A 57,671-nucleotide genomic window follows, 5' to 3' on the forward strand; every position below is an offset into this window, starting at 1 on the left:
CCAAGCACGCGCCCGGACCAGCCACTACCGCCGCCGCACCCAACCGATCCATCAACCGGCATCTACATAACGAACCCGGGCTGCCGTACTAGCCGCAATACCGGGTGGGACTCGCGGATGTTGAACAGCAGTTGCAGCACGAGCAATATGAACGGCAACGAGAACGCGACCCATAGCCACGGCGGGACCCGCAGCTCTCGACGCAGGGTCAACAACCCAATAAACGCCACGGCCGACAACACGATAATCCGTGCTACCCAGTGGTAAAAGACCTTGTGGTATGCGCCGAAAGTAAATGCAAGGTCCCAGACGTACAAGGACGCCGGAAGGGTCGTCGCGAAGAAACCATACAGATGCTCGCGGCCGGGTCCCGCGGCGTCCCTGCCCCGCAAGAGATCGTCTTCGCGCCGTCGACGTTGTGGATCGTGGGGCATGCGGCGGGCTTCCCTTCCCGCTCCGCTCGAAACACAGCCTGCAAAGATCGCCCGGTCGATAGAGCCAGCGGCAAGCGGCCGTGCTTCCCAAGCCCGAGACGCTTCCGGATCCTGCTGGTGCTCGGTCGAGACCCGTAGGAGGCGCAGCCCAGTGACGGGCATCGTTCGTTAGGCTGCCTCAGCCGGCCGCCGGGCAGACTTGCCAGTGTGGTCTCCCTGCTGCACCATGTGCGCCAGCCTTCGTGGGAGGTGAACAATGCAGCTCGCTGGACGAGACGACTTGCTCGACGAGCTCGTCGCTGCCCTCGACGCGGGCCAGAGCCGGCTGCTCTACGGGCCGGCGGGTATCGGGAAGTCCTCCGTGATGAAGGTGGCGGCCGAACGCCTCGCGCCCGGTACGCGGATTTTGGCTGCCTGCCTGGCCGAAGTGGATTCCGAGCTGCCGTACCTGGCGCTCATTGACCTGTTCGCTGATGTGATGCCGTACGCGCAGGCGATACCGGTCCATCTGCGGGAGGCGCTCGAGGTTGCGTTGCTGCGTGCCCAGCGGATTGACGGCGTCGGTGACAAGCTGGCGATCCGGCTTGCGGTGCTTGAGCTCCTGCGGGAGTTGGCCAACCATGGACCTGTCGTTCTTGTCCTGGACGACCTGCAATGGATCGACACGGCCAGCGCCGAGGTGCTCGCCTTCGTGGCTCGCCGGTTCAACACCGCGCACGTCGCCATCCTCGCAGCCGAGCGGACCGATGATGATGGTCCGGCGGCACTGCGGTTGCCGTCGGAGATCCTCACGCCGGTGATGGTGCCACCGTTGAGTCGCCTCGCGATAACCGAGCTGATCGCCGACCGCGGTTGTGACCGCTTGCCGGCCGCTCTGGTGGAGCGGGTGTGGCAGGCCAGCGGTGGTAATCCGCTGTACGCCGAGGAGCTTGGTCGGGCTCTTGTCCGGGATTGCGGGGTCGCTACTCCGTACGTGCCGTTGCCGGTGCCGGGCACGCTGCGGCCGTTGCTGTCGCAGCGACTGCAGGGGCTGGACGAGGCGACCCGGGCGTGTCTGCTGCACGCCGCGATGATGAGCCGACCGACGCTGGAGCAGCTGAGGCGATGCGGTGTCCTTCCGGCTGACGGTCTTGATGCCGCCGAGCGCACCAGGCTCATCGAGGTCTCCGCCGACGGCGCGGTCCGCTTCACCCACCCGCTGTTTCGGGAGCTGATCTACAGCGACGCCACGGCCGGTCAGCGTCGTGCTGGCCATGCCCGGGTCGCCACCGTCATCGAGGACATGGTCGAGAAGGTGCGGCATCTGGCGCTCGGTGCCGCGGGACCGGATGAAGCGACCGCCGCGCTGGCTGATTCGGCGGCCGAAGATGCGGCGCGTCGTGGAGCGCCGGCCACGGCCGCGGCGCTGGCTCGGCTTGCCGCCCAGCAGACCCCGCCCGATAACACGGACGCCGTCGCCGCGCGGCTGCTCGCCTGCGCTCAGCACGCCTTCGCCGCAGGCCAGATGGCGGCGGCGCGTGAGGTCGCGTCGGCGTGCCTGGACACCGGTGGCACGGGATCGACTCGCGTGGCGGCCCGGCTGCTGTTGACCGAACTTTCCGGATGGGACGCCACCGCGAAGGCCCACCTGGCCGCCGCTGAACACGACGCGACAGGCGACATCGGTGCGCAGGCGCAGGTCGCCCTCTACGCGTCCGTGATCGCCTACTACGACCGGCGGCACGTCGACTCCGACCGCCTGGCCAGGGAGGCAGAAACGCTGGCGCGGCAGATCGGCGACATCGACCTGGTCATCCGGACCCTCAACCGGCAGGCCCTTGTGACGCGGGCGTTGGGGCGCGACGGTGTACACGAGATTCATGTCACAGCACGCGATATGGCCCGGGGACGCCCCATCACCGAGGCGACCGTCCGGGCGCGACAGTGGTGGGCGATGAGTTGCCTGCCCCGCGGTGAATTCAAGGCCGCCACGGACGAGATCAGCCAGCTCGAGACCGAGGTACGCGCACAGGGCGCGGTGACGCACCTCATGTATCTGCTCCAGTCGGCGGCCGTCATCTACACCCGGACGGGAAACGGGGCTGACGCGCTACGGGCGGGACGCGAATGCCGACAGCTGTTCCTCGACACCGGGCTCACCCCCTGGATCGGCCAGGTCGTCGCCGCGCAGGCCGAATGCTACGCCGGCAGCGCGGAGACCGCGGTGCGACTGGCCAAGGACGCCGCGCTGATGTGCGCCGCGGGCGGAGACCGGGAGTGGCTGGAACCCTGCCACATTTACCACGGTGAGGCCCTGCTGCTGTCCGGGCAGTACCAGGCCGCGGTCACCGCGTACGGCCACGCCCGGGAGTTGGAGGCCGCGCGTACCCTCGGGCCGCCAGCCCCGTGGCACGCCGACTACGGCGAAGCCCTGGCCCGGACCGGTCGCCTCGACGACGCCGCCGAATTCCTGCAGCAGGCGTACGACAGCGCCGTGCAAGCCAACCGGACCCTCACCCTCCTCGGGCTCGCCCGCGCCGACGCCGTACGCGCATGCTTCGCGGGGGACAGCCTCACCGCCATAGAAGCGCTGACCGCTGCCATCGGCAAGTACGCCGCCCAGTCCTATCCACTGGATGCTGCCCGCGCGTCTCTGACCCTCGGGCAGCTCCTGCGCCGAGTTCGCCGGCGGTCCGCCGCACATGACGCCATCACCCGGGCCATCGACCAGTTCAGCCAGATCGGCGCGGCACCCTGGCACGCACTCGCGGAGGCGGAACTCGACCGCCTGCACCGTGGCGCCCGACGCGGCACGGACACGAAGTCCCTCAGCGATCTCGAAAGCCAGATCGTGGAACTCATCCGGTCCGGCGCGACGAACCGCCAGATAGCCAAAGAAGTCCACCTGTCAGTCAAGGCCGTCGAGGCGAACTTGTCCCGCCTGTACCGCCGGCTCGGCGTGGCCAACAGATCCGAAATGCTGGGTTGCTGGGCTCCTGACCCTGGTGTTTCGGCAGCCGTCAACCTGCCGAACCACGGCAACGTACGCGCCACATCTTGATCATTGCCGGTAGCCGCATGCGGTGGAACGTGCCGCCGTCGACCGGGTCGACGCTCATCTCGGCGTCAGCCAAGACCAGGCGTTCACCGCGGCCGGCGGCTACGCCTCCGAGCAGGGCTCGCTCAACCTGATGCGTCCGCTTGGCCGCTGGGTAGCTCTCTCGGCCAGCGGGCGTGTGGTGGACCTGATGGTGCTGCGGCCGCCCAGGATGCCTCGCGTGCGGAGGCGACCTCGGCGGCCGCGGCGCGGTGCGGCGGTGTGGAGCTGGTCAGGCAGTCCCGCCCGGCTTGGTGAGCAGGCAGCCGGTGATGGTCAGGTCGATCTGGTTGCTGGCGTTGAGGCAGGTGGTGAACCAGTAGACCTCCTGCCCGTAGCTCTGCCCCTGGTACGCGTGCGTGGTGCCGTCGGCGTCGACCTCACAGGGGTTGTTGAGGGTGCACATTCCGCCGTTGTCGTTGCCGGTGTTGTTGATGCCGACGACCTGGCCGCTGTTGACGTCCACGATGGGTGATCCGGAGGTGCCGTGGATGGTGTCGCAGCCGGTGTTGTAGCGGATGGAGTCGTGCCAGGTCCACTGGGCTTCCTTCAGCGTGGCCACGAACCCGTTGACGCTGCAGTTCCAGGTCCGCTTCCAGTAGCTGGACGGGATGAACATGGTGCTGCCGTCGACCGGGTGGGTGTTGGTGATGGTCAGCGCGGTGACGCCGTAGGTGCTCTTCAGGGCGGCGAAGCTCTTGGTGAGGCGGTAGAGCGCGACGTCGGTGCCGGTCATCGTGGCGTAGAGCAGCTGGTCGGCGCGGACCGTACCGAGCGAGCTGCCGCTGGAGCTGAGCAGGGTGCCGGACCGCCGGCTGTTGTTGTTCTGCAGCACCACGCCGGCGGCGGGCATGCCGCCTTCGTAGCAGTGGCCGTTGGTCAGCATCATGGCGCGGTCGGTGTCGAGCGAGGTGGGGTAGCGGACCAGCGCGGCGGAGCAGTTGCTGAGGGCGATCGTGGCGGTGAGGCTGGGGGTGACCGCCGCAGCCGCCGGGGTGGCGGGGCCACTGATGACGGCTGCGCCGAGGACGGTAGCGCCGAGGATGCTGGCGATACGCCTGAGCATGAGACCTCCTGGGTGTCGGTGAGTGCCTCGAGGTGGTGCAAGGCCGGTGCGGCTGGGCCCCTACGTGGTGGGGGGTGGTGCTGGATCCGAAGGTGGCGTCAGCTGGACGGGCGGCCGCTGCCACCGGACGCCCGACGCTGGTTCCCTGGGCGCCAATGATTGGCGAATTGATATCAAGCGATCAGTTGAGCGGTCAAGGCGGGTCATGACCATGGCCGCCCTTGCCGGACCCTTGCCTCAGTCCTTCAGAGGAGCGGGCCTTCCCTTGCTCACACCCTTTCCGTTCATGTCACCTCGTGACGAGCCGGTGAAGGTGTGATGAAGATTCCTCCGCCGCGACCGTCACGAACGGTCGCCGTTGGAGGAGAGGAGCAAGCATGGGTGTACGCCTGAGGCGGATCGTGGGGGTGACCGCGTTGGTCACGCTCACCGGGCTGGCGAGCGTCACCGCCGCCCACGCGGCTGCGGATCCGCAGCAGAAGGACAACACCGCTCGTATCACTAACGACTCGGCTGGCCGGGTCACGGGTATTGCCGCGGCGGCGGGGAGGAGTTTGCGAGCGGGCCACGGTGGTGACGCTGCCGCTCAGGCCACCGCCCATCTGGGGACGTACGCCGGGCGCTTCGGCGTCGACGCGAAGGCCTTCACGATCGACAAGGTCAGCACCGTGCCGGGCGCGAGCGTGGTGCGCTTCCAGCAGTCCGTGGCAGGCGTACCGGTGCTCGGCGCCGAGTTGGTCGCCGTGCTCGACGCCGCCAACGGCCTGACGTCGCTGCACGGCCACGTCAGTACCGCGGCGAACCGCTCCGCCACGCCGGCGGTCAAGGCCGACGCGGTGCGGGGCAAGGCCCGGGCGGCGTTCGCGGCGGAGGCCGACGTGGCAGCCGACGCGCTCGTCGAGGATGCGGCGAGGCTCGCCTGGTTCGACCCGGCGATCTGGGCCGGCACCCCGTCGCAGGGCCAGGTGAAGCTGGTCTGGTCGGTGAAGGTCGAGCCCAACTCTCTTGCCGGTTGGGGTGGCGAGATCCTGTTCGACGCCGCCTCCGGCACCGAGGTGCTGCGCATCAGCCACAAGCGTGAGATCAACCGCGCGATCTGCGACGCCAAGAACACGAACGTGAGCACCAGCGCGGTCTGCGTGGCCAGGAACGCCACCCGGCTCGAGGGCGGCCCGACGTCCGCCGTCACCGACGTCAACGACGCCTACGACCTCTTCGGCGCCACGTCGTCCTACTACCAGAACAACTTCGGCTACGACCTCACGGCCAACATCGGCTCGACGAGTAACGGTGACAGCGTGCGCCGGCTCCGCGCGATCGTCCGGGCATGCTCGACGATCTACGGCTGCCCGATGGAGAACGCGTTCTGGAACGGCAAGGGCATGACCTTCGGTACCGGGTTCGCCTCGGCCGACGACGTCATCGCCCACGAGTTGACCCACGGCGTCACTCAGCACACCTCGAACCTGACCTACTCCAGCCAGAGCGGCGCGATCAACGAGTCGATCTCCGACATCTTCGGCGAGTACTCCGACCTCACCAACGGCGTGGGCAACGACAGCGCGGGGGTGCGCTGGGACATGGGTGAGGACCTGCCGGCGTCGATCGGCGTCATCCGCAGCATGTCGGACCCGACCCGGTACGCCGACCCGGATAAGGTCAGCAGCTCCTACTGGTACGTCGGCGCCAGCACGTCCGCGTACGTGCACATCAACTCGGGTGTCGGCAACAAGGCGGCCTTCCTGATGGCGGACGGCGGCACCTTCAACGGACAGACGATCACCGGTCTGGGCCTGGCCAAGGCAAGCCAGATCTGGTGGCGGGCGGAGAACACCCTCACCTCCTCGGCCACCTACGCCGAGCTCTACACGGTCCTCCCCGCCAGCTGCCGGGCGCTCGCCACCGCGGGTGTCGGGGGCGTGACCTCGGCCGACTGCGCCGAGGTGGACAAGGTCGTGAAGGCGACCGAAATGAACCTCACGCCGCGGGGCTGACGCCGTCGCCGTACGAGAGGGCAAGAACGGGCCGGGGCCGCTGATCATGTCGGCGGCCCCGGCTCATCCTGGTACATGGGCGCGCTGGCACCGCGCAAAGCCGGGCGCGCCATGGGATTGGTATTGCCCGATGGCTTGGGCAGGATCTAGCGTGGCGATGAGACGGAAACATCCAACGTCTCACTCTTGTCGGCTTCGGTGGTGAGCGCGGGAACGACCCCTCGGTTGTGCTAGCCGGCTGCGGGTTCGACCAGATGACGCCCGCAGCGCGCCGGGCAGCTCGCGGTGGCCACCTCCGATGTATCGAAGGGGAGATGCATGCACAGCAGACGAACCGTGGGAAGACGTTTGCTCGGCCTCGCTAGTGCGGCCGTTCTCGCCGTCGCGAGCCCGATACCGTTCCCCGCGCCGGCGGCCGCCGAACCGTTGCCCCTGCCGGCGATCTGGCCGACGCCACAATCGGTGCAGGACCGGTACGACATCGTGCCGGTCACGCCCACTGTCGCGCTCGTGGTCGGGTCGAAGACGGATCGCTCGGCCGTCGAGGTTGTCGAACAGGTGCTGGCCCGGGCGCAGGTGACGCAGCCCCGGGTCGTCTCCGACGCCGACCCCGAGCCGGACGCCGGGCTGATCGTCTACATCGGCGGGCCGAGTGAAAATTCCGCCTCCGACCGGGCGCTCGAGGTGATCGGCATCGCGGCCGACGCCACCGGCCTGCCGGATGAGGGTTACGTGCTGGGCATCGGTAAGGGCGGCGACGGCAAGGCACGCGTCGTCCTCGACGGCGTCGACCCCACCGGCACGTTCTACGCCGCACAGACGCTGCGCCAGCTTCTCGTGCCGCACCCGGGCCGGGACGTCTTTCCCGCCGTGACCGTCCGGGACTGGCCGGCGATGCCGCTGCGCGGCGTGATCGAGGGCTTCTACGGGCGTCCGTGGTCGCAGCAGGACCGGCTGAACCAGCTCGAGTTCTACGGCCGCACTAGGCAGAACATCTACGTCTACTCGCCGAAGGACGACCCGTACCTGCGGACCCAGTGGCGCCTGCCGTACCCGCCGGACAAGCTCGCCCCGATCCAGGACCTGGTGGCGGCGGCCGACCGCAACCATGTGGAGTTCACCTATGCGATCTCACCGGGGCTGTCCGTCTGCTACAGCTCTGCCAGTGACAAGCAGGCGCTGATCGACAAGTTCCAGTCGCTGTGGGACATCGGGGTGCGGTCGTTCGCGATCCCGTTGGACGACATCAGCTACACGAGATGGAACTGCGCGCAGGATGCGACCACGTTCGGCTCCGGCGGCGGTGCGGCCGGCGCGGCGCAGGCGTTCCTGCTCAACCGGGTGCAGCGTGACTTCATCGCCACCCACCCGGGCGCCGAGCGGCTGCAGATGGTGCCGACGGAGTACCACGACCTGAGCGACTCGCCCTACAAGACGGCGCTTCGGACGAAGCTGGACCCGGAGGTTATCGTCGAGTGGACGGGCGTCGGGGTGATCGCCCCGGTCATCACCGTCCCGCAGGCGGAGAGTGCGCGCGAGGTCTTCGGCCACGACATCCTGGTGTGGGACAACTACCCGGTCAACGACTACGTCACCGACCGGCTGCTGCTCGGCCCGTATGTCGGGCGGGAGCCCGGTGTCGAGCAGCATCTCGTCGGCGTGACCGCCAACCCGATGAACCAGGCCGAGACGTCGAAGATCGCGGAGTTCACCTCGAGTGTCTTCTTCTGGAACCCGAAGGCATACGACCCGACGGCCGCGTGGACGGCGGCGCTGCAGGACCTCGGCGGCGCCGCGTGGCCGGCCTTGCAGGTCTTCGCCGAGAACAACTACTCCTCGAGAATCGACCCGGTCGAATCGCCGACGCTCAAGCCGCTGTTGGACGCGTTCTGGTCGGCGTACGAGCAGGGCGACGGACTCGACTCCGCCGCCACGGAGCTGGCCGACTACTTCGGCCAGATGGCGGACGCTCCGGCCGCGCTGCGGTCTGGGCTGCCCAACCTGACGTTCCTCGACGAGGTGAGGCCGTGGCTGGACAAGCTCGGCCTCTACGGTCAGGCGGGTCAGCACGCGGTACGCATGCTCGTGGCGCAGCGCGCGGGCGACGGGGAGACGGCGTGGGAGCAGCGACGGGCATTCGACACGGCGCGCGCGAGCGCAAATGCGATCGGCAGGACGGTCGCGCCGGGCGTGCTACCCCCGTTCCTCGACCGGGTCGTGTCGGTGAGCGATCGCTGGTTCGGCGTGACCGGGAGGACGATGAAGGGCGCCACGTCGATGGGGCAGTACGGGAACAACTCACCGGCCAACATGGTCGACGGCGATCCCACGACGTTCTACTGGAGCAACCGCTCGGCAAAGCCCGGCGACCACGTCGGAGTCGACCTCGGATCGGTCCAGCAGATCAGCACGATCGACCTGTACATGAGCAAGCCGACCAGCCCGGCCGACTACCTCCAGCAGGGCGTTCTGGAGTTCTCCGCCGACGGATCGACGTGGACCGCCCTCGGCAGCTACGCCAACCAGCCGGAAATCCACGCCTCGGCTCCCGCCGGGACCGAGGCACGGTACGTGCGGATGCGGGCGACGGCGAGCCAGGGCAACTGGGTGGTGGTCCGGGAGTTCGAGATCGGTGTCAGCGGCAAGCTGACGGCAAGCGGCAACCCGCCGCCGGCCGCCGGATCCAGCCTGGGCAGGGCGGCGGATGGCGAAGTCGGCACGGCCTACGTCGGCGGCCGCGCACCCGAACCCGGCGAGTCGCTTCAGGTCAGCTTCTCCCCGGCCCGTCCCGTGGACCAGGTGGTGGTCCTCCAATCCGGCCCGTCCACGGCGGCGGTGCAGGTGCACCCCGTCGGCGGCGACTGGATCACCATCGGCAACATCTCCGGCGGCTACAGCCAACTCGCCGCAGGGGGCGTGCAGGCCGATGCGGTCCGGTTGGTCTGGACGGACGGCTCGCCGGCACCGCAGATCAACGAGATCATCCCGCGGTTCGCCGACAGCTCGATCGAAAGATCTTGAATGGTCAGGACCAGGGGGACCGAACCCAGGCATGACCCGGGCGGATAGCCGGTCGGGGTAGCGGGCAGGCACGGGCAGGTCGATCATCGGAGTGCTCTACGCTCTGTGACCGGCGAGGATGCCCGTGCCTGCTCTTCCATCGCTGTGGGGACCTGGAGTACCGCCATCCCAGGTGACCGGTGGATCCGGCCCGGGCGCCGCCACCAGCCCACCAACCGTCGCTCACGGAGCCAGAACGCGTCCTGTGGCAAGTACGGCGGCCAGGCTGCCGCCGAGTACCACGGCCGAGGCGGCGATGACTGGTGCCCGCCGGGCCCAAATGCGCAGCTTCGACGAGTTGGAGGCGCGGGTGTGCCGACTGGTTCTCGGCGACGTACTACGAGGTTTCTGCACCGGTCGACCCTGTGGGCCCGCCCAGCGGGGACGCGCGGGTCATGCGGGGCGGCTCGTACCTGTGCCATCACTCCTACTGCCGGCGCTATCGGGTCGCCGCCCGGTCCCGCAACACCCCTGAATCGTCCTCCGGCAACCTCGGCTTCCGGTGCGCCAACGTGGGCGGGCGCCTGACGGGGAAACCGGGTCGTTCGGGGGTGAGTTCGGGGCTCCAGGCCCTGCGGCTGGCCGCGTGCGCACCCGGCTCGCATGCCAAGGCTGTCCGCCCCCTAGACATCCAATCTTTCTCCTGTCAGATTGAGCGTCAGGCACGCCTGGCGTGACCATTCGTCGGCATCGGCCGCGAATAGACCCGATCATTGAAGCCCAGGAGTTCGTCCATGGCCCCGTACCACCCCAACCGGCGCCAAGTCCTGCGACTCGGTGGCGCGTTCGCCCTCACCCCTCTCGTTACCAAGCTCACGACGGCTCCGGCGTCTGCGGCTCCGGCCACCCGCGGGGCTTCGGCCACCGTATCGGCCGGGTTGGCGCCGGTGAATCGAACCGCGCTCGCCCGCCACTCTCTCTGGTACCGGCTCCCCGCCACGGACTGGCAGTCCCAGGCGCTGCCGATCGGCAACGGCCGGATCGGCGCCATGCTGTTCGGCCAGCCCGACCGCGAGCGGATCCAGTTCAACGAGCAGAGCCTCTGGGGTGGGGTCAACGACTACGACAACGCCCTCGCCGGCCGCCCCGACAGCGCCTTCGACACGAGCATGACCGGCTTCGGTTCCTACCGGGCCTTCGGTGACGTCGTGCTCTCCTTCGGCGCCCGGCCGGAGATCACCGCCCCCGGCGGTCCCTACACGACCGCCGCGACCGAGGGGGTGGACAAGACCGTCGACGGCGACTCGCGGACGAAATGGTGTATCGAGCGTCCCCCGTCGGAGGTGATCTGGCAGGTGGCCCTCACCGCACCCGCCGCCGTCTCGACCTATCAGCTCACGAGCGCCAACGACGTCCCCCTCCGGGACCCCCAGGCCTGGACCTTCCAGGGCTCGACGGACGGGTCCGCGTGGACCACGCTCGACACCCGTTCACTGCCCGGCCCCTTCGAGAGCCGGTTCCAGACCAAGGAGTTCACCTGCGCCAACAGCACGACCTACCGCTTCTACCGCCTCGCGTTCACGCCCCGCTCCGGGGTGAGCCACTTCCAGGTGGCCGAGATCGGGCTCGCCGGGGTCGACCTCGGTGGAGGCCGCCTCTACGTCTCATCGCCCTCCGGCCATGCCGACGGCGCCGGCACCGGCCAGGACATCTCCCGGACGGTGGACGGGGACGGCTCCACCGTGTGGCGAGCGGCCGACGCGACCGCCGGGGCGGTGTGGCAGGCCGACCTGGCGTCAGCTGCGACGGTCACCGGCTACAGCCTCACGGCCGCGCCGGACACGCCTGACGAGGACCCCGGTTCGTGGATCCTTGAGGGCTCCACCGACGGCCAGGAGTGGACGCTGCTTGACGAGCGCGACGCCCAACCCGCCCTAGACCGCGGCGAGCGTCGACAGTTCACCGTCGGCACGCCCAAGGCGTTCATCAGGTACCGTCTGACGCTACGGCCGGCGTCCGGGTCCTCGGTCGTGCGCGTGGCCGAGATCCGCCTCGTCGGCACCGGATTCGACACGGCGACGCTCGGCCCGGTGGTCGAGTACCGCCGGGCGCTCGACCTTGAGTCCGGGATCCACGCCACGTGGTTCGGCTCCCCCGGACAGCGGGTCCTGCGGGAGGCGTTCGCCAGCCGATCCGCCGACCTGCTCGTGCTGCGCTACGAGGCCGAGCGCGCCGGCGCGCTCGACTGCGACATCGCCCTCACCTCCGCGCAGGGTGCGTCCGCGACGGTCGACGCAGCAGCGCGGACCGTCGGATTCCGCGGCACCATGGGAAACGGCCTGAAGCACGCCGCCGTCCTCCGGGTGGCCGAAACCGACGGCTCCGTGACCGGCACGGGTTCCCAGCTCCGGGTGCGATCGGCGACGCGCCTGACCCTGCTCCTCGACGCGCGCACCGACTACAAGCTCGACGCCGCCGCACAGTGGCGCGGACCGGACCCCCAGCCCGCGATCATGACCGCCCTCGACGCGGCAGCCGCGCAGTCCTATGAGGCCCTGCGCGGGATGCACGTCGCCGAGACCCGCGCCGTGGCCGAGCGCGTCTCCGTGAACTGGGGGCGCACCGACGACGAGGTCACCGCCCTCCCGACTGACGCACGGCTCGCCCGTTACGGCACCGGCAAGTCCGACCCTGGGCTCGAGCAGACCATGTTCGTCCTCGGCCGGTACCTGCTCCACAGCTCCTCGAGGCCAGGCGGCCTGCCCGCCAACCTCCAGGGGCTCTGGAACGACAGTAACCAGCCCCCGTGGGCGTCGGACTACCACACGAACATCAACATCCAGATGAACTACTGGGGCGCGGAGACGACCAACCTCAGCGAGAGCCATGCGGCTCTTGTCGAGTTCGTGCGCCAGGTGGCGGTGCCGAGCCGTGTCGCGACCCGCAACGCCTTCGGTGCCGAGACCCGAGGTTGGACGGCTCGCACGAGCCAGAGCATCTTCGGGGGCAATGCGTGGGAGTGGAACACCGTCGCCAGCGCCTGGTACGCGCAGCACCTGTATGAGCACTGGGCCTTCACCCAGGACCTTACCTACCTGCGCCGCATCGCCTACCCGATGATCAAGGAGATCTGCCAGTTCTGGGAGGACCGGCTCGTCGAGAACGAGGCCGGCCAGCTCGTCTCCCCCGACGGGTGGTCGCCCGAGCACGGCCCGCGCGAGGACGGCGTGATGTACGACCAGCAGATCATCTGGGACCTCTTCCAGAACTATCTCGACTGCGCGGCGGCGATCGACGTCGACCCCGAGTACCGGGCCACCATCGCCGACATGCAGTCCCGGCTCGCGCCCAACAAGATCGGCCGGTGGGGCCAGCTGCAGGAGTGGCAGACCGACCGTGACGACCCGAACGACATCCACCGCCACACCTCGCACCTGTTCGCGGTGTTCCCGGGCCGCCAGATCACGCCCGACGCGTCGCCCGAACTCGCGGCAGCCGCACTCGTCTCGCTCAAGGCGCGGTGTGGCGAGCGCGAGGGAATCCCGTTCAGCGAGGCCACCGTCTCCGGCGACAGCCGCCGGTCGTGGACCTGGCCCTGGCGGGCCGCGGTGTTCGCGCGTCTCGGTGACGCCGAGCGGGCGCGGTACATGCTCCGGGGCCTCCTGCGGTACAACACGCTGAAGAACCTCTTCTGCAACCACCCGCCGTTCCAGATGGACGGCAACTTCGGCATCACCGGTGCGATCGCCGAGATGCTCCTGCAGAGCCACGAGGAGGTCATCCACCTGCTGCCGGCGCTGCCGAAGGACTGGGCCGACGGCTCGTTCACGGGTCTGCGTGCCCGTGGCGGCTACGAGGTCAGCTGCACCTGGCGCGACGGGCGCGTCACGGACTTCACGGTCGTGGCCGACCGGGCGCGCGACCAGGGCCCCGTCATCGTCCGCGTCAACGGCGAGGACGTGCGGGTCAAGCCGGTGAACCCGCGCGAGCGCGGGCTTCGCTGACCCCTGCATGCACCACTTCCCAGCCCCGGGCCCGTGGACGCCGTCCGGCGACCACGGGCCCGGGGCGTCATCCGATGAATGCGTAGCCAAGCCGGGCGCCGCCCCAGGCGTCACGGCGTCCGCGAGGTGTGGCGGGCGGTTGCGTCTGCCATGCCGGCGGCCTTGGCTACGCCACCCATCGACATCAGGGATGATGCCGAGATTCTTGATATCGACGTGGACCAGGTCACCGGGGCTGACGTGCTCGTAGCGGCGGACGGGTCGTCCGGTGGCCCGGTCCAGGTGCGTCAGTCGGGCGACCCGGGCCCGGCGCAGGATCGCATGGCACGTCGACGCCGGCATGGCGAGCCGACCGGCGATACGCGCAGGCCCAAACCGCTTCTTCACCCGTAAGGGGCCGCGCAGAATGGTTGGTGATCATCGGCGGCGGGTGAGGCGGGTGTCCCACCGGTAGAGGGTCCATGATCGGCGGATGAGGCTACGGATGGTGATGATCGTGTCGGCGAGGTCGAAGAACGCGTCGATGACGGGTTCGGTTCGTTCGTAGCAGCGTTGCAGGCGGTTGAACGCGTTGTGCCAGGCGTTTGTTCGTTCGACGTGCCAGCGTTGGCTTGCCTGGATGGGTGCCTTGACTCCCTTGTGGGCGATCTTGCCGGTCAGGCCGCGTTCGGTCAGCAGGGTCCGGGTGGCCGCCGAGTCGTACCCGGCGTCGAGGTGGACGGTGACGTCATCGGGCAGTGGTCCCAGGTCATCGAGTCGGTCGAGGGTGGGTGCGAGTAGCGGTGAGTCGTGCCGGTTCGCGCCGGCCAGTACCCGGCCAAGGGGGATGCCGTAGCCGTCGACCATTGATGAGCGTTTCATGCCTTGTTTGCCCCGGTCTACGGGAGAGCGGCCGGCGCAGGCGCCGCCGCCGGGGGCCTTGGTGATACAGCCGTCAACGGCGATGTCATCCAGGAGCAGGCCGACGAGACGGTCGTAGGCGTCCAGCGCGATCTGTTTGAGCTGGGCGAACATCCCGGCGGTGATTCACTCGTCGCGGCGGTTGCGGATCGTCGTGGCCGAGTAGGTGGCGTCGGCGATCGCCTCGTAGGAGCAGCCGAAACGCAGCACCTGGATCAGCTTGTCGAACACGATCCGGTCATCGACGTGTCGCCGGTGGCAGCCAAGGGGATGTGTCGGCTGGTAGGTCGGCCGTTCGGGTAGCAGCGCGGCGAATTGGACCCACAGTGGTTCGATCAGCCATGCTGGGATGGCAGGCACAGGCTCTCCAAACGATCACGAAGCGTAAGCAACCCGCCTCGGGGCCGGTGAGGGCGGCTGGATCGAGATTCACCATGCCCGCGACACCCTCGGCCCGGTAGCGGTCGGCCCACCGTTTCGCGGTGTTTACGCAGACCTGGAACCGTTCCGCGACCCGCCGAAGCGGCCACCACCCGTCGTGCAGCCCCTGCCAACAACGTCAATGGACGAAGAAGCTGGATCCTATATCTTGTGCGATCTATCCTAAGTCTCTAGGTTTGGCTGAACGCCGACGCAAGTCAGCTTCATCGATGCGTTGCGGCCTGGTACCCGCGTCCAAGGCATCGGGAGGGATGACCGCTCATCGGCCGTGTCCAGGTGCTTCGCATCAGACACCCCGGATCCGAATCGGAAGGAATATCGCTGGGATCGGGCATAGGGCATGACCTCGAGCCGGCTCGCTGCCGTGAGGAGAACCCCGCAGGTCGCCAGCATGGACAGCTGCCGGCCGCCTACGGGGAGATCAAACAGGCCGTCGCCAGGAAGGTCCGAAGCCTTCCCGCCGCAACACCCAGAGGCCATCCAACACAATAGAAGGAGGAGAAATGTTACCCAAGCGGAACCCGCGCAGGCGTTGGCGACGCGTGTTCGGAGTCGGGGTCTCATCTATCACTGTGCTGGTCAGCTCGACGGCGATCGCCGCGCCGGCAATGAGCCAAGCGGTTAGCACGCTGCCAGCACTCACGGTGGCGACGGATGGATCGGCGCAGGACGCCGACCACAGTGGGATGACGCTGTGGTACGACGAGCCCGCCACAGACTGGCAGTCCCAGTCACTACCGATCGGCGACGGGGCCCTCGGTGCAACCGTCTTTGGTGGTATCGGTACCGAACGGCTGCAGTTCAACGAGAAAACCCTGTGGACGGGTGGACCGGGATCCGCCCAGGGCTACAACTTCGGCAACTGGAAGTCTCCACGGCCGAACGCTATGCAGGAAGTCCAAGACAAGGTCAACGCCGACAAGCGAGCGAGCCCCGGGTGGGTGGTGGGCAAACTCGGCCAGCCGAGGGCTGGATATGGCGCCAACCAGACGTTTGGGGAGCTACGGCTGACTCAATTCAGCGCTCCGAGTGCGGTCACCGATTATCGCCGCACGCTCGATATTGCCGACGCCATCGCTGGTGTCACCTACGAAGGCGGCGGGGTCCGCTTCACCCGCGAGTACTTCGCCTCAGCGGTCGATGACGTGATCGTCGCACGGTTCGGCGCAGACCAGCCGGGGTCGATCGGCTTCACCATCGCCATCACCGCACCCGAGAACCGCAGCAAGAGCATCACCGCCAAGGACGGCCGGATCAACCTGACGGGCGCGCTGAATGACAACGGCATGCGCTTCGAGTCGCAGATCCAGGTCCTGAATATCGGCGGCCAGCGGACTGACAATGGCGACGGTTCGGTGACGGTGAAGGACGCCGACAAGGTCGTCCTCCTGCTTGCCGCTGGGACGGACTACTCGGACAAGTACCCGAAGTACCGCACCGTGCACCCGCATGACGCGGTCACCGGTCGCATTGATGCCGCAGCCGGGAAGTCGTTCGACCAGCTGAAAGCGGCGCATACTGCGGACTACCGCGCGCTGTTTGACCGCGTACGGCTTGACGTCGGCCAGCAGATGCCGCAGATCCCGACAGATGACCTACTCAAGGGCTACCGTGACGGCTCGGCGTCGGCGGAAGCGCGCAAGGCGCTCGAGGTCCTGTACTTCCAGTACGGCAGGTATCTCCTCATCGCGTCGTCGCGCGGCGGCTCACTGCCCGCAAACCTGCAGGGGGTGTGGAATAACTCCACCTCCCCGCCTTGGTCAGCGGACTACCACACGAACATCAACCTGCAGATGAACTACTGGCCGGCCGAGACCACCAACCTGTCCGAAACCACGGCTCCGCTGTTCGACTTCGTTGACGCGCTGGTGGCCCCCGGAGAGGTGACCGCCAAGGAGATGTTCGGCAACCGCGGCTGGGTCGTGCACAACGAGACCAATCCGTTCGGGTTCACCGGCGTGCACGACTGGGCGACCGCGTTCTGGTTCCCCGAGGCCGGCGCGTGGCTGGCGCGACACTACTGGGAGCACTACCTGTTCACCCGCGACGAGCAGTTCCTGCGTGACCGTGCCTACCCGATGCTCAAGTCACTGTCGCAGTTCTGGCTCGACGAGCTGGTCACAGACCCACGCGACGGGAAGCTTGTGGTGAACCCGAGCTACTCGCCGGAGCACGGTGACTACTCTGCTGGTGCCTCGATGTCCCAGCAGATCGTGTGGGATCTGCTGACTAACACCACCGAGGCAGCGAAGATCGTCGGCGACACGAGCGAGTTCACCACCGAGCTCGCCGGCACCCTCGCGCGACTCGATCCCGGCCTGCGGATCGGGTCGTGGGGTCAGTTGCAGGAGTGGAAGGAAGACTGGGACAACCCCAACGACCAGCACCGGCACGTCTCGCACCTGTTCGCCCTGTATCCGGGCAGCCAGATCACGCCCGCGAACGATTCCCAGTACGCGGACGCGGCCGCGGTCTCGTTGCGGGCGCGCGGGGATGGGGAGGCAGTCGGATGGAGCAAGGCATGGAAGGTCAACTTCTGGGCCAGGCTGCTCGATGGGAACAACTCGCACAAGAACCTGTCGGCGTTGCTCAAGACCAACACCTTCCCGAATCTTTGGGACAACTGCTGCGGTCCGTTCCAGATCGACGGCAACTTCGGTGCGACAGCCGGGATCGCCGAGATGCTCCTGCAGAGCCACGCCGGCACGATTGACATCCTGCCTGCCCTACCAGACTTCTGGCGGGACGGGTCGGTCGACGGTCTCCCCGCCAGGGGAGCGTTCACGGTCGGCGTGACCTGGCAATCCGGCATCGCGTCGCAGATCCGGATCACCTCCGACAAGGGTGGGGTCGCCAGGCTGCGCAGCGACATGTTCAACGGCAAGGTGTTCGTCTACCGCAGCGACGGAAAGCCGACGGACTACGAGGTCAAGGATGGCATCCTCACCCTGCCCACCAAGGCAGGCGAGGAGTACCGCATTGTCGCTCAGGCGGCGGTCGCGGTCGCGGCGCCCGACGGCGTGCGGGCGCCCGGCTCCGAAATCCCGGTCACCGTCGCGCTGTCGGCCGCGGATCGGCAGGTCATCCCGGCAACCATCACGACGCTCGAGGTACCCGACGGTTGGGCCGTCGCGCCGGCGACAGTTCGTTCCGCGCCCCTGAAGCTGGGCGAGAGCCGGACTCTGAAGTTCACCGTGACGGTGCCGCGCGACGCCGCTGACGGCAACTACCGGATCACAGCCGCGGTTTCCACAGACGAGTGGACGGTACGGGCGCCGGCGCCCATCGACGTCCTTCGCGAGAACCTCGCGCTCCGTAAGCCGGCAGAACAGTCCAGTACCTACCCCTCTGGAGGAGGAGTGGCCTCCCGTGCCGTCGACGGCAACACCGACGGCAACTTCTCCAGCAATTCGGTCACCCACACGAACCTCGATAATCAGCCGTGGTGGCAGGTTGACCTCGGCGCATCCCAGGACGTCGGGGAGATTCTGGTGTGGAACCGCACGGACTGCTGCTCCGCGCGCCTCAGCGACTTCTACGTCCTCGTTTCCGACTCGCCGTTCACCAGTACGTCATTGGAGGCGACACTCCAGCAGCCCGGAGTACACGCCTTCCGATACGCCGGCACCGCCGGCACGCCGACCCACATCAACGTCGGCAAATCAGGTCGCTACGTGAGGGTGCAACTCACCTCCGCGAGCAACTATCTGTCACTGGCCGAAGTGCAGGTGTACAGGCCCTAGGTGGGCTGCCGACCGGCAGCGGAAGCTGGCCCGGAGCAGGTGGATCACGCAGGTTTGCGGGGCTGACGCCGTCGTACGAGAGGGCAAAGCGGGCCGGGGCCGCCGATCATGTCAGCGGCCCCAGCTCGTCCTGCCCGACAGGTGGACAATGCAGATCGTTCGACGGCGGCGGATTTCCACCGGGCTGCCACAAAAGGTTCGGCAGCAGCAGCGGCGACGCCGGCGCCCTGCCGCGGCGACTGCCTGGGGCTACCACTCCGATATGAAGGGCACCTGCTTCTCGTCGATGGTTGCGTCACGGAACTCGAACGGCTGATCGGGTCCCGGATTTTCCACCTCTGCCATGACGCCGAATCGGGCCTGCCCGAGCCGCGCCGCGGAGATCGGTGACCCGATCGGTGTGAAGTCCAGGCCGTCGGTCGACAAGGAGGCGATGACCGTGTCGCCGGTACGGGCGAGTCGCAGCCAGAGTGCGGACTGATCCGGGTCGGCGATCCGTCGGCTTTCCTCCGGCTGTCCGGCGGACTCGGTCACGACCGTGACGGTGGGAGTTCCGTTGTTGTGCTTGCGCTGCAGAGCGATGTAGTCGTTGTCGCCGCGGTAGAGCAGCAGGCCCGCCTCCATGTAGCCGCGCTGGGTCTTACCGACCGTCTTCACGGTCGCCGTTCCCTCGCCGCCGCCGACCGGGGTCAGCACGATGTTGCGAGCCGTGTTCGTGCCGGCCCAGAGGAACCCGCTGCCAGTCGGGGTGAGCGACAGGGCTCCGTCGGGCAGAACCGTGCGCTTGCTCGGGGTGTCGCGCAGCACGGTCCAGGAGTCGGAGAGGGCGGGCGTCTTGGCGCAATCGGGTGATGCCGGGTCGCCGTCAACGGTCATCGTCAGGGCGCTGGAGACCAGGTGGCCGACTTCCGTCTTGACGATCGCCGTCACCTCCGTGCGACCTGCGGCGATCGCCGTCACCGTGCCGTCGGGTTCGACCTTCAGCACCTGCGGATCACTTGATCGGAACTTCGGTGCCTCAACCACCGGAAGAAGGTTGTCCTGCCCGAACCGGATGCCGTCCCCGTCCGCGGTGACCTGGTCGGCTTGCGTCGTCTCGAGGTCTGCTCGCAGGTTCAGTCCGTTGTCGTACCGGTTGTCCTCGATGAGGACGTCACTCACGCCGCGGAGGCGGAACATGGGCGTGGTGTAGGGACCGCCGGCCGCGACGGCGCGGATCTGCGTCGTGGCGCCCACTGCGGGACACCGGTTCTTGGCTTGCACAGCCACGAGCCGGTCGCGGTCGACGCGGCTGACGTCGTTGCCGAGGAACGTGAGGCCGCGGACGCTTTTGGCGTTCACCAGTTGGACGTCGCCGACACGGAATTCGTTGTGTTCGATGCGGATCCCTTGGTGCACCGGGTTCTCGGGGTCGAGCACCTGGTTGGTCGGCTCAACGAAGATCACCGGGCTGGCCGGCCGGAGGAAGGTGTTGCGCCGAATGCGCACATCGCGCACCGGCCCCGACTCGTACCACTGGTATGCGTCTGAGGAGATGAACACGCTTGCCATGGACATGCCGTCGAAGACGTTGTCCTCGATGACGACGGGCCGCCGAGTCGTGACGAGGATTCCGCGGGTCGGCACGTTCCGGAAGGTGTTGCCGGCGATCCGTGCCGAGGGCGTGTACGTCGTGTTCTCGACGACGAAACCGCCTGCGCCGACGATGTCGGGGATCGCCCGGTCGAATGTCACCGTCATCGTCGTCAGCGGCTTGTCGTGGTCCTGCCCGGAAGGTCCGTCGACGCTGCGGACCGTGGCGGTGCCGCCGGGTACGGCTGACATGGTGCGCTTCTCGACGAACTCGACCTGGTCGCCTGGATGGAACTGGGGGAAGCCCGCGGTCTCGTGGTGCATGTAGGACAGCACCAACGTGTCCGGCCCGAGCCGCTGGGCCACCTGGACGTACGTACCGTGGATGTTGATGGGGTCGTCATGCGGTCCGTCGAAGATGTTGTTCGTGATGGTCACGGCGCCCTTGACCCCGGACATTTGGATGAAGTCGGCGAAGGCTGCGGTGGTGCGTCCGGTGGCGGCGTCGGTGCGGAACTCGTTGCCGTCGATGGTGATGTTCTCGCTCAGTTGCCCGACGATGCCGAAGCCGTGCAGGTAGCGGGCCGCGAGCCCGCGGAGAGTCACGTCGCTCGACTCCCAGATGAACCCGGCTGCGGTATCTCGCGTCGTCTGCCGCATCTGATAGACCAGTCCGCGGTCGGACGGCGCGGTGGAGGACCGGTAGTCGATGCGGATGCGGCCGCCGCCGAGGTCGGTGACCGCTGCCACGTTCCGGAAGAGCGGGTTTGCGCCGCGCCAGGTGCGCTGCGCTTCGGGGTCGTGGATCTGGGAGTACTGCATCCCGTCGACGCCGCTCCAATAGGGCTGGCCAGTCGTCGGGCTCGTCTCGCCGAGCCAGGTCACATGGTTGTCGGCGACGCGGTACAGCGTCCCCGGCGGGAGGCCGAGGATTCGGTATCCCATGCCGTTGGCGGTGCCCGTTTCGGTCACCGTGGCGTCGATGACCTTGGGGGTCGTGTAGTCGAAGCTGAAGTTGGTCGCGGTGACGCGCTGCGACCGGACGACCGCGAAGGCGCTCATCAGCCCGTGGAATTGCAGGTGCGATCCGTCACCGTCGATCACGATGTCGGTCATGTCCTCGATGAGGAGGCCGATCTGCTTGGTGCGGTAGCGCTGGTCGGCGCCGACGGTGTTGGAGATGTAGAGCTCACGCGATTCGACCTGCTCGGGATAGAGCTGGTACGTGCCGCGGGGAAAGAGCACGCGGACCGGGCCATCGACCGACTTGGCATGCCTCAACGCGGCGGCCACGGCGGCGGCGCTGTCGGCTCGCCCGGTCGGGTCCGCGCCGAAGTCGGTCACTCGGACGACCGTTGCCGATGCCTCCTTCGCTGATGCCCCCTGCGCAGGCAGGGCCGCAGCCGGCCCGAGCAGGGCTACCGTTGCCGCGATCACCGAACCAATCAGCCAGGACCTCGGATGTCTGTGTGTCCTTTCGAAGGGGGTGCGCATCACTATCTCCCATCAAATCGGCCAACGTGTCGTCGTTCGAGCGATGAGGCCCAGCCGTGCTAGCGTAAACGTCCCATGTCTATGGAAGTGCGTCAACCAGCGCCCCCGCCAACTCCGCAGTGGACCGGGTGGCCGAGTGTGACGGTTCGTCGTCCTGGTGGACAGCGCTGACGCCTTCCGTGCGGGCGGGTCGAAGACGCGTCCCTCGACGACCTGGGGGCGGCGTAGCGGCCGAGCGCGATGACAGCGAAGCGGCTGTCGATGTTGATGTGCCCGTCATGGCTCATGCGCCGCGACGAGGTTGCCGTCGCCGTGGCGGCGTAGCTGATGCCGTTGGCCACAACCTGGATCGATCGGCTGGATCCTATATCTTGCGCGATCTATGACGAGCCCTTAGGGTTGGCGGAACGCTGACGAAAACCAGGATCATCGATGTGTGCCGCGCCGGGGTGATCGTCCGCGGGTGCCCGGCGAACGGCTGCTCACCAGGTGGGTTCAGGTGCACGGCGTCGACGCCTATCGACCCGGGTCAGGAGGGAAGATCGCGGTCAACGAAGTCCAGGTCTTCCCGCCAGACGACTGATCGGGGTGCCTCGACCGTGGCGGCACGGCTTGGGCCGCCACGGAAACCCGCCCGGCCCGAACCCACAGCGTCGCCCGTTACGGGCGCCCGCCCAGCCTCGCGGAGGCTCCGCCGATCTCGTCGCCGTCCCATCGCGGCTCCCCTACCATCCCCTGGAGGTACGCATGAAATTGCGGCCAACATGGCTCGTTTGCCTGCTGTCGCTTCCGGCGTTCGTTGCCGTGGGAGTGCCGGCGGCGGCCGAACCGGTCTCCGTTGTCAATGCCAAACCGGCCGTTGTGCCCGCGCTGCAGGAATGGGAGGGCGGCACGGGGGCGTTCGAGCTGCGCGAGCACAGCCGGATCGTGCTCGCCAAGCAGCAGGGCGACGAGCTCGCCGGGCCGGGCGCGCAGGTGGCGGCCGACCTCGAACAGGTGACCGGGCGGAAGCTGGACGTCTCCCCGCGAATCCCGCAGGACGGCGACATCGTCCTGTCGGTTGACCCCACCCTGACCGATGCCGAGGGCGGCGCGCGGTTCGCGGAGGAGGGCTACACCTTCACGGTCACGGACCAGAACGTGACGATCGCCGCGCCGACCGTAAAGGGCGTCTTCTACGGCACCCGGACTCTGCTGCAGATCCTGCTGCTGGACGACGGCCGCGACTCGATCTCCGTGGGCGCGGCCGTGGACTGGCCGAACTACAAGGTGCGCGGCTTCATGCTGGACGTCGGACGGCGGTTCTTCACCGCCGACTACATCCGCGACTACCTGCGGCTGATGGGCTGGTTCAAGCTCAACGAGCTGCAACTGCACCTCAACGACAACGGCTTCAAGGGAGGGCGGCCCTGGAGCGAGGTCCAGGCCGGGTTCCGGCTCAAGACCGACAACCCCGAACTCGCCGGCCTGGCCTCCACCGACGGAGCGTACGACCGCGCCGACTGGGACTCCTTCGAGGACACCGCCGCCGCCAACGGGGTCACGATCACCCCCGAGATCGACTCGCCGGCCCACTCGCTGGCGTTCATCCGGTTCCGCCCGTCGCTCGGCCTCAACAACGGCGACTCCGACCATCTGGACCTGTCCAAGCCGGAGACCACCGCGTTCATGAAGTCGGTGTTCGACGAGTTCGTGCCCTGGTTCCGCAGTCCCGATGTGCATTTCGGGGCCGACGAGTACACGGTGGACAAGCCCCGCTACAAGGTCTACTTCAACGAGATGGCCGCGCACATCCGGGCACTCGGCAAGCATCCGCGGGCCTGGGGAAGCTTGTCCGTCATGGCATCCAGCGCGGACGGCTACGACCGCGACGTGACCCTCAACAGCTGGAACAACGGCTGGTACGGGCCGCAGGCCATCAAGCGGGACGGGTACTCGTCGTTCATCAACACCAACGACGCCCTGCTCTACATCGTCCCGTTCGCCGGCTATTACCATGGCCACGGTCTGGACGGAAAGTACCTCTACGACCAGTGGGAGCCGCATGTCTTCCCCGGCGGGCAGAGTGTGGCCCCCGGCGATCCCCAGCTGCTCGGTGCCATGTCGGCGGTGTGGAACGACCTGACCACGGCCACCTACACGGAACTTGATGTGCACGGGCTGGTCGAGCCCACGTTCGGCGTGCTTGCCCAGAAGATGTGGAGTGGGGCCAAGTCGGGCGTGCCGTACAGCACATTCCTCGGCACGGTGCGCAGGCTCGGCGTGGGCACGGGGCTGACGAAGGTTGCCACGACGCTGGCCACGCCAGCGAACGGAGAGTTGAGCCTGGGCCGACCGGCGACCGCCTCCGCGGGCGATGCGGCCGCGGCGTTCGACGGGGTGGGGACCACCAAGTGGGCCAGCGGCCCTGGAGACGAGGCCTGGCTGCAGGTGGACCTCGGCAAGCCGGTCGTGGTCAGCAAGGTCGAGTTGGACTGGGCGCCCGAGTACGGACGCGACTACGCGGTCCAGGTGTCCGACGACGGCGCGACCTGGACCACGGTCGCCGCCCGTACGGGCCGCGAGGCCGCGGGAACCGACACGCTCACCGTCCACCCGATCACCGCCCGGCACGTACGGCTGACCGGCACACAGGCCAACCAGAAGCAGGACGGATACGCCCTGTGGAGCATGCGCGTCTTCGACGCACCCGACCTGGCGCTGGGCCGGCCGACCACCGCATCCTCGTCGGAGGTGCCGAGCCTGGGACCGGAGAACGCCACCGACGGAGACGCCAAGACCCGATGGGCCAGCGCCTACCGGGACGGGGAATGGCTCCAGGTGGACCTCGGATCCCCACAGTCCGTTCAGCGCGTCCTGCTGGACTGGGAGGCGGCTTCGGGCCGCGACTACGACATTCAGGTGTCGGACGACGCGACGAACTGGCGAACGGTGGCCGCGATCCGGGACAAGCCGTCGGGCGCCCGCGTCGACGAGCTCACCTTCGCACCGGTGACCGGCCGGTACGTGCGGATGCAAGGCATCAAACGCGCCTCCAGCTTCGGCTATTCGCTGTGGCGCTTCGAAGTCCGTTCCGGTGGCCTGCCAGCTGGCACCGGCAGCTCTCCGGCCGAGGGATCCCAGGCCGGCCTGACCGTTCCCGCCCAGATCAGCAGCGGCAACGTCGAATCTGGTGACCTGACCGGTTCGACCTCACGCGACGGCAGCGCGCTCACCACCGGCTGATCGAGCCTCGGTAGGCAGGGGCAGCGGCGGTCCGCCCCTGCCTACCGACAGCCTCCGCGCCCCGACCCTTCGCGCCTACCACGGTGGGCCCTGACCCCCCGGTGGTCTGACAACTACCCGGACCGGTCGCCCGTAACCGCGGGCGACCGGTCGTCGGTGCCGGTCAGCCGCGGATCAGCAGTGCGTCGCATCAGTCCCGAGTGGCCGACCTGCTCGGTGAAGCCCCACCGCCAGTAGAACGGCATCAGGTCCGGCTGGCACACCAGTTCAAAGCTGCGCACCCCGGCCAGCCGAGGTTGCCCGACGCCACGATCACGTCGAGCACGACCGCCACCTACAGCTTGTTCGTGATCACCCGGGCGAACCCACCAACCGCTCCGACGGCTGGTGGACCAGGGCAAGGACGAGGTCGGATGCCGCCAACATCGGCGTGACGTCGCTGCTGGTCCGATCGGTCGCCCACTATACGGAGGCGAACAGATCCATCAGGTGCGACAGAAGGTCGACGTCGACCCTGTACCGCACCTCGATCTCGGTGACGTCCACGACAACAGATCGCAGGGACGGACGACCACCCCCAGCCCGGGCGCCGACCGCACCTACCTCAGCCGCCAACTGCACGACGACCCTGCATACGGATACAAAGGGTGGTCCGTGCCGGTCAGCCGGCACGGACCACCCTTCGGCCGCTGGTGGTACCGGGGTCAGCGCTTGTCGACGCTGATCTCGGCGGCGGCGGCCCACGGGCGGCCGTTGATCTCGCTCAGTGCGACGAAGCGCGCGTACCGGGCTCCGGTCTCGGGCAGCGGTACCCATTTCTCGCCCTGGCCGGTGTTGCCGAAGCGTCCGCTGGCGATCGGCTGTCCCCAGGTGTGGCCGTCGGCGCTGAGGTAGATCTCGTACCGGTCGACGGTGCCGTTGACGCCGTTCTGCCGGGGCAGGTAGCGGAAGGCGCACACGGAGCTGGCCGCACCGAGGTCGACCTGGATCTCGTGGGGGTAGCCGGGTGAGGACCCGCGCCACTGGGTGTGCCAGATGGTCTCGGGGTCACCGTCGATGGTGTTGGTGGCCGCGCCGTTCTCGCCGACTGTTTCCTGGCTGTCGGCGTAGGTGACGGCCACCGGGCTGGTGGCAGCCTCGGCGCAGGACAGGCGCAGTGGGCTGCGCAGCCGGACCTCACCGGGGACCGGAGCCTGCCAGGTGACGGTGGTGGTCGACTCGGTGGCCCGGGCTCCGGCCTGGGCGAAGGAGACGTCGAAGGTCAGCTGCTGGGTCTGTCCCGCGGGAAGCACCTCGATCCGCCGGACGGCTGGTTGGACACCGCTGCTGTCCGGGACGGCCAGCGCGACGGCCACGTCGCTGAGTGAGCCGGTGCTGCGGTTGGTGACGGCGACCGTGACGTGGGCGGATCCGTCCGGCTCGTAGAGCACCTGGTCGTCGGTGGCGACCGCGACCGGGGCCGGCTCGCCCCAGGGCACCTGGGGGGAGCGGTAGTAGTTGACCGACATCAGGTCCCAGCGAGGACCGTGCGCGCCCAGCCGCAGTCGGTACTCGTCCCACGAGCGTCCCGCGGCGGCTGACCAGCCCCGCTCGGCGACTCCGGGGATGCGCGGGAAGGTCATGAACTCGACGTCGTCGATGTCCTCGATGGTCTCGCCCCACAGCGGGGCCTCCACCCCGCGGATCTTCGACTCGTCCAGCCCGGTCACGAAGCTGCCCGGTTCCCATTCGTAGCCGTCCCGCACGTCGGTGTAGCCGGCCCAGGTCAGGCCGAGCGGCGTGCTCGGGTCGTACTTCATGTCCAGGTACGCCTTCTGCGCCGGCGACATGATGACGCCCATGCCCTTGTCGGCGGCCGCCTTCGCCTCGGCTGGGGTGCTCCAGTACTGCGCGACGGTGGGCGGCGCGGTGTCGGCGGCGCTGATCTCCTCCCAGCCGATCATGCGCTTGCCGTGCCGGTTCACGATGTCCTCGACCCGGTCGATGAACCGGATGTAGTCGTCGTGCGGGGTCACGTGCGCCTCGTCGCCGCCGATGTGGATGTAGTTCCCCGGCGTCATGGCGGCGAGTTCGCGGATCACGTCGTCGAGGAACTGGTAGGTGATCGGCTTGTCGATGCACAGCGAGCTGAAGCCGACTCCGGTGCCGGTGTAGAGCTTGGGAGCGACGCCGTTGCAGTTGAGCTCGGCATACGAGGCCAGGGCCGCGTTGGTGTGACCCGGCATGTCGATTTCGGGCACCACGCTGATGTGGTGCTTGGCCCCGTACGCCACGATCTCGCGGTAGTCGTCCTTGGTGTAGTAACCGCCGGGGCCGCCGCCCACTTCGGTGCTGCCGCCGTAGGTCGCCAGCCGCGGCCAGCTGTCGATCTGGATCCGCCAGCCCTGATCGTCGGCCAGGTGCAGGTGCAGCGTGTTCATCTTGTACAGCGCGAGCAGTTCGATGTACCGCTTCACCTCGGCGACGGTCAGGAAGTGCCGGGCGGGGTCGAGCATCGCCGCCCGCCAGGCATACCGGGGCTGGTCGACCACGTGCACCCCCGGAATCCGCCACGGACCGTCCTGCACCGAGTCGGCCTCCACCCGCGCCGGCAGCAACTGCCGCAGTGTTTGCACGCCGTGGAACAGGCCCTGTGCGGTGGCGGCCTGTAGCAGCACCATCCCGGGGGTCACGTCGAGGCGGTAGCCCTCCGCCCCGAAGGAACCGTCGTCGTCGGTGATCCGCAGCATGATGGCGTGCGCCGTCGGGGTCTCGGTGAACCGCGACGTCGGCACGGCGTAGCCGGTCGCCGGCCGCAGCAGCGCGGCGAGGTACTCGCCGACGGCCAACGCCTCCTCGGATCCGTCCACCACAATGCCGGTACGTGCCGTCACCTGGAACGAACGGCCCGGCTCGATACTCATCGAGGTCGGTTCCGGGATCACCGTTGGTACCACTACCGGTGTCGAACCGGCCGCTGCGGTGGCGGTGCTCGGCGCGGCACTCACCGTGGTCGCGGCCAGTGTCACCAACACCGTCGCGGCCAGTCGCAAGAGCCTGCCTGGCCCTCTACTTGACATCGTCTCTCCCTTCCACTGTGTTGATCTCTCGCACGGCCGGCGCGGCGGACCCGGTAGGAACGTGGTGCCGGCACGGTGTGCCGGTGACGGGAATCAACCGGCTGAACGGTCAGGAGGTTGGTTCACGGGTTGCAGGACAGCTTGGCCTCGGCCCAGTCGCCGTGGTCGCTGCCGATGCCGTTGCCGCCGTCGGTGATCAGCAGGTCGAGAGCCTTCGCCGCGGTCACGTCGATATCGACGCTCACGGTTTCGGTGGTCCCGGTCAGGACCGGCGAGGTGTATTTCGTCGTACCATCGGCCACCACCTGGAAGGCGACTGAGCCGCGGTCGGCCATTTCGTCGTCCACGCCCACCTTGGCGGTGAACCGGGTGCACCGGCCGTCGAGGTTGACCTTGACCGACGAGGGTGCGTGGGCGCCGAGGCCCTTGGCGTAGGCGACGCCGTTCAGGGTGATCGGGTTGCCGTCGCCGGCGGCGCTCTCGCCGTTGCTGCGGTCCCGCTCGACCGGTCCCCAGCCGTTCGTCGAGTCGATCCACTCCAGGTCGCTGACCCACGCCTCGCCTCTCGGGGCCGGCGGTAACGGCTTGTCCGCCACCGTGGCGGCGAAGAACCCGAGCGGGCCACCTGGCAGGCGGATCGCGCGGACCTCCTTGCCCGGCGTGAGCGGCAGCGCGTTGTAGAACACCCGGTAGTCCGTCGTGGTGTTGGCCAGGCCCGCCGGGGTGTAGCGACCCTTGACCGCGACCGCCGTCCTGGCTCCGCCGGTGGACGGATCCTGGCAGCACCAGTTCGGCAGTTGGAGGGTGTGCCGGGACTCGGTGCCGTCGGTGTAGAGCACGGTCACGGTCCCGCGGCCGCTCAGGCTGGTGCCGGCGCCGAGTAGGGCCAGGTGGCTGCCCTTCCCGGAGACCAGGATCGGCGCGGTGACGTCCTTCACCACGTTCGGTGTGCCGGGAGCACCGGCTGGCCAGCTGAACTCGGTGCCGTTGACCGTGATCGTCGCGCCCGGCCGGAACCCCGCGGCGGCCAGCGCCTCACCGTGGAAGCTGTTACCGGCGCCGTCGAAGTTGCCCTTGGCAAAGGTCTGGGCGTCGGTGACGCCGACCATGTTCGACGCGGCGGACACCGAGGCGTACGGCAGCTCCGCAGTGGTGACCGCGCTGGTGCCGTACGGCGTGTTCCGGGCGAGGTAGGTGGCGTCGAGCTGGAGGGTGTACGAGGCCGGCCGGATGTCGCGTCCCGGTGTGACGCTCAGCGGCGCGGTGACGGTCTCGCCGGGTTCGACGCGCGGGAAGTCGGCGTGGCTGCCCGATGTCCAGCCGTCGGGCAGCGCGACGGACAGTCGCACGTCGGTCATTCGGTGCGTCCCGCCGTTACGGAATGTTGCGGTGACCTCAGTCGCCTGGCCCGGCGGGTTCCACAGCTTCGGGCCGGTCAGTTCGACCGTCCCGAGCACGTCAGCCGGCTTGGCGCCGCCCACGGAACTGGTGCCGGCGAGGGTGACCGTGGCGCTGGCACCGGTGGAGATCGGCGGAGTCTTCACCCACACCACGCCGGCGCGATCGTCGGCCGCGTAGTGCCAGCCGGTGGTTGCCGCGTCGTACGCCGCCTTGTCGGCCAGTTCCGGCAGCGGCTGGTCGCCGAGCTTGACCACGTGCGGCCTGGTGCCGGCGTGCGCGGTCACCTCGTAGGGACGCTGGGCGGGCTTGCCGGTGTAGGAGCCGACGCTGGCGCCGATGGTGACGACGACATCGCCGTGGTCGTCGACCGGCGCCGCGACGTCGAACCGCTGCGTCGCCGACCTGCCGGTCCGGTGCTCGCGAGTTACCCGGTCGTCCTCGTAGAGCAGGAACGACGAGCGGCCGTGGGGGTAGAGGTCGAGCGTCACCCGGTCGCCCGGTGCCTGCTCGGCGTGCCGGTTGATGCCGGCCTTCCACATCGGCACCACGGCGCCGGCCTTGACGAACAGCGGCAACGTGTCGAGCGGCGCGTGGTAGCCGTTCAGCGTGGTGGGCCCGCGGTGGATCCGGCCGGTCCAGTAGTCGACCCAGGTGCCCGCCGGCAGATAGATGCCGTTCTTGGTTTCGTCCGCGCCCCACATCGGCGCCACCAGGAACTCTCGGCCGGCGAGAAATTCGTACCTGGCGGCGTCGGTGTACGCCGTAGGGTCGTCCGGGTACTCGATTGGCAGTGACCGGTTGATCGGCGTGCCGGCGCGGTGGGCCTCGGCGGCGTACGAGTAGAAGAACGGTAGGAGCCGCTCGCGCAGCTTCAGGTATCTGCGGTTGATCGACGTGTACGGCTCGCCGTACGCCCATGGTTGCTTGAACGCCGGCGTGGCCCAGCCGCTCATCGTCATGAACGCCGGCGTGAAGACCTTCCACTGCATGTCCCGGACGTAGCTTCGGCCGGAGCCACCGAAGATGCCGTCGACGTCGCCGGCGGTGTAGGCGATGCCGGAGTTACCGGAGCCGTGAATCGCCGGGATCTGCCAGCGGATCGCGTCCAGGGTGCCGCTGTGGTCGCCGGTCCACTGCACCGCGCAGCGTTGCGCGCCGGCCCAGCCCTCGACCATCCAGGTGTAGCCGCGGGCGTTGCTGTACTGCTCGATGCCGTTGTGGGCGGTGTCGCAGGCGGTGAGGGCGTGCCGGTAGCCCGGGCCGACCCAGGCCACGTCCAGCTTGCGCACCCGGACGCCGGCCTCGCCGACCTCTGCAGGCTGCCGGTCGAGCGCGGACTGGGTCCACAGCCCAATCTCGATGTTGCGCTTGCGCAGCTCGTCACCGGTTTGCTGCAACGGCTCGATCTTGCGCTTGCCCCAGTACGTGCCGCCGACGAGCTCGTAGCCCAGGTCGTCGGAGTAGCCGCAGCCGTAGTCGTCGTTGACCAGCATCCAGCCACCTGGCATGTCGTTGTCGACGAACTTCTGCGCGATCTTGACCGCATCCGGGGTGGTCTGCTTGTCGGGGTGGTTTTTCCAGTCGTTGCCCGGATCCGGGTCCACTCCGTAGTGGCCGCGGTTGTAGCAGTCCGAGTCGCCGTATTCGAGGCCGTAGATCGGCGGCAGGAACGGCCGCCCGGTCAGCTCGGTGTACCGGTCGAGTGCGGTCTTGAAGTCACCCACGAAGTAGTAGGCGTCGAAGCGCTTCTCGTTGTGGGTGGCAACGACCGGTTCGTCGAAGGCGTACGTCCCCGATGTGAAGGTGTTGCGTAGTACGCCGTACCCGGCGGAGCTCATGTAGTACGGCGAGGAGTTCGGGTTGCCACCGTCCTCCCAGTTGAAGTTCCGGGCGACCTGGATCGTGGTCCCGCGGTGGCTGAACCGGCCGTTCTGCATGCCACCGCCGAGGAACTGCTCGGTGGCGCCGCGGCTCAACGTCTGCGCTGTGGTGGTGTCGGTCCAGCGTAGCGGCCGGGTCTCCGACCAGACGGTGGTGCCGTCGGCCCGGTGCAGCGAGAAACGCAGTGGCGACTTGTACGCCCGCACCTCGATCGCCCTGGTACGCAGCGCGTAGTAGCCGCCACCGTCCGACCATGAGGTCTGCGGCGTCGGATTGTCGGTCTTCACAACGATGTTGGCGTCCGGTGCGTCCGGGTCACCGGGCGGGGTGTTGGCCGGGTCGGTGAACTGTCCTTCCGGCGCGAGCCAGATCCGGAACACGTCGTCGGCGAGGAACACCACCCGGACCTGGGCGTCGCCCGCAGTGAGCGTGTAGGTCGCCCGGTCCGCACTGAAGCCGGTCATCTCCCCGAGCTCTCGGGGCTCGGCGGCGGCCGCCGGCCCGCTGGCCAGGACGCTGGCAGCGAGCATCAGCACAACCGCCACCACTGTGGCCGACCGCCAGGCCGAGTGAACAAGCATGCGCATTTTAGCCTCGCAACGATCAGTAATAGGCAGACATGAACATTCATGCCTCACTATGGGCTGCCTGTCACGGGGTGGCGAGCGGTTGGTCGTCCCCCACCGGACCCCATCCGCGATTTACGTGCAGAGTCTTGACGTAAAGGGGCGGCGGGTCGCACACTGTGGCGACAACCGAGCCCTGTGCGGCCGGCGTGACCACCGCCCAAGGCTGAAGCGGGTCCGACAGGGATCGGATGTTTAGCCGCCAGGTGCTCTGCTTGTCAGGGGGTCCCGGGTGCCGGGTTGGCGTAGCCGCCAGCTCGGATGGCGGTCCTGTTCTCGCTGGACGCGGTTCTCGCTGCTGATCCCAGCCTGCCCCGAGCAGTGATCTGTCGATCAATGCCGATCGACATGGATCGTTGCGTCCGCGCGGGGTCGCGCCTACGATCCCTAATCATCGGGTCTTTCGAGTGCGGATGGCATCTGCCCCGTCTGGTAGTTGCCGTCCCTGGCTTCTGGGAGCTGCACGTATGAGACGACGTCGAGAACGCCTGCTACGGATTGCCGGGTCTGCCGTGTCGGGTGTCCTGGCACTGGTCATGGCGGGGAGTCCGTCGGTCGCTGCCCCGGTGGTGCGTGAGTCGGCTGACCGCTACACCGGTGACTATGCGTCGCTGGAGAGGCATCCCACGCCGCAGTGGTTTGACGACGCGAAGTTCGGGATCTTCATCCACTGGGGCGCCTACAGCGTTCCCGCGTGGGGGCCTCGGAAGAGCTACGCCGAGTGGTACGGCAACTACATGAACAGCAAGAACTCGGCCACCTACACCCATCACAAGAACACGTACGGCCAGGACAAGAACTACGACGAGTTCGTGGACGACTGGAAGGCCGAGAACTACCAGCCCGACGAGTGGGTGAAGCTGTTCAAGGACGCCGGCGCCAAGTACTTCGTGCTGACCTCCAAGCATCACGAAGGCGTCGCCCTCTGGGACACCAAGCAGAGCACCCGCAGCGTGGTGCACCACGGCCCGAAGAAGGACCTGGCCAGGATGTTGTTCGACGCGGCCGAGGGCTCGGGTTTGAAGCGTGGCTTCTACTACTCCAACTACGAGTGGTACAACCCGAACTACACCGGCCGGCAGCCGACCAACCCGTACACGGGCGCGCAGATCCCCTACACCGGTGTCGACGGCGGCGAGGACTACGTCACCGACTACATGCTGCCGCAGATGAACGAGCTCATCGACGACTACGACCCGGACATCCTGTGGTGCGACGGCGAGTGGGATCGGGACGCGAGCTATTGGAAGATGGGCGAAACGCTGGCCCACTTCTACAACCAGGCCGCTGAGCGTCCGCAGCCCAAGGAGGTCGCGGTCGCCAACCGGTGCCGGGTCAAGCCGGGCCCCGGCTACCGCGGCGACCAGCTCGACTTCGAAACGCCCGAGTACGAGAAGGTCCCGGACATCAAGACGAACAAGTGGGAGTCCAGCCGAGGGATCGGCTTCTCGTACGGGCTGAACAAGAACGAGCCCATCGAGGACTACCTGTCCTCCACCCAGATCGTGCACGACCTGGTCGACATCGTCAGCAAGAACGGCAACCTGCTGCTTGATGTCGGGCCGGACGCCGACGGCACGATCCCCGAGGCGCAGGCCTCCCGGCTGCGCGATGTCGGGAGATGGCTGAAGACCAGCGGGGAGGCGATCTACGGCTCGACGTACTGGACGCGCGCCGAGGAGCCAGCCAGCGCCGTTCCCGTCCGCTACACCTTGAACAAGGGCGACCTGTACGCGACGGCGTTGCAGTGGCCGGGTAAGACGTTGACGCTCGGCGCCGACCTGCCGGTGAGCGCCGACACGAAGATCACGCTGGTGGGTGGTTCGTCCGAGGCGGCGTTGAAGTGGCAGCGCAACAGCGCGGGCAACATCGTTGTCACGATGCCGGACGGGGGAGAGGCGGTCGATCCGCTCGGTGCCGCCTACTCTTTGCGGATCCACACCCCGAACGCGCCGATCGTGGTGCGGGGCGTGCTGGACCTGCCGGCGCGGGTGTCGCTCGGTGCCACGGTGGATGCCACGTTGTCGTACACCAATGTCGGGGACAGCACGCTGACTGATCTGACCGTCACCGGCATCACGCCGCAGGGCTGGAGCATCACCGGTGCTCAGCCGGTGGCATCCCTGAAGCCTAGGGAGACGGTCACGCAACGAGTGAAAGTCACCGTACCGGCCGACACGGCTGCCGGCAGCGTGCCGGTGACCGTCACCGCCTCGGTGGCCGGGCTGACGGTGACCGCCACCGACACCGTGCAGGTGGGGCGGGTCAACCTGGCGTTGGGTAAGCCGGCGACGCAGAGCAGCCTGGCGTTCGACGGGGTGCCGGAGCGGGCGGTGGACGGCAACACCAGTGGCGTGTACGGGCAGGGCTCGATCACCCACACCACGGTGCCGTCCAACCAGGCATGGTGGCAGGTGGATCTGGGGGCCGCGGAAAACCTGGCGGAGCTGCGGGTCTACAACCGGACGGACTGCTGCGCGGACCGGCTGCGTAACTACTGGGTGATGACCTCCGAGCAGGAGATCCGCGGGCAGAGCCTCGAGGAGGCGAAGTCCTCACCCGGGGTGACCGCGATCCGGCAGGCGGCCACGGCGGGCACGCCGAGCATCATCGACCTGGGCGGTGTGAAGGGGCGCTATGTGCGGATCCAGTTGGAGTCGGCCACCGATCCGCTGAGCCTGGCGGAGGTGGAGGTCTACCACCAGAAGGAACAGAGCCCGGGGGCGTCGAAGCCGGGTGTGGTGCCGGAACTGTCGAACTGGAAGGAGGGCACCGGCAGCTTCACGTTCGCCGGTGACGCGCAGGTCACCTATCCGGCGGAGCACAAGTCGCTGTCCACGACCGGGGCGAGCATGCCCGGCCTGGCCGACCGGACACTGGCCGAGGTCGCCAAGACGGTGGCCGCCGACTATTCGACGGTGACCGGGCGGGCGATGGTGGCCGGGCCGGGCACCCGGGAGAGTGATCACGGGATCCGGTTGCGGCTGGTCGCGGAGAACGAGCTGGGCGCGGAGGGTTACCGGCTGACCGTCGACGACCGGGTCACCATCGAGGCGAACACCACCGCCGGCCTGTACTACGGCAGCCGTACGGTACTGCAGATGCTGCGCCAGGACGAGGGCCACGACACCCTGCCCCAGGGGCAGACGGTGGACCTGCCCAGTAAGCCGCAGCGCTGGTTCGGCATCGACGCCGCACGCAAGTACTACACCCCGGAGTACATCAAGGACACCATCCGGGAAATGGGCTGGACCAAGCAGAACATGCTGCAGCTGCACCTGGTCGAGCCGGAGGGCTTCCGCCTGTACAGCGACAACCTGCCCGGCCTCACCTCGAAGAAGTTCGCCTACAGCCGCGAGCAGATCCGGGAGTTCGTCGAACTCGGCCGGGAGAACAACGTGCAGGTGGTGCCGGGGTTCGAGTTCCCCGGACACGCCGACCCGGTGTCGAACTACTTCAAGGTCGGCATGGGACACGGCCCCAACCCCGACGGGTCCGGCGCCACACCGGAGAACTCCTGCGGCCAGCAGTACGTCTACGGCTGGGTGACCTCGAGTTTCGCGATGAACATCATGCGACCCGAGGCGGTCACCGCGGCCGAACGCATCCTGGACGAGTTCATGCCCTGGTTCGCCAGCCCGTATGTGCACCTCGGCGCCGACGAGATGCCGCCGAACCTCGTCAACTGCCCCGCGATCAAGACCTTCCTCGCCAACAACTCCGACCGCTACAGCACGTTCGGTGACCTGTTCAACGACTACATCAACCAGGTCAACGAGCACGTCGTCGCCAAGGGCAAGCGGTCCATCATCTACAACGGGTTCGAACACGCCGACGCCCCCAAGCACAAGGTCGACACCAACGTCATCGTCCAGGACTACCTCGGCGACGGCAGCGACCCTCGACTGGCGGCGTACGACCGCATCCAGGCCGGACCGCCGGGGAACCTCTACGTCGTCCCCAAGATACTGGGGCGGCTCGGGAATCCGTCCTGGGCGCACTCGAGCTGGCGGCTGAACGCGAGCCCGAAGCTGCTCGGCGGCATCGTGCACGTCTGGAACGACTACCAGATGTGGGCCCCGGACGCCTACTCGGAGCAGTGGGCGGCACCGCAGCGCGACGCCGCCGGCAACACCATGTGGCACAACGCTCCGCCCGCCACGAGCTACGCGGAGTTCGCCGAGCTCAAGGCCCGGATTGGCAAGGCGCCCGGGTGGCAGGGCGTCCCCACCCAGCAGCCCACCACCGACGGCAAACCGATCCACACCTACACCTTCGAACCCGCCGCCTACCCGGAGGGCTGGCACGACGGCGCACCCGGCATGAACGTCCGCCCGGTACTCGACGGGGTCGGCGGCCTGCACATGCAGACCCAGATCACCGTGGCGAACATGAGGGTGCCGGCCTACGTCGACGGCCGGTCGGGCAAGGCGTTGAAGTTCGCCGGTCTCTACGACGGGCTGGGCATCGGCGGCCTCGACATCCCCGGACCGTGGACCTACACCCAGTGGGTCCGCAAGGACGGAACGCTCAACGACGCCAACCTGCTCGGCTCTCGAGCGGGCAACATCAAGTTGGAGCAGTACGGCACCGGCGGCAAGGTCGGCTTCACCAAGGTCGGCGTCGCTGACTACGCGTTCGACTACTCGGTGCCGCTCGGGCAGTGGACACAGCTCACCTTCGTCTCCGACGGCTCGAGCACCACTCTTTACGTCAACGGGGAACGCCGCCAGACGCTCCCGCAGACCGTCGCACTGCCGCAGGCGTACTTCGGCCAGTACAACGGCACCACCCTCAACGGGGCGATCGACGACGCCACCGTCTACGCCCAAGCCCTGACCGACGAACAGGTCCGGGCGCAGTACACCGCATCGTCGAGCACAACCGGTTGAGCCGCCGCTCGACACACCGCCGGGTGGTGCACCGACCCGAAAGACGGTGCACCACCCGGCGGCGGTGGTGGCCGTACCGGCGTCGTGGCGCTTGGAGAGATCCAGGGCCGTCCACGGAGCACGTCGGGAAAGCTGCACCGAGCGTCGGGGCCGGCCGCTATTCCGCCAGCGCCTGGCGTAGCCACTGCTCGACCCCGGCGATATGGACGGTGGCCCACGCCCGGGCGATCTCCGGCTGGCGGTTGGCGATGGCGTCGCAGATGAGCCGGTGCTCGTCGAGGGTGCGGCGGACCGCGTCCTTCTGGGTCAGGCCGCGCCAGATCCGCGCCCGCTGGGTGGGCCCGGACAGCCCCTCGATCAGGGAGCACAGGACCAGGTTGCCCGAACCTGCCGCGATCCGCCGATGGAACTCGATGTCGTTGGCCACGAGCTGTTCGACCGTCGGCGTGGGGCCGAGCTCGTCGAGGAGCTTGCGCAGGCTGGCGACATCCTCGTCGCTCATCTCGGTGGCGGCCACCGCCGCTGCGGCCGGCTCGAGGATGCGTCGTACCTCGAAGAACTGCAGCACCGTGTCGTCGCGGTGGAAGTCGACGACGAAGGCCATCGCGTCGAGGAGCAGTGCGGGCTCCAAGCTTGTCACGTACGTGCCATCGCCCTGCCGCACATCGAGCACGTGGATCAACGACAGTGCCCGTACGGCCTCCCGCAACGAGTTGCGGGACAGCCCCAGGCGCTCGGCGAGATCGGCCTCACGCGGCAGGCGGTCGCCGGGCCGCAGTTCGCCGCCGGTGATCATCTGCTTGATCTTGTCGATCGCGTCGTCGGTCAGCGACATCGCGGCGAACCTCCTGCTGATACATCCGATGACTAGCAGGATAGTTCGACCGGAGGGGAGTCAGCACGAGCGGCTCGACGCGTTGCCCATCCGCGTCGCTTGCCTCAGCCAGCTGCTTGGGGCCTCAGCAGCACGACCTCCAACCGACGGGGGCCGTGGACTCCCTCGACCCGGTTGAGCTCGATGTCGCTGGTCGCCGACGGGCCGGAGATCCAGGTCAGGGGTGCTCGCGGGTCGAGGCGGGCGAATGCCTCCGGGACCAGGCCGACGATCTGGTCGGTACGTACGACGCAGATGTGCCGGTCGGGCACCAGCGTCAGGGCCCGCCGCCCCTGGGCCGGGCCGGCGTCGAGCACGATCGTGCCGGTGTCGGCGATCGCCACCGCGCAGCCGGTCAGTACGGCGTCCACGCTGTCGAGTTCGGCCAGCGGCAGCGGGGGCGTGTCGCGGTGCAGTTGCCCGTCGAAGCCGGCCAGCCAGGCCGCGGGCACGTCGGCGGGCACGGCGAGCCGGTCCACCTGGGCGAGGATCCGGGGCAGGGCGTCGAGGCCATGGTGGACGGCGGCCTGGTAGTCCTGGAGGCGGTCGACGAGGACCTCCACCAGGTCGGCGGGCTCGGCGGTGCGCCGGTATCGGCGGGGCACCTCGACCGGCGGCGGCGCGTCGGCCAGGGCGGTACGCAGGCGGGCCAGGATCTCGTCACGGGCGTTCAACGCTTCTCCCACCATTCACGGAACGTCTGCGGCGCGGGCAGCGGGGCGTCGCGGGACTGGGTCCACGCCGATCCCGGCCACGGCAGCCAGCGCAGGGTGCGCGCGCCGGTCCGCCGCTGGCGGGACGCCCCGAGGGGGCCGGTGCCGAGCCGGGCGGCGCGCAGGGCGGCGGCGTACCGTCGCGGGTTGCGCATGATCCATGACAGGCTGCGCATGGCGGCGCGCTCGGCCACCGGGTGTGGTGCCTGCTGGCGCAGATGGATCAGCACCTCCGGAATATTGATCTTCACGGGGCAGACGTCGTAGCAGGCTCCGCAGAGGGTGGAGGCGTACGGCAGGGAGGCGTTGGCCTCGACTCCGGTCAGCTGGGGTGACAGGATCGCCCCGATCGGACCGGGGTACACCGAGCCGTAGGCATGGCCGCCGGCCCGCTCGTACACCGGGCAGACGTTGAGGCACGCGGAGCAGCGGATGCAGGACAGCGCCTGCCGTCCGACCGGGTCGGCGAGCACGGCTGAGCGGCCGTTGTCGACCAGGACGATGTGCACCTCCTGGGGCCCGTCGCCGGGCGTCACGCCGGTCCACACCGACGTGTACGGGTTCATCCGCTCGCCGGTCGAGGAGCGGGGGAGGAGCTGGAGGAACACCTCCAGGTCGGCGAAGCTGGGCACGAGCTTCTCGATGCCGACGACGCTGATCAGCGTCTGCGGCAGGGTGAGGCACATCCGCCCGTTGCCTTCGGACTCCACAACCACCAGGGTGCCGGTGTCGGCCACGGCGAAGTTGGCGCCGGAGACGGCGACCTTGGCCGACAGGAACCGCCGCCGCAGGTGCATGCGCGCCGCCTCGGCCAGGTCGCGCGGCTCGTCGCTGAGCTCCGGCGGCGCGTCGGCCATCCGGCGCCGGAAGATCTCGCGGATCTGTGTGCGGTTGTAGTGGATCGCGGGCACGAGGATGTGCGACGGGGTGTCGTCGCCGAGCTGCACGATCAGCTCGGCGAGGTCGGTCTCGTAGGCGGTGATGCCGGCCTCGGCCAGTGCCTCGTTGAGTTCGATCTCCTGGGTCGCCATCGACTTGACCTTCACGACCTCCGTCGCGCCGGCCGCGTGGCTGAGCTCGACCACGATGCGGCAGGCCTCGGCCGCGTCGCGCGCCCAGTGCACGTGTGCGCCCGCGGCGGTGGCCGCGGCCTCGAAGCGCTCCAGCAGCTCGGGCAGGCGGCGCTGCACGTCGGCCTTGATCGCGGCACCGGCGTCGCGTAGTGCCGCCCAGTCGGGCACCTCCTCGACGACGCGCTGGCGTTTGCCGCGGATCGTGCGGGTGGCGCGTCGCAGGTTGGCGCGCAGTTGCGGGTCGGCGACCTCGGGCCGGGCGGCCGTCGGGAAGGGCAGGGGAGCGATGATCCGGCCACCGCCGTGGGGAGGTGTGGCGCGCTGGCTCATGCGGATGCTCCGGTCGAGGCGAGGATCTCGGCGTAGTGCATGACCCGGACTCCGGACCGGCCGCGGCCGAGGCCGCCGCCGATGTGCGCCAGGCAGGAGTTGTCGGCGGCGGCGAGCACGCTCGCGCCGGTGTCCAGGACCCGGCGGCACTTGTCGGTGAGCATCGCGGTGGAAACGTCGGGGTTCTTCAGGGCGAACGTGCCGCCGAAGCCACAGCACTCCTCGGGGTCGCCCAACTCCACCAGTTGGATACCGCGTACCTGGCGCAGCAGCGCCAGCGGCTTGTCGCCCAGTCGCAGCATCCGCAGGCCGTGGCAGGTCGGGTGGTAGGTGACCCGCTCGGCGAACTCGGCGCCGACGTCGGTCACGCCGAGGACGTCAACGAGAAGTTCGGACAGTTCGTAGGTGCGGGCGGCGACGGAGGCCGCCGCGGGGTGCAGGTGCGGGTACTGGTCGCGGACCATCGCGGTGCACGAGCCGGACGGGGTGACGATCGCGTCGTAGCGGTCGAAGACTTCGACGTAGTTGTGGACCATCGGCAGCGCCTCGGCGCGGTATCCGGTGTTGGCGTGCATCTGGCCGCAGCAGGTCTGCGCGGTGGGGAAGTCGACGGTGTGGCCGAGCCGCTCCAGGATGCGGGTGACCGCGATGCCGGTCTGGGGGTAGGCGATGTCGTTGACGCAGGTGATGAACAGGGCGATGCGCAAGCTGGCTCCTCGGTACGTGCCGGCCCGGCCGGGTCAGGCCGGTGGCCCCGCAGGCGGCATCTGGTCGAAGGCCGGCAGGTGGCGCTGCCGGGCGGCGGTCAGATGGTCGCGCATTGCCGCCGTGGCGGCTTCCGGATCGCCGAGGGTGATGGCCGCGGCGATGCGCTGGTGCTCGACAGTGGTGTCGGCGGCCTTTGCGGCGGGGAAGTACAGCCGGTGCAGGTGCAGGTGGGAGTGCAGCCGCGTGATGGCTTCGCGCAGCAGTACGCTCCCGGCGACCTCGGCGATGAGGTCGTGGAACGTCGCGTCCAGTGCGGTGAACGCGGCATGCCTGCGGTATCCGTCGCCGGCCTCGACGCCAACGGTCGCGTTGGCCTTGGTGCTGATCTGCCGTCGGTGTGCGGCGGAGGCGTTCGCGGCCGCTCGGGCGGCGGCGGCACCTTCCAGCAGCAGGCGCATGTCGAACAGGTCGTCGAACTCGGCCCGACTCAGCAGTGGGGTCGTGGTGTACCCGGACAGTGGGCGTTTGCGCACGAGGCCGTCGGATTCCAGCCGAGCCAGCGCCTCCCGTACGGGGGTGGGGGAGACGTCGAGCTCGCGGGCCAGGGCGTCGATGTTCACCCGTTCGTTCGGGGGGAGGGCGTGGTCCATGACCAGGCCCTTGATCGTCTCGTACACGTCCTCGGTCAGGGTGAGCCGTCGGGCGGGGCGGACCCGACCGCGGGGCAATATCTCCGTCATCTCGTCTCCTTCGGCCCCTTGACTACGACGGTGTGAGCGAGTAGACACTAGCAGGCAACCATCCTATAGGAAAGATCCCACGGGATCGGCACCTGGGGATGCGTACGCTACCACCCACCCCCCTCACCCCCCGTGAGGTTCCCTTGAGGAGAACCTTATGAAGCGCACTGCGCTAGCCCGTATCGGCGTGGCCCTTGCCGTCTTCGCGCTCACCGCGACAACGGCGGCGTGCACGAAGAAGAGTGATGCCGACACCAACGGCACCGCGGGCAGCAAGACCCCGGAGCAGATGAAGGTGGCGCTCGTCCCCGGCGGCTCGCACCCGTACTTCCAGCCCTGGAAGGACGCCGGGGCGAAGGCGAAGGCTGACTTCAAGCTCGGCGACGTCACGTACAACGAGGCCGCCGGCTGGGACCAGACGAAGCAGAACGATGTGCTCAAGTCCCTCGCCGCACAGGGCTACAACGCCTTTGGCATCTTCGGCGTGTCGCCCGACAACATCAACTCCACCTTCGAAGATCTCAAGCGCCAGGGTTACCCCGTCGCCTCCCTCGCCTCGTGCCCGGCCGGCGACGTCAACCAGGCCGACTTCTGCCTGTCCACCGACGTCGAGCTCGCCGCGTACAAGGCCGCGAAGACCGCCATCGACGCCATGGGTGGTACCGGCAACCTTGTGCACCTGACCGGCAACAAGGTCGACTCCAACACGCAGCGCCGGATCAAGGGCGTGGAGAAGGCGGTCGCCGAGACCGGTGGCAAGGTCGTGCTGCTCCAGAACGTCACCGACATCGACAAGGACCTGCAGAGCGCGCAGAAGGCCGTCGCCGACCTGCTCGCCGCCAAGGGCAACCAGATCCAGGCGATCGTCAACACCGCCTACAACCCGTCGGTCGCCTCCGCCGAAGGTGTAAAGCAGGCGAAGCTGCCCATCAAGGTCGTCGCCATCGACGACGACAAGACGATTCTCGACGGGATCCGGGACGGCTCCGTGGCCGGCACCGTGCTCCAGAACCCGGTCGGCCAGGCGTACGTCGGTTCGTACGCGCTCAGCAAGCTCGCTGGCGACTGCCGGATGACCATGCCCGGCGTTGTCATCGACTCCGGCTCGTTCGTCGTGACCAAGGAGAACGTGAACGGCTACGAGGCCGACCGCTCCGCCAAGACCGACGAACTCAAGAAGGAGTTCGACGCCAAATACCTGACGTGCCAGTGATGTCGGTGATCACGCACGCCGAGGCGTACCTGGTCGACATCGCCGTCGAGACCGTCCGTACCGACGCGGTGCAGGCGTTCCTCAAGCAGGAGACGGTTTTCGTCGAGGTCCGTACGGCCGATGGTCAGCAGGGTATCGGCTACTCGTACACCATCGGGACCGGCGGGACCGCGGTGCTCGCGCTCCTGCGCGACCACCTGGTCCCCCGCCTGATCGGGCAGGACGCGGCGCGGGTGGAGGCCGTCTGGCGTGACCTTTACGCCTCCACCCGCGCCACCGCCGTCGGCGCGATCACCTCACTGGCCCTGGCCGCCGTCGACACGGCACTGTGGGACCTGCGGGCCAAGGCCGCCGGCCTGCCCCTGTGGGTGTTGGCCGGCGGGGCCAAGGACCGCATCCCGCTCTACGACACCGAGGGCGGCTGGTTGCAGCTCAGCACCGAGGAGCTGGTCGCCGGGGCGAAAGCGTCCCAGGCGGCCGGCTGGCCGGGCGTCAAGCTGAAGGTGGGCAAGCCCGACCCGGCCGAGGACGCCGAGCGGATCGCCGCGGTCCGGGCCGCCGTCGGCGACCGGCTCGACGTGATGGTCGACGCCAACCAGTCGCTCACCGCCGCGGAGGCGATCCGCCGGGCGCGGCTGCTCGAACCGTACGGGCTCACCTGGTTCGAGGAGCCGCTGCCCGCGGACGACGTCGCCGGGCACGAACTGCTCGCCCGCTCGACGAGCATCCCGATCGCCGTCGGCGAGTCGATGTACTCGATCGGGCAGTTCGCCGAATACCTGCGCCGCCAGGCCGCCGGCATCGTCCAGGTCGACGTCGCCCGGGTCGGCGGGATCACCCCGTGGCTCAAGGTCGCCCACCTGGCAGAGGCGTGCAACGTCGCGGTGTGCCCGCATTTCCTCATGGAGCTGCACGTGAGCCTGTGCGCCGCGGTGCCCAACAGTCGGTACCTCGAGTACATCCCGCAGCTGCGGGCGGTGACCCGGTCCGAGATCGGCGTCGCCGACGGCCACGCTCTCGCGCCGACCGCCCCCGGCCTCGGCATCGACTGGGACCGGGACGCGATCGAGGATCGGAGAGTCGCGTGAAGACGGCCACCACACCGCCGGCGGCGCCCCCGGCGCCGCCGGCCGCGGTCGCGGAGGCGCGGCCCCGCACTCTGCCGTTCTGGGCCAACCCACGCCTGGGCCTGGTCATCGTCATCGTCGTCCTGGTCGCGCTCTTCTCGTCGTTGACCCCCGCGTTCCTCGACCCCAGACTCACGCTCGCGCCGCTGCAGGCCGACATCAGCGTGTACGTCGTCGTCGGCCTCGCCCAACTCGCCGTGCTGTCCCTCGGCCACATGAACATGGCCGTCGGCCGGATGGCCGCGCTGTCCACGTTCGCGATGGGACTCGCCTACGACCGGCTCGGCGTGCCGCTGCTGGTCGGCCTCGCCGTCGGCCTGGCCGTCGGGGCGGCGATCGGAGCCCTCGCCGGCCTGGTCATCACCAAGACGGGCGTGAACTCCTTCGTCGTGACCCTCGCGCTCGACTTCGGGCTGCTGGGCCTGGTGACGATCCTCTACACCCGGGCGACCGACGGCGTCGCGTTCGCGGTGAAGCCGGCCGGCCTTGCCGAGCTGCGCTTCGACACGTTCGCCGACTACTGCCTCGGGGAGGTGTGCGGCCCTCGCGTCCCACTCGTCGTTCCGTTCGCGCTCGTCGCGGTGCTGGCCGTCGGGCTGCTGTTCCGCTACGCGCGCCTCGGCCGGGAGATCCTGATGACCGGCGCCAACCCGGTCGCCGCGCAACTGTCCGGCATCCCCACGCACCGGCGGGTTGTCGCCGCCCACGCGCTCAGCGGCCTGCTCGCCGCCCTTGCCGGCTTCCTGCTCGCCGCCAACAACGGCGCCTTCTCCGCCAACGTCGGCGAGTCGTTCCTGCTGCCGTCATTCCTCGCCCCGGTGCTCGGCGGCACGCTGCTCGCCGGGGGCGCGGTCAGTGTGCTCGGCACGGTGCTCGGCGCGACCCTCACCCAGGTCATCTACAAGGGCCTCAACCTCCTGCAGTTCTCGCTGGAGGATTTGAAGCTCTACATCGGGCTGGTGCTGCTCGCCGCGCTGTCGCTGGACCGGTTGCGCGCCGTGCTCGCCGAGCGGAGGGCGGTGTCCTCGTCATGAAGAACCTGGTACGCACCAACGAGTTCACCCTCGCCGCCACCGCGGTCGTCGGGTTCGCCACGCTCGCCGTGGCCACCGACTTCAACCTGCTCACCGCCGGCACGATGGACGCGTTCCTGAGCTTCCTCGCCGTACCGATGGTCATCGGTCTGGCCCAGATGGTGGTGCTCGCCGTCGGCCAGATGAACCTCTCCGTGGGCGTGCTCACCGGCTTCTGCGCCATGGCCTCGGCCTGGCTGATGGTCGACGCCGCACTGCCCGCCCCGCTCGCGGTGCTCGCCGCCCTTGCCCTCGGGGCGCTCGTCGGCCTGCTCAACGGACTGCTGGTGGTCTTCACCCGGATCAACGGCTTCATCGTCACCCTGGCCACGATGACGATCCTGGAAGGGCTGCGCTACGGAGTGCACGGGACGGGCACCTACCAGGGCTACTCGCCGGGGCTGCGGGCGGTGGGCCAGGCGTCGCTGCTCGGGATACCGGTGGTGTTCCTGCTGGCCCTGGCGGTCGCCGTCGCGACGGCGCTGTTCTTCCGCCGTACGGTGTCCGGGCGTCGCCTGCTCGCCTCCGGCGGCAACCCCTTCGCGGCGCGGCTGTCCGGCATCTCCAACGACCGGGCGCTGGTGCTCGCCCACACCCTGTCGGGTCTGCTCGCCGGGGTCGCCGCCGTGATCGTGGTCGCCGCGTTCGGCTCCGTCAACGCCTCGATCGGCGACGACCTGCTGCTGCCCAGCTTCGCCGCGCCGATCATCGGCGGGGTCGCCCTGGTCGGCGGCGTGGTCAGCGTGACCGGCACGGTGCTGGCGGCATTCCTGGTGCGGCTGGTCGACGTGACCCAGGCGCAGTTCGACATCAACCGCCGGTGGGTCGACCTCATCATCGGCGCGGTCGTGCTCGGTGCGGTCCTGCTCGGCCGGGCCCGCGAGCGGCTCACCGGAGGTGCGCGATGAGTGTCGTGTTGACGGCCGAGAAACTGGTCAAGACGTTTCCCGGCGTGCGGGCGCTCGACGAGGCGACATTGACCGTCTCCGCCGGCAGCGTCCACGCGCTGCTGGGGGAGAACGGCGCCGGCAAGAGCACGCTGATCAAGCTGCTGACCGGGGTGTACCGGCCGGACGGCGGGCACATCCGGCTGGCCGGGCCGGACGGGCTGCGGGAGGTGCACTTCGCCGGCCCGCAGGACGCCCAACGGGTCGGCGTCGGTGTGGTGCACCAGGAGCGGAACCTGATCCCGGCGTTCAGCGTCGCGGAGAACATCTGCCTGCAGCACCTTCCCCGACGTAACGGGTTGCTCGACCGGGCCCGGATCCGCTCGGAGGCTCGCCGCTGCCTGGACCTGCTCGATGTGGACATCGACCCCGACGCACCGGTGTCGGGGCTGTCGGTCGCCCACATGCAGCTCGTGGAGATCGCCAAGGCGCTGTCGGCCGACTCGAAGGTGCTGCTGCTCGACGAGCCGACCGCGTCGCTGACCGGCGACGAGGCCGACCGGCTGTACGCCGTCGTACGTCGGCTGTGCGAGCGCGGCCACGCCGTCGTGCTGGTCAGCCACAAACTGGAGGAGATCTTCGCGGTCGCCGACACGGTGACCGTCCTGCGGGACGGCCGCAGCGTCGCCGAGGCCGAGCCTCTCGCCGGCCACACCCGGGACCAGATCGTGGACCTGATGGTCGGCCGGGCCTATCAGGAGGTACGGCTCACCCCCCGTACCCCGGACCCCACCGCCGAGCCGGCGCTGGTCCTGGCGGGGGTCGCCACCGCCGCCGGGCACCACGACGTCAACCTCGCCGTGCGCCCCGGCGAGATCCTCGGCCTGTACGGCCTGGTGGGGGCCGGTCGCAGCGAGCTGGCCAAGGCGCTGCTCGGACTCGAGCAGATCACCGCCGGCGAGGTACGGGTACATGGGAAGGCGGCCCGGATCCGCGACGTGGGTGACGCGCTGCGGCGGCACCGCATCGGTTACGTCACCGAGAACCGCAAGGAGGAAGGCCTCTTCCTGTCCCAGACGATCGCGCGCAACACCGCCGTGACCGTGTGGCGCCGGCTGTCGCGCCTGGGCCTGGTGCGGGATCGCGCGGAACGGGCACTGGTCGCCGAGTACGCCGACCGGCTGGGTATCCGGCTCGCCTCACCCGACCAGCTCGCCGGGCAGCTCTCCGGCGGCAACCAGCAGAAGGTCAGCCTGGCCAAGTGGCTGGCCGCGGACTGCGACGTCCTGATCATCGACGAGCCGACGGTGGGCATCGACGTCCGCACGAAGGCCGCCTTCCATGAGCTGATCACCGGGCTGGCCGGACAGGGCATGGCCATCCTGCTCATCTCGTCGGATCTGCCGGAGATGGTCACCCTCGCCGACCGGATCGCGGTGATGCGCGACTTCGCCGTGGTGGGCGAGCTGGTCAACGACCACGAGTACAGCCGGATGAGCCAGTCGGTCATCCGTCTGATCCATGGCGCGCAGGAGGCCGCGTGAAAGCGACGGAACGGGTCCGCCTCGGGCGTACCGAGGTGGAGGTGACCCGGCTGGGCTTCGGGCTCGCGCCGATCGGTGGGCTGTTCACCGCCGTCAGCGACGAGGTTGCCCGGGCCGCGGTCGAGACGGCCTGGGAGCTCGGGCTGCGCTACTTCGACACCGCCCCGCTCTACGGCTGTGGCCTGTCGGAGCGCCGGGCCGGTGCGGTGCTGTCGGGCAAACCGCGCGAGGAGTTCACCCTGTCGACCAAGGTCGGCCGACTGCTCGTCCCCGGCGGCGCTGACACTCAGGAGTTCTGGGCGGAGTCGAGCAACCTCACTCCGGTCTTCGACTTCTCCTACGCCGCCGTGCTGCGCTCGCACGCGGAGAGCCTGCACCGGCTGGGCCTGGACCGGATCGACATCGCGCACATCCACGACCCCGACGACCATTTCGACGAGGCGGTGAGCGGCGCCTACCCGGCGCTGGCCGAGTTGCGGGCGCGGGGCGACATCGGCGCGGTCAGCGCGGGCATGAATCAGGCGGGGATGCTGGTCGACCTCGCCCGCGCCGGCGACTTCGACTGCTTCATGCTCGCCGGGCGCTACACACTGCTGGACCGGTCGGGGCTGGCCGAGCTGCTTCCGCTGTGCCGGGAGAAAGGTATCTCGGTTCTCGCGGCCGGGGTGTACAACTCGGGCCTGCTCGCCGACCCGAAGCCGGGCGCCCACTACGACTACGCCCCGGCCGACCAGGCGCTGGTCGAGCGGGCGGTGGCGATCCGGGCGGTGTGCGAGCGGCACGGGGTGCCGCTGCGGGCGGCGGCGATCCAGTTCCCGCTCGGCCATCCGGCGGTCGCCAGCGTCGTGATCGGGGCCCGGGACCCGGAACAGATCACCGACAACATGCAGATGTTCGAGTGGGACATCCCGGGTGCGTTGTGGGCCGATCTGAAGAAGGACGGCCTGCTGCCGGAGGAGGTGCCCACGCCGTGATCGTCGACGCGCACCACCATCTGTGGACCGCCGACTACCCGTGGCTCGCCGCGCCGGGTCTGGTGGCGATCCGACGCGACTACACCGTCGCCGACCTCACGCCCCGATTGGCGGCGGCAGGCGTCACCGCCAGCGTGCTGGTCGAGGCGGGCCGCTGCGACGCCGCCGAAACCGCCGAGTTCCTCGCGCTGGCCGCCGCCACCCCGCCCATCGCGGGTGTGGTCGGCTGGGCGTCGCTGACCGATCCGGACCTGCCCGCCACGCTGGCAAACTACCGCGACCTGCCCGGCGGAGCGAAGCTCGTCGGTATCCGCGACCAGGTGCAGGGCGTCGACGACCCGGCGTACCTCGCCCGCGCGGACGTGCGGGCGGCGCTGGCCACCATCGGCGCCGTGGGGTTGACCTACGACCTGGTCGTCCACGTCGGACAGCTCGTCGCCAGCGCAGCGGTGGCGCGCGCCACCCCGGGCACCACCTTCGTGCTCGACCACCTCGGCAAGCCCCGGATCGGCGCGGGAGCCGAGGGGTTCGCCGAGTGGCGCGCGGCCGTGGCGGGACTGGCCGCCTGCGGCAACGTCGCGGCGAAGCTGTCCGGCCTGCTGACCGAGGCCGGCCCCGGGTGGAACGTCGCCACCATCCGGCCGTACGTCGATGCCGCCCTTGACCTGTTCGGTCCCGAGCGGATCATGGTCGGCTCCGACTGGCCGGTCTGTGAACTGGTCGCCTCGTACTCCACTGCCCTGGAGGCGATCGACAGCTGCCTGAGCGAGTTGTCGGCCGGTGAGCGGGCCGCTGTTACGGCGGGCACCGCAATTCGTACCTATCGTCTGGAGGTTGGTTCTTGAAGCTCATGCGGGTGGGACCGGTGGGGGCGGAGAAGCCCGTGCTGTACGCCGACGGCCGCCATTTCGATCTGTCGTCGGTCACCGCCGATCTCGACCCGGCGTTCTTCGCCTCTGACGGGTTGCGGGGCATAGGCGATGCGACGGGTCTGCCCGAGATCGACATCGCGGGACAGCGGATCGGGCCACCGATCGCACGCCCCGGCGTGATCCTGTGCGTCGGCCAGAACTACGCCGCCCACGCGGCCGAGTCCGGATCGGAGCCACCCACCACCCCGATCGTCTTCTACAAGGCCCCGAACACCGTCGTCGGGCCGTTCGACGACGTGCTGATCCCGCGCGGATCGACGAAGACCGACTGGGAGGTGGAACTGGGCGTGGTGATCGCTCGGCGTGCCCGGTACCTGTCCTCGCCTGCGGACGCGCTTGCGCACATCGCCGGTTTCGTGCTGTCCAACGACGTGTCGGAGCGGGACTTCCAGCTCGACCGGTCGGGCGGGCAGTGGTCTAAGGGGAAGTCGTGCGAGACCTTCCAGCCGCTCGGGCCGTGGCTGGTCACGCCCGACGAGATCACCGACCCCCAGGCGCTGGGGCTGCGCTCCTGGGTCAACGGCGGGGTCCGGCAGGACTCCGCCACCAAGGACATGATCTTCGGCGTGGCGTACCTGGTGTGGCACCTGTCCCAGTACACCGTCCTGGACCCGGGGGACCTCATCAACACCGGTACGCCGCAGGGCGTGGCGCTGTCGGGCCGGTTCCCGTACCTGGCGCCGGGCGATGTGATGGAGGTCGAAATCGATGGTCTCGGCCGGCAGCGTTCGGTCCTGAGGAGCGCCTGATGGCCGTGATCGTCGCGGTCGACACCTACGACGTGCGTTTTCCGACCTCGCGGGAGCTGGACGGCTCCGACGCGATGAACCCCGACCCGGACTACTCGGCCGCCTACGTCATCCTGCGCACCGACGAGGGGCCGGACGGGCACGGGTTCACGTTCACCATCGGCCGCGGCAACGACATCTGCCGGGTGGCGATCGAGGCGCTCGCCCCGTTCGTCGTCGGCGTCGATCCCGATGCCGTCGACCTCGGTGCGTTCGCCCGCGAACTCACCCACGACTCGCAACTGCGCTGGCTGGGCCCGGAGAAGGGGGTGGTGCACCTCGCCGCCGCAGCGCTCATCAACGCGATGTGGGACCTGGTCGCCAAGCGCGCCGGCAAGCCGGTCTGGCGCTATCTCGCCGACCTCACCCCCGAGCAGATCGTCGACCTCGTCGACTGGCGCTACCTCACCGACGCGCTCACCCCCGAGGAGGCGCTGCGGATCCTGCGGGCCGCCGAGCCGGGCCGGGCCAGGCGGATCGTGGCCCTGCAGGCCCGCGGCTACCCCGCCTACACCACCTCGCCGGGTTGGCTCGGGTACGACGACGAGAAGTTGGCCCGGCTGGCGAAGCAGGCCGTGGTCGACGGTTTCACCCAGATCAAGCTGAAGGTCGGCGCCAACCTGTCCGACGACGTCCACCGCTTCCAGGTGGCTCGCGAGGCCGTCGGCCCGGGCATCCGGATCGCGGTCGACGCCAACCAGCGGTGGGACGTCGGCGTGGCGGTCGAGTGGATGAGGGCGCTGGCCCCGTACGACCCGTGGTGGATCGAGGAGCCCACCAGCCCCGACGACGTGCTCGCCCACGCCGCGATCCGCACCGCCCTGGCCACTGCTGCGCCGAACGGGGGACCGATCCGGGTCGCGACCGGTGAACACGTGCAGAACCGGATCGTGTTCAAGCAACTGCTGCAGGCCGGCGCGGTCGACTTCGTGCAGATCGACGCGTGCCGGGTCGGTGGGGTCAACGAAAACGTGGCGATCCTGCTGCTGGCCGCGAAATACGGTGTGCCGGTGTGCCCGCACGCCGGGGGCGTCGGTTTGTGCGAACTCGTCCAGCACCTGTCGATGTTTGACTTCGTCGCGGTGTCGGGCACCACCGAGAACCGGGTCATCGAGTTCGTCGACCACCTGCACGAGCACTTCCTCGCGCCGGCGGTCGTCCGCGACGGCCACTACGTCGCACCGACCGAGCCCGGCTTCTCGGCCGAGATGAGCGCGGACAGCATCGCCGCCTACGCCTACCCCGACGGGCCGGCATGGGCATAGTCGACGTCGACCTGGCGACCGGTCGGGTGCGGATCCGGCCGGTCGACGGGTACGGCGGCCCGACACAGTCGCTGCGCCTGCTCCTCGATGCGCTACCCGACCCTTGGGGCGACGTCCTCGACGATGTGGCCGCACCGGAGGCGGCGGTGCGCCTGGCCGCCGACGCACCGAGTGCGCTGGTCGCCTCCACCGTCGCCGGGGTCGCCGCACCCGGGCTCGCCCGGGTCGCCGCGGTCGGCGTGTCGCCGCTGTCCGGCGCGGTCGCGGAGACCCGCGCCGAGGGGCCGTTCGCCGCCGGCCTGCGGGCCGCCGGCAGCACCGGGGTAATCCTGCGCGGTCGCGCCGAACACCCGGTGTACGTCCTGGTCACCGCCGGCTCCGCGAGCCTGCACGACGCCGCCGAGCTGTGGGGCAGCGACACCTGGGCGGCCACCGACGCGCTCGTCGCCCGGCACGGTCCGAACGCCGCCGTCGCGGTGATCGGCCCGGCGGGGGAGGCGGGCACGCCGTACGCGTCGGTGGTCACCTGTCGCCAGCATCCGCTGCCGCGCCTGGGTTTCGGCGCCGTGTGGGGTGCGAAGAACGTCAAGGCCGTTGTCTGCGTCGGCACCGCCCGTCCGCCGGTCGCCGACCCGCTCGCCCTCACCCAGATCAGCGACTGGTACGTCGAGCAGGCCGCGCGCAACCCGCTGGCCGTCTGGCAGCACACCCCGCCGGGCTTCGGAGTGTGGCCCGCGGTCGGGCCCGACGCGGTCATGACGGCGCCGCCGGCCCCCGACGGTGTGGCCCCCTGCCCTGGCTGTCCGACGAACTGCATCAAGACGTTCCGGGGCGCCGGGCTGCACCAGGAGGCCCTCGCCGCGCTCGGCCGCGACCTCGGCGTCAGCGACACCGATGCCGTGCTTGAGGCCAACGCGAAGTGCCTGCGCCAAGGGGTCGATCCCGTGTCGTACGCCGAGGCGCTGCGCGCCGCCGGCCGCACGTTTTTTGACGGCGGGGCCTACCCGCCGCCCGGCCCCGACACGGTCAAACGGGTGGCGCTGCCCCCGTTCGACCCCCGGCGCCAGCCGAACCTCGGTCTCGGCTACGCGGTCGCGCCCTTCGGCCCGCGCTACGACGTGTGCGAACACGACCTCGATTTCGACCCCGAGCACGGCCTGCCGTACGCCTATCCGGAGGTGCGCCGGCTGGGGGTGCAGGTGCCCCGACCGGCGGGCGAGATCGATGTGGAACGGACCGCGGTGCTGATGGCCCTGTGGTCGGGCCTGGACGCGCTGGGCGTGTGTGTGTTCGCTTCGACCCCGACCCGGCCGCTGTCCCTGGACCGGGTGGGTGACCTCGTCGAGGCGGTCACCGGCGAGCGGCCCGACGTGCTCGCCCTCGGCTACCGGCGGCTACGGCTCATGGCCGAGGTCAATGCGCGTCTGGGCGTACCGCCCGCGGCCGACACCCTGCCCGATCGGTACTTCGACACGCTCGACCGCGCGGCCTTCCAGACCGCGGTCTACCAGCTTCGACGACGACTCGGATTTGATGGAGAGAGGATTCTTGATGTTTGACGGTTTGGTGGCCGTGGTGACTGGTGGCGGCTCGGGGATCGGGCGTGCCTGTGTGGAGGCGCTGCTTGCCGGTGGCGCCCGGGTCGGGGTGCTTGACCTGGATCCGGCGGGAGCACCCGAGGATCCGCGCGTCCACGGGGTACGGGCCGACGTGGCCGACCGCGCCTCGCTCACCGCCGCGATGGAGTCGGTCGCGAGCGCCTTCGGTGGGGTGGACATCCTGGTCAACAACGCGGGGATCTCCGCGGTCGGCGCCGTCGAGGACAACGACGACGTGCAGTGGGCACGCGTCCTGGACGTCAACGTGACGGGTGTCGCCCGGACCACCGCCGTCGCCCTGCCCTACCTGCGCCGGTCCCGGACGGCGGCGATCGTCAACATCTCCTCGATTGCGGCCAGCGCCGGTCTGCCCAAGCGGGTGCTGTACTCGGCGACGAAGGGCGCGGTGCACGCGTTGACGCTCGCCATGGCCGCCGACCTGGTCGGCGAGGGTATTCGGGTCAACTGCGTCGCGCCCGGCACAGTCGACACGCCGTGGGTGGCGCGGCTGCTCGCCAACGCCGCCGACCCGCAGGCCGAGAAGCGCCAGCTTGCCGCCCGCCAGCCCACCGGTCGGCTGGTCACCGCGCAGGAGGTGGCGGCGGCGGTGGTGTACCTGGCGTCGCCGACCGCCGGGGCGGTGACGGGCACCTCGTTCGCGGTCGACGGCGGCATGTCAGGTCTGCGTCTTCCCCGCGACTGATCGGAGCCGTGGCCTGAATCGAGGGGGGGATGGGTCGCCCGTCCCCCCTCGCACCATGTACCTCGGCCAAGTGGTCCGCGCCGTAAGTCCTTCGGGGGTTGGTGGTTCGGGGCTTGCGTGCTGTTCGTGGTCAGGGGGCGATGGGTCCCACGTGGAGATCGCAGACCAGGTCGAAGACCGCCGGGCTGGTATTCGCGCGTGTTGAGCTGACGCCCGTACGCGCGGAGGAATCCACCGAACTCCCTGCGTATCCGCTCCTCGCGCCGAGACACGGCCTCGCAGCGCGAACTAGGGTGCGCGACCCCTACGAGTTCAACTGGGCGTGCCCGTTGTGTGCCCATACCTGCGGCATCAGGCTGTCGGGGCGCGTGAGCCTTGATGCCAGCGAATTACGCCGGAGGGACAGTTGTGAAGGGATTCCCTTGCGAAGCCCTTGATGTGCAGAAAACCCTTCCGCTGAGGCTGATCTTGGCAGTACTTTGCGCCACTAAGGACCCGGCACCCCGCCGGGCGAATCACCCCCGGGAGCACCCCTTATGCGCACTCGGATCCTTCCCACGACGGCGCTGCTCGCCCTGACCGGCGCGCTGCTCGCCGTACCGGCCAGCTCAGCCCAGCTGATCACGGCAGCGTCCACCGAGATCTGCTACACCCCGCAAGCCAGCACCGGCGCGGCCGCGAAGGGTGGCCGCGGCAACGACACCCGGGAAATCTCCGCCACGGAGCAGTCGGCGATCGAGGCCCGCACGGCCGCGATCCTGAAGGCCAAACGCGAGCGCGGGAGCGGCATTCCGCAAGGCGCGTTGGCTGCGGCCAACGTCCCGGTCTACGTGCACGTGATGGCCGCCGCGAACGGCGCCGGCAACGTGACCGACCAGCAGATCGCCGACCAGATCTCGGTGCTCAACAAGACCTTCGCCGGTCAGGAGTCCTCGGCCGCGGCTAACACCGGGCTTACCTTCACCCTTGCGGGCACGGACCGCTTCTACAACGACACGTGGCACACCGACGGTGACACCACCACCTACCGGTCGCAGACCCGCAAGGGCGGCGCCAACGCTCTGAACATCTGGCTGGTGGACTTCTCCTACCTCGGCATCGCGACCTTCCCGTGGGACTACAGCCGCAACCCGAGCATCGACGGTATCCGTGTCGACTACGCCAGCTTGCCCGGCGGAAGCGCCACGAACTACGACCTCGGTGAAACCGCCACCCACGAGGCAGGGCACTGGTTCGGGCTGTACCACACCTTCCAGGGCGGCTGCACCAAGCGCAACGACGAGGTCGCTGATACCCCCGCCCAGTCCAGCTCCACCAACGGCTGCCCTGAGGGCCGCGACTCCTGCCGTCTGGCCGGCCTGGACCCGATCCACAACTACATGGACTACTCGTACGACACCTGCTACAACCAGTTCACGCCGGGTCAGAGCACCCGTATGAGCGACAACTGGGTCGCATACCGCGCCTGAGGCCAACCAGTCTTGATACCTGGCCGCCACCCCCTAACAGTGGGCGTGGCGGCCAGTGCGGCGCGTGTCAAGACGTGACGCCGTGACCACCGGTCGCCAAGTCACGGTGAACGAGGTGCAGCAGTCAGGCCGGCGCGTCCCGGCCCGCGTTGATCGGGCCGTCAGAGCTGGTGGCTGTTGCCCCGGATGGTGGGCACTGCCTCAGGGGCAGCGCCCACCATCGTGCCGCTTTCCGTCAGTCGTCTGACGGGAAGACCTCAAGCTCGTTGATCGTCAGGTAGTTCGTGCCGGCGAGCTGGATTCGCACGTACCGTCCGGTGGCGTTGACGGGCAGCGTGGTGGGTCGGCCGGCCGGTGCGGCCTGCATGGTGCTCCACACGCCTGGGGCGGTCAGCTCTGCGGTGGTGAGTGGGCGGTTCGGTAGTGGGTTGTCGGACACCACCAGGTGGTAGTTGGCCAGCCGCTCGGTGCAGCAGTTCCCGCGGTTCCACACCGCGACCTGCCCGATGGGTTGGCTGCTGCCGAGGTCGACCTGCCACCACGCGTTCTGGTCGTTGTTGGTGTGGCTCATGTTGCCGTGCAGGCCGTCGGTGTCACCGTCGACCGCCTTGGACGCCGTGTAGCTGACGCCGCCCGAGCCCGGGTAGGTGCTGGATTGCGTGGCTGGCTTGTTCAGTGCGAGGTTGGGTCTCTTCACCTCGATCGTGGTCCGCGCGGTGAAGGTGGTGTTGCCCAGGGTGGCGGTCAGGCTGATGTCGTGTTGGCCGAATGGCGCGTCAGCCGGCACGCTGAGGGTGGTCTGGAACCTCTGCGCGCCGCCTCCCGGCGACGCGTCGAGCTTGAAGGTGGACGGCTCCACACTCAGGCCGGCCGGCGCGTTGATGCGGACGTTGCCAACCGGGTTCGGCTCGTCACCGGTGTTCGACACGGTCACCGTCATCGGCAGCGTGTCGCCACGGTGGACCTGCTTGGTGACATCGCTGCTGAGTCGCAGTTGGGGCATGCCGGGGGTGGAGATCTTGAAGGTGTAGGCGTGCCGACTCGTGGTCGCCTCGGCGCCTTCCGCCGGCATTTGGACGATCATGCGGCCGTTTTCCCGGTGCCAGGCGAGCGGGGCGGCGTTCTTCGCGCCGAGCAGCGTCACCTGGGTGCCCGGGTTAGCCGGGATGGTGTCCGCGAGGTTCAGCTGCTGGCCCGGCCAGTCGAACGCGGTGACGTAGACCGCGTTCTTCTTCACCGTGAACCGCACCGGCACGTTCGCCGTACGGTCTTCGAACTGGTTCCAGTACGTGCTGCCGTAGATGGCCTCGCCGTTGATCCGGAGCCAGTCGCCGATCTCGTGCAGCTTCTCCTGGTGGTCGGCGGGGATCGTCCCGTCGGGCCGCGGCGACATGTTCAGCAGCAGGTTGCCGTTCTTGCTCACCACGTCCACCAACTGCTCGATGAGTCGATCTGGGGTGGGGACGGGGTAGCCGGGCTTGTCCAGGTAGAACCAGGTGCCCATGGTGGCCGAGGTTTCCCACTTGAACGGCTGGATGTCGGACAGCACCACCTGCTCCGGAGTCAGGTAGTCCGGCTGGAATCGATCGGTGTGGCTACCCTGGTCGGAAATGCGGCAGCGGTTGTTGACCACCACCTCCTTGGGGTGCTGCCGGTTCTTCGCCTGGTTGTAGTAGTGGGCCAGCGTCGGCATGAGGTTCCAGTACGCCGCGTTGTGGGTCCAGTCGCCGTCGCACCAGATGAGGTCCGGATCGTAGTTGTCGATCAGCTCCTTCATCTGCAGGTTGAGGAACTCGGGGTAGGTCGCGAACGGCTTGTAGCCGGTGTAGGGAATCGGTGCCCCGGTGTACGGGTTCGTCGGCTGCTGGCCGGTCTCCGCGGGATTCAGCCACTCCCAGATGGAGTAGTAGGCCCCCCGCTTCAGTTCCGGCGCGCGTTCCTTCGCCGCCGCGAACAGTTCACCGGTGAGATCACGGTGCGGCGGCTGTGCCATCGAGTTGCGGTCGGAGTACTGGCTGTTGAACAGCGCGTAGCCGTCATGGTGCTTGGTCGTCAGCGCGAAGTACTTCGCGCCGGAGTCCTTGATCAGATCCACCCAGGCGTTCGCGTCGAACTTCTCAGCGGTGAATCGGGGGAAGAAGTCGTCGTAGTTGACACCTTCGCCGTAGGTGTCGCGGTGATGCTGCCAGGTGCCGCTGCCCCGCCGGTTCATCTGGTACTGGTACCACTCGTCGTATGCCGGCACCGAGGTCGGGCCCCAGTGGATGAACACGCCGAACTTTTCGTCGTTGAACCAGTCCGGCGCCGTGTGCTGTGACAGCGACTGCCACGTCGGCTCGTAGTCCGGGCTACTCGCTGTCGCGCTGGCCGGCGCCACCGCACCCAACAGCGGTACGACGCACAGCGCGGCGAGCCCGGCTCGAAGCCGTGCCCCATGCTTCATGCGATCTTCCTTTCCGATCGGGATCGAGGGGTCTGACGCGGAGCATCTGGACACGGCGGATGAGCGGTCGTGCCATCCCGGTGCCTGAACAGGGACAACCGGGGCGGAACGCATCGACGAGTCTGACTTGCGTCAGCGTTCCGCCTACCCTAGAGGCTCGTCATAGATCACACAAGATATAGGATCTATTGAGAAGCGAGGTGTCTCTGCCCGCCGACATCGCCGCCTGCGGCAGGGCCTGGCGCAGCCGTCGGCCGAACTCACGGAAAAGAACCTGAAGCTCCGATCCATGGTGGCTGTCGCGACGGGTGCTCGTTCCGTTCAGGCGTCCTGGCCGAAGAGCAGCCCGGCGGCCAAAGACGTCAGCCCGGCTCTGGTCAGCGGCTGTTCCGGGTCAGGCGGTGTGTCC

At 68.8% G+C, this 57,671-nt stretch carries 33 protein-coding genes and 2 pseudogenes (1 of these 35 running past the window's edge); 20 read left to right on the top strand and 15 right to left on the bottom strand.

The window, feature by feature from the left end:
* Positions 1-62: 62 nt before the first annotated feature.
* Positions 63-596: a hypothetical protein gene (locus AB0I41_RS21595; protein WP_357110288.1), complete on the bottom strand. Its 534-nt coding sequence runs from the start codon at positions 594-596 to the stop codon at positions 63-65.
* Between the two features lie 94 nt (positions 597-690).
* On the opposite strand from AB0I41_RS21595, the gene AB0I41_RS21600 reads away from it, so the two are divergent.
* Entirely contained in the window at positions 691-3,474 is a 2,784-nt protein-coding gene (locus AB0I41_RS21600; protein WP_357110290.1) for an AAA family ATPase, read from the top strand.
* Between the two features lie 268 nt (positions 3,475-3,742).
* On the opposite strand, the gene AB0I41_RS21605 is transcribed toward AB0I41_RS21600, so the two are convergent.
* Positions 3,743-4,576, bottom strand: coding sequence for a serine protease (locus AB0I41_RS21605; RefSeq protein WP_357110293.1), 834 nt, complete (start codon positions 4,574-4,576; stop codon positions 3,743-3,745).
* A 377-nt stretch (positions 4,577-4,953) separates the two neighbouring features.
* Here AB0I41_RS21605 and AB0I41_RS21610 point away from each other — a divergent pair, with 377 nt between their 5' ends.
* The 4 genes from AB0I41_RS21610 to AB0I41_RS21625 all read left to right on the top strand — a co-directional run bounded on the left by AB0I41_RS21610 (position 4,954) and on the right by AB0I41_RS21625 (position 13,574).
* Positions 4,954-6,570, top strand: a complete 1,617-nt coding sequence (locus AB0I41_RS21610) for a M4 family metallopeptidase (protein ID WP_357110296.1) — start codon at positions 4,954-4,956, stop codon at positions 6,568-6,570.
* A gap of 318 nt (positions 6,571-6,888) precedes the next feature.
* Positions 6,889-9,591 (top strand): beta-N-acetylglucosaminidase domain-containing protein, encoded by a 2,703-nt coding sequence (locus tag AB0I41_RS21615; protein WP_357110299.1) that lies wholly within the window; start codon positions 6,889-6,891, stop codon positions 9,589-9,591.
* Positions 9,592-9,893: 302 nt separating this feature from the next.
* Positions 9,894-10,307: an SUMF1/EgtB/PvdO family nonheme iron enzyme gene (locus AB0I41_RS21620; RefSeq protein WP_357110302.1), complete on the top strand. Its 414-nt coding sequence runs from the start codon at positions 9,894-9,896 to the stop codon at positions 10,305-10,307.
* A 210-nt stretch (positions 10,308-10,517) separates the two neighbouring features.
* Positions 10,518-13,574: a glycoside hydrolase N-terminal domain-containing protein gene (locus AB0I41_RS21625; RefSeq protein WP_357110305.1), complete on the top strand. Its 3,057-nt coding sequence runs from the start codon at positions 10,518-10,520 to the stop codon at positions 13,572-13,574.
* 417 nt (positions 13,575-13,991) lie between these two features.
* On the opposite strand, the pseudogene AB0I41_RS21630 reads toward AB0I41_RS21625, so the two are convergent.
* Positions 13,992-14,834: pseudogene (locus AB0I41_RS21630) on the bottom strand (IS5 family transposase).
* A 44-nt stretch (positions 14,835-14,878) separates the two neighbouring features.
* A pseudogene (locus tag AB0I41_RS21635) lies at positions 14,879-15,018 on the bottom strand (leucine zipper domain-containing protein); the annotation flags it as partial.
* A 469-nt stretch (positions 15,019-15,487) separates the two neighbouring features.
* Between AB0I41_RS21635 and AB0I41_RS21640 the strand changes: the two are divergent.
* Positions 15,488-18,658, top strand: coding sequence for a glycoside hydrolase N-terminal domain-containing protein (locus AB0I41_RS21640; protein ID WP_357110307.1), 3,171 nt, complete (start codon positions 15,488-15,490; stop codon positions 18,656-18,658).
* Positions 18,659-18,907: 249 nt separating this feature from the next.
* Here the strand turns inward: AB0I41_RS21640 and AB0I41_RS21645 are convergent, their stop codons facing one another.
* Positions 18,908-21,574 (bottom strand): DUF1349 domain-containing protein, encoded by a 2,667-nt coding sequence (locus AB0I41_RS21645; protein ID WP_357110310.1) that lies wholly within the window; start codon positions 21,572-21,574, stop codon positions 18,908-18,910.
* Positions 21,575-22,585: 1,011 nt separating this feature from the next.
* Between AB0I41_RS21645 and AB0I41_RS21650 the strand changes: the two genes are divergently transcribed.
* The gene (locus AB0I41_RS21650) at positions 22,586-24,949 is read left to right on the top strand and encodes a discoidin domain-containing protein (protein WP_357110313.1); all 2,364 of its coding nucleotides are present in this window, start codon (positions 22,586-22,588) and stop codon (positions 24,947-24,949) included.
* A 113-nt stretch (positions 24,950-25,062) separates the two neighbouring features.
* On the opposite strand, the gene AB0I41_RS21655 is transcribed toward AB0I41_RS21650, so the two are convergent.
* From AB0I41_RS21655 to AB0I41_RS21665, 3 genes are all read right to left on the bottom strand, one after another.
* On the bottom strand, positions 25,063-25,230 hold the full coding sequence (locus AB0I41_RS21655) for a hypothetical protein (protein ID WP_357110316.1): 168 nt from the start codon (positions 25,228-25,230) through the stop codon (positions 25,063-25,065).
* 423 nt (positions 25,231-25,653) lie between these two features.
* Positions 25,654-28,008 (bottom strand): family 20 glycosylhydrolase, encoded by a 2,355-nt coding sequence (locus AB0I41_RS21660; RefSeq protein ID WP_357110318.1) that lies wholly within the window; start codon positions 28,006-28,008, stop codon positions 25,654-25,656.
* Between the two features lie 122 nt (positions 28,009-28,130).
* Positions 28,131-31,871, bottom strand: a complete 3,741-nt coding sequence (locus tag AB0I41_RS21665; protein ID WP_357110321.1) for an NPCBM/NEW2 domain-containing protein — start codon at positions 31,869-31,871, stop codon at positions 28,131-28,133.
* Positions 31,872-32,485: 614 nt separating this feature from the next.
* Here AB0I41_RS21665 and AB0I41_RS21670 point away from each other — a divergent pair.
* Positions 32,486-36,808, top strand: a complete 4,323-nt coding sequence (locus AB0I41_RS21670) for an alpha-L-fucosidase (RefSeq protein ID WP_357110323.1) — start codon at positions 32,486-32,488, stop codon at positions 36,806-36,808.
* A 157-nt stretch (positions 36,809-36,965) separates the two neighbouring features.
* Here the strand turns inward: AB0I41_RS21670 and AB0I41_RS21675 are convergent, their stop codons facing one another.
* From AB0I41_RS21675 to AB0I41_RS21695, 5 genes are all read right to left on the bottom strand, one after another.
* Entirely contained in the window at positions 36,966-37,643 is a 678-nt protein-coding gene (locus AB0I41_RS21675; protein ID WP_357110326.1) for a FadR/GntR family transcriptional regulator, read from the bottom strand.
* Between the two features lie 104 nt (positions 37,644-37,747).
* A complete protein-coding gene (locus tag AB0I41_RS21680) occupies positions 37,748-38,356 on the bottom strand; it encodes an LUD domain-containing protein (RefSeq protein WP_357110329.1) in 609 nt (202 codons plus the stop codon).
* Positions 38,353-39,798 carry a LutB/LldF family L-lactate oxidation iron-sulfur protein gene (locus AB0I41_RS21685; RefSeq protein ID WP_357110332.1) on the bottom strand — a complete coding sequence of 482 codons (1,446 nt, stop codon included), beginning with the start codon at positions 39,796-39,798 and terminating at the stop codon, positions 38,353-38,355. The genes AB0I41_RS21680 and AB0I41_RS21685 overlap by 4 nt, the downstream gene beginning before the upstream one ends.
* A complete protein-coding gene (locus tag AB0I41_RS21690) occupies positions 39,795-40,505 on the bottom strand; it encodes a (Fe-S)-binding protein (protein ID WP_357110335.1) in 711 nt (236 codons plus the stop codon). Before AB0I41_RS21690 ends, AB0I41_RS21685 begins: the two co-directional genes overlap by 4 nt.
* Positions 40,506-40,538: 33 nt before the next feature.
* Positions 40,539-41,246, bottom strand: coding sequence for a GntR family transcriptional regulator (locus tag AB0I41_RS21695; RefSeq protein ID WP_357110338.1), 708 nt, complete (start codon positions 41,244-41,246; stop codon positions 40,539-40,541).
* A 157-nt stretch (positions 41,247-41,403) separates the two neighbouring features.
* Here AB0I41_RS21695 and AB0I41_RS21700 point away from each other — a divergent pair, with 157 nt between their 5' ends.
* From AB0I41_RS21700 to AB0I41_RS21755, 12 genes are all read left to right on the top strand, one after another.
* The gene (locus AB0I41_RS21700; RefSeq protein WP_357110341.1) at positions 41,404-42,459 is read left to right on the top strand and encodes a substrate-binding domain-containing protein; all 1,056 of its coding nucleotides are present in this window, start codon (positions 41,404-41,406) and stop codon (positions 42,457-42,459) included.
* A complete protein-coding gene (locus tag AB0I41_RS21705) occupies positions 42,459-43,547 on the top strand; it encodes a mandelate racemase/muconate lactonizing enzyme family protein (RefSeq protein WP_357110343.1) in 1,089 nt (362 codons plus the stop codon). Before AB0I41_RS21700 ends, AB0I41_RS21705 begins: the two co-directional genes overlap by 1 nt.
* Positions 43,544-44,620, top strand: coding sequence for an ABC transporter permease (locus AB0I41_RS21710; RefSeq protein ID WP_357110346.1), 1,077 nt, complete (start codon positions 43,544-43,546; stop codon positions 44,618-44,620). The genes AB0I41_RS21705 and AB0I41_RS21710 overlap by 4 nt, the downstream gene beginning before the upstream one ends.
* Positions 44,617-45,567: an ABC transporter permease gene (locus AB0I41_RS21715; RefSeq protein ID WP_357110348.1), complete on the top strand. Its 951-nt coding sequence runs from the start codon at positions 44,617-44,619 to the stop codon at positions 45,565-45,567. Before AB0I41_RS21710 ends, AB0I41_RS21715 begins: the two co-directional genes overlap by 4 nt.
* A complete protein-coding gene (locus AB0I41_RS21720; protein WP_357110351.1) occupies positions 45,564-47,090 on the top strand; it encodes a sugar ABC transporter ATP-binding protein in 1,527 nt (508 codons plus the stop codon). The genes AB0I41_RS21715 and AB0I41_RS21720 overlap by 4 nt, the downstream gene beginning before the upstream one ends.
* Positions 47,087-48,064, top strand: coding sequence for an aldo/keto reductase (locus AB0I41_RS21725; protein ID WP_357110353.1), 978 nt, complete (start codon positions 47,087-47,089; stop codon positions 48,062-48,064). The genes AB0I41_RS21720 and AB0I41_RS21725 overlap by 4 nt, the downstream gene beginning before the upstream one ends.
* Entirely contained in the window at positions 48,061-48,909 is an 849-nt protein-coding gene (locus AB0I41_RS21730) for an amidohydrolase family protein (RefSeq protein WP_357110356.1), read from the top strand. Before AB0I41_RS21725 ends, AB0I41_RS21730 begins: the two co-directional genes overlap by 4 nt.
* Positions 48,906-49,745: a fumarylacetoacetate hydrolase family protein gene (locus AB0I41_RS21735; protein WP_357110359.1), complete on the top strand. Its 840-nt coding sequence runs from the start codon at positions 48,906-48,908 to the stop codon at positions 49,743-49,745. The genes AB0I41_RS21730 and AB0I41_RS21735 overlap by 4 nt, the downstream gene beginning before the upstream one ends.
* Positions 49,745-51,049, top strand: coding sequence for an L-fuconate dehydratase (locus AB0I41_RS21740; RefSeq protein ID WP_357110362.1), 1,305 nt, complete (start codon positions 49,745-49,747; stop codon positions 51,047-51,049). The genes AB0I41_RS21735 and AB0I41_RS21740 overlap by 1 nt, the downstream gene beginning before the upstream one ends.
* The gene (locus AB0I41_RS21745) at positions 51,040-52,608 is read left to right on the top strand and encodes an aldehyde ferredoxin oxidoreductase N-terminal domain-containing protein (protein ID WP_357110365.1); all 1,569 of its coding nucleotides are present in this window, start codon (positions 51,040-51,042) and stop codon (positions 52,606-52,608) included. The genes AB0I41_RS21740 and AB0I41_RS21745 overlap by 10 nt, the downstream gene beginning before the upstream one ends.
* Positions 52,601-53,350, top strand: coding sequence for an SDR family oxidoreductase (locus AB0I41_RS21750; RefSeq protein WP_357110367.1), 750 nt, complete (start codon positions 52,601-52,603; stop codon positions 53,348-53,350). Before AB0I41_RS21745 ends, AB0I41_RS21750 begins: the two co-directional genes overlap by 8 nt.
* Before the next feature lie 536 nt (positions 53,351-53,886).
* Positions 53,887-54,819 (top strand): zinc metalloprotease, encoded by a 933-nt coding sequence (locus AB0I41_RS21755; RefSeq protein WP_357110370.1) that lies wholly within the window; start codon positions 53,887-53,889, stop codon positions 54,817-54,819.
* Between the two features lie 235 nt (positions 54,820-55,054).
* Here AB0I41_RS21755 and AB0I41_RS21760 read toward each other — a convergent pair whose 3' ends face one another.
* Together AB0I41_RS21760 and AB0I41_RS21765 are read right to left on the bottom strand one after the other, a co-directional pair.
* Positions 55,055-57,262, bottom strand: coding sequence for an alpha-L-fucosidase (locus AB0I41_RS21760; protein WP_357110373.1), 2,208 nt, complete (start codon positions 57,260-57,262; stop codon positions 55,055-55,057).
* A 321-nt stretch (positions 57,263-57,583) separates the two neighbouring features.
* A protein-coding gene (locus AB0I41_RS21765) for an AraC family transcriptional regulator (RefSeq protein WP_357110375.1) crosses the window boundary here: on the bottom strand, positions 57,584-57,671 show its 3' end. Its footprint extends 779 nt past the window's final position; 88 of the gene's 867 nt are visible here — the last part of the coding sequence; its start codon lies off the right edge, out of view; its stop codon occupies positions 57,584-57,586.

This window comes from Micromonospora sp. NPDC050200 (assembly GCF_040656135.1).
GTDB lineage: Bacteria > Actinomycetota > Actinomycetes > Mycobacteriales > Micromonosporaceae > Micromonospora.

Coding starts and splice junctions, on each gene's coding strand:
- AB0I41_RS21595 (WP_357110288.1), bottom strand. CDS start 596: ATGCCCGTCACTGGGCTGCGCCTCCTACGGGTCTCGACCGAGCACCAG.
- AB0I41_RS21600 (WP_357110290.1), top strand. CDS start 691: ATGCAGCTCGCTGGACGAGACGACTTGCTCGACGAGCTCGTCGCTGCC.
- AB0I41_RS21605 (WP_357110293.1), bottom strand. CDS start 4,576: ATGCTCAGGCGTATCGCCAGCATCCTCGGCGCTACCGTCCTCGGCGCA.
- AB0I41_RS21610 (WP_357110296.1), top strand. CDS start 4,954: ATGGGTGTACGCCTGAGGCGGATCGTGGGGGTGACCGCGTTGGTCACG.
- AB0I41_RS21615 (WP_357110299.1), top strand. CDS start 6,889: ATGCACAGCAGACGAACCGTGGGAAGACGTTTGCTCGGCCTCGCTAGT.
- AB0I41_RS21660 (WP_357110318.1), bottom strand. CDS start 28,008: ATGTCAAGTAGAGGGCCAGGCAGGCTCTTGCGACTGGCCGCGACGGTG.
- AB0I41_RS21665 (WP_357110321.1), bottom strand. CDS start 31,871: ATGCTTGTTCACTCGGCCTGGCGGTCGGCCACAGTGGTGGCGGTTGTG.
- AB0I41_RS21675 (WP_357110326.1), bottom strand. CDS start 37,643: ATGTCGCTGACCGACGACGCGATCGACAAGATCAAGCAGATGATCACC.
- AB0I41_RS21685 (WP_357110332.1), bottom strand. CDS start 39,798: ATGAGCCAGCGCGCCACACCTCCCCACGGCGGTGGCCGGATCATCGCT.
- AB0I41_RS21695 (WP_357110338.1), bottom strand. CDS start 41,246: ATGACGGAGATATTGCCCCGCGGTCGGGTCCGCCCCGCCCGACGGCTC.
- AB0I41_RS21700 (WP_357110341.1), top strand. CDS start 41,404: ATGAAGCGCACTGCGCTAGCCCGTATCGGCGTGGCCCTTGCCGTCTTC.
- AB0I41_RS21705 (WP_357110343.1), top strand. CDS start 42,459: ATGTCGGTGATCACGCACGCCGAGGCGTACCTGGTCGACATCGCCGTC.
- AB0I41_RS21715 (WP_357110348.1), top strand. CDS start 44,617: ATGAAGAACCTGGTACGCACCAACGAGTTCACCCTCGCCGCCACCGCG.
- AB0I41_RS21720 (WP_357110351.1), top strand. CDS start 45,564: ATGAGTGTCGTGTTGACGGCCGAGAAACTGGTCAAGACGTTTCCCGGC.
- AB0I41_RS21740 (WP_357110362.1), top strand. CDS start 49,745: ATGGCCGTGATCGTCGCGGTCGACACCTACGACGTGCGTTTTCCGACC.
- AB0I41_RS21745 (WP_357110365.1), top strand. CDS start 51,040: ATGGGCATAGTCGACGTCGACCTGGCGACCGGTCGGGTGCGGATCCGG.
- AB0I41_RS21750 (WP_357110367.1), top strand. CDS start 52,601: ATGTTTGACGGTTTGGTGGCCGTGGTGACTGGTGGCGGCTCGGGGATC.
- AB0I41_RS21755 (WP_357110370.1), top strand. CDS start 53,887: ATGCGCACTCGGATCCTTCCCACGACGGCGCTGCTCGCCCTGACCGGC.
- AB0I41_RS21760 (WP_357110373.1), bottom strand. CDS start 57,262: ATGAAGCATGGGGCACGGCTTCGAGCCGGGCTCGCCGCGCTGTGCGTC.